This is a genomic window from Sphingobacterium wenxiniae (assembly GCF_900116225.1).
GTDB classification, from domain to species: domain Bacteria; phylum Bacteroidota; class Bacteroidia; order Sphingobacteriales; family Sphingobacteriaceae; genus Sphingobacterium; species Sphingobacterium wenxiniae.
The window spans coordinates 115,343-173,013 of the sequence record NZ_FOZZ01000004.1; the positions used below are offsets into that span (position 1 = coordinate 115,343).

60 protein-coding genes (1 of these 60 cut by a window edge) are annotated in these 57,671 nt (G+C 41.8%); 19 read left to right on the plus strand and 41 right to left on the minus strand.

Features of this window, described 5'->3' with window-relative positions:
- From BM375_RS07015 to BM375_RS07035, 5 genes are all read left to right on the plus strand, one after another.
- Window positions 1-327, plus strand: the 3' portion of a protein-coding gene (locus tag BM375_RS07015; RefSeq protein WP_093364751.1) for a S41 family peptidase. The gene continues 2,808 nt to the left of window position 1, outside the view; 327 of the gene's 3,135 nt are visible here — the last part of the coding sequence; its start codon lies beyond the left edge, outside the window; it ends in the stop codon at window positions 325-327.
- Window positions 328-336: 9 nt separating this feature from the next.
- Window positions 337-1,122 (plus strand): patatin-like phospholipase family protein, encoded by a 786-nt coding sequence (locus tag BM375_RS07020; RefSeq protein ID WP_093364752.1) that lies wholly within the window; start codon window positions 337-339, stop codon window positions 1,120-1,122.
- Window positions 1,123-1,285: 163 nt separating this feature from the next.
- Window positions 1,286-2,122 (plus strand): COG1470 family protein, encoded by an 837-nt coding sequence (locus BM375_RS07025; RefSeq protein WP_093364757.1) that lies wholly within the window; start codon window positions 1,286-1,288, stop codon window positions 2,120-2,122.
- Window positions 2,123-2,158: 36 nt separating this feature from the next.
- Window positions 2,159-3,190: an ABC transporter ATP-binding protein gene (locus BM375_RS07030; RefSeq protein WP_093364758.1), complete on the plus strand. Its 1,032-nt coding sequence runs from the start codon at window positions 2,159-2,161 to the stop codon at window positions 3,188-3,190.
- Window positions 3,117-4,139: an ABC transporter permease gene (locus BM375_RS07035; protein ID WP_093364759.1), complete on the plus strand. Its 1,023-nt coding sequence runs from the start codon at window positions 3,117-3,119 to the stop codon at window positions 4,137-4,139. Before BM375_RS07030 ends, BM375_RS07035 begins: the two co-directional genes overlap by 74 nt.
- Window positions 4,140-4,305: 166 nt before the next feature.
- On the opposite strand, the gene BM375_RS07040 is transcribed toward BM375_RS07035, so the two are convergent.
- Complete coding sequence (locus BM375_RS07040; RefSeq protein ID WP_093364760.1) at window positions 4,306-5,157, minus strand: sulfurtransferase; 852 nt, start codon at window positions 5,155-5,157, stop codon at window positions 4,306-4,308.
- Between the two features lie 154 nt (window positions 5,158-5,311).
- Here BM375_RS07040 and BM375_RS07045 point away from each other — a divergent pair, with 154 nt between their 5' ends.
- The 3 genes from BM375_RS07045 to BM375_RS07055 all read left to right on the plus strand — a co-directional run bounded on the left by BM375_RS07045 (window position 5,312) and on the right by BM375_RS07055 (window position 8,057).
- On the plus strand, window positions 5,312-6,373 hold the full coding sequence (locus tag BM375_RS07045; protein WP_093364761.1) for an AraC family transcriptional regulator: 1,062 nt from the start codon (window positions 5,312-5,314) through the stop codon (window positions 6,371-6,373).
- 92 nt (window positions 6,374-6,465) lie between these two features.
- Window positions 6,466-7,092: a hypothetical protein gene (locus BM375_RS07050; protein ID WP_139227517.1), complete on the plus strand. Its 627-nt coding sequence runs from the start codon at window positions 6,466-6,468 to the stop codon at window positions 7,090-7,092.
- A 2-nt stretch (window positions 7,093-7,094) separates the two neighbouring features.
- Window positions 7,095-8,057: a hypothetical protein gene (locus BM375_RS07055; RefSeq protein WP_093364764.1), complete on the plus strand. Its 963-nt coding sequence runs from the start codon at window positions 7,095-7,097 to the stop codon at window positions 8,055-8,057.
- 176 nt (window positions 8,058-8,233) lie between these two features.
- Here the strand turns inward: BM375_RS07055 and BM375_RS07060 are convergent, their stop codons facing one another.
- The 6 genes from BM375_RS07060 to BM375_RS07085 form a co-directional block, all read right to left on the minus strand.
- Window positions 8,234-8,713, minus strand: a complete 480-nt coding sequence (locus tag BM375_RS07060) for a hypothetical protein (RefSeq protein WP_093364765.1) — start codon at window positions 8,711-8,713, stop codon at window positions 8,234-8,236.
- 55 nt (window positions 8,714-8,768) lie between these two features.
- The gene (locus BM375_RS07065) at window positions 8,769-10,301 is read right to left on the minus strand and encodes a carbohydrate-binding domain-containing protein (protein WP_170852609.1); all 1,533 of its coding nucleotides are present in this window, start codon (window positions 10,299-10,301) and stop codon (window positions 8,769-8,771) included.
- A 35-nt stretch (window positions 10,302-10,336) separates the two neighbouring features.
- On the minus strand, window positions 10,337-11,023 hold the full coding sequence (locus BM375_RS07070) for a hypothetical protein (RefSeq protein ID WP_093364768.1): 687 nt from the start codon (window positions 11,021-11,023) through the stop codon (window positions 10,337-10,339).
- Window positions 11,024-11,035: 12 nt separating this feature from the next.
- On the minus strand, window positions 11,036-11,758 hold the full coding sequence (locus BM375_RS07075; protein ID WP_093364769.1) for a dioxygenase family protein: 723 nt from the start codon (window positions 11,756-11,758) through the stop codon (window positions 11,036-11,038).
- A gap of 81 nt (window positions 11,759-11,839) precedes the next feature.
- Window positions 11,840-12,529, minus strand: a complete 690-nt coding sequence (locus tag BM375_RS07080; RefSeq protein WP_093364771.1) for a LytR/AlgR family response regulator transcription factor — start codon at window positions 12,527-12,529, stop codon at window positions 11,840-11,842.
- 3 nt (window positions 12,530-12,532) lie between these two features.
- A complete protein-coding gene (locus BM375_RS07085; protein ID WP_093364772.1) occupies window positions 12,533-13,666 on the minus strand; it encodes a sensor histidine kinase in 1,134 nt (377 codons plus the stop codon).
- 120 nt (window positions 13,667-13,786) lie between these two features.
- Here BM375_RS07085 and BM375_RS07090 point away from each other — a divergent pair, with 120 nt between their 5' ends.
- On the plus strand, window positions 13,787-14,173 hold the full coding sequence (locus BM375_RS07090) for a DUF2721 domain-containing protein (RefSeq protein ID WP_093365009.1): 387 nt from the start codon (window positions 13,787-13,789) through the stop codon (window positions 14,171-14,173).
- Between the two features lie 187 nt (window positions 14,174-14,360).
- Here the strand turns inward: BM375_RS07090 and BM375_RS07095 are convergent, their stop codons facing one another.
- Window positions 14,361-14,804, minus strand: coding sequence for a PA2169 family four-helix-bundle protein (locus tag BM375_RS07095; RefSeq protein WP_093364773.1), 444 nt, complete (start codon window positions 14,802-14,804; stop codon window positions 14,361-14,363).
- A 74-nt stretch (window positions 14,805-14,878) separates the two neighbouring features.
- Window positions 14,879-15,478, minus strand: a complete 600-nt coding sequence (locus BM375_RS07100; RefSeq protein ID WP_093364775.1) for a nitroreductase family protein — start codon at window positions 15,476-15,478, stop codon at window positions 14,879-14,881.
- A 161-nt stretch (window positions 15,479-15,639) separates the two neighbouring features.
- Here BM375_RS07100 and BM375_RS07105 point away from each other — a divergent pair, with 161 nt between their 5' ends.
- Entirely contained in the window at window positions 15,640-18,306 is a 2,667-nt protein-coding gene (locus tag BM375_RS07105) for a DUF5916 domain-containing protein (protein WP_212611639.1), read from the plus strand.
- Between the two features lie 108 nt (window positions 18,307-18,414).
- On the opposite strand, the gene BM375_RS07110 is transcribed toward BM375_RS07105, so the two are convergent.
- From BM375_RS07110 to BM375_RS07190, 16 genes are all read right to left on the minus strand, one after another.
- Window positions 18,415-18,771: a nuclear transport factor 2 family protein gene (locus BM375_RS07110; RefSeq protein ID WP_093364778.1), complete on the minus strand. Its 357-nt coding sequence runs from the start codon at window positions 18,769-18,771 to the stop codon at window positions 18,415-18,417.
- A gap of 2 nt (window positions 18,772-18,773) precedes the next feature.
- A complete protein-coding gene (locus BM375_RS07115; protein ID WP_093364779.1) occupies window positions 18,774-19,355 on the minus strand; it encodes an FMN-dependent NADH-azoreductase in 582 nt (193 codons plus the stop codon).
- 30 nt (window positions 19,356-19,385) lie between these two features.
- Window positions 19,386-20,234, minus strand: coding sequence for a sigma-70 family RNA polymerase sigma factor (locus BM375_RS07120; RefSeq protein WP_093364780.1), 849 nt, complete (start codon window positions 20,232-20,234; stop codon window positions 19,386-19,388).
- Window positions 20,235-20,272: 38 nt separating this feature from the next.
- Window positions 20,273-21,295, minus strand: coding sequence for an alpha/beta fold hydrolase (locus BM375_RS07125; RefSeq protein ID WP_170852610.1), 1,023 nt, complete (start codon window positions 21,293-21,295; stop codon window positions 20,273-20,275).
- A gap of 99 nt (window positions 21,296-21,394) precedes the next feature.
- Window positions 21,395-21,760: a nuclear transport factor 2 family protein gene (locus BM375_RS07130; protein WP_093364783.1), complete on the minus strand. Its 366-nt coding sequence runs from the start codon at window positions 21,758-21,760 to the stop codon at window positions 21,395-21,397.
- A 25-nt stretch (window positions 21,761-21,785) separates the two neighbouring features.
- Window positions 21,786-22,454, minus strand: coding sequence for a flavin reductase family protein (locus tag BM375_RS07135; RefSeq protein ID WP_093364784.1), 669 nt, complete (start codon window positions 22,452-22,454; stop codon window positions 21,786-21,788).
- A 183-nt stretch (window positions 22,455-22,637) separates the two neighbouring features.
- Window positions 22,638-23,075, minus strand: coding sequence for an antibiotic biosynthesis monooxygenase (locus BM375_RS07140; RefSeq protein WP_139227519.1), 438 nt, complete (start codon window positions 23,073-23,075; stop codon window positions 22,638-22,640).
- 11 nt (window positions 23,076-23,086) lie between these two features.
- On the minus strand, window positions 23,087-23,683 hold the full coding sequence (locus BM375_RS07145; protein ID WP_093364787.1) for a hypothetical protein: 597 nt from the start codon (window positions 23,681-23,683) through the stop codon (window positions 23,087-23,089).
- A gap of 32 nt (window positions 23,684-23,715) precedes the next feature.
- Window positions 23,716-24,153, minus strand: a complete 438-nt coding sequence (locus BM375_RS07150; RefSeq protein ID WP_093365011.1) for a carboxymuconolactone decarboxylase family protein — start codon at window positions 24,151-24,153, stop codon at window positions 23,716-23,718.
- 17 nt (window positions 24,154-24,170) lie between these two features.
- A complete protein-coding gene (locus BM375_RS07155) occupies window positions 24,171-24,806 on the minus strand; it encodes a LysE family translocator (RefSeq protein ID WP_093364789.1) in 636 nt (211 codons plus the stop codon).
- 12 nt (window positions 24,807-24,818) lie between these two features.
- Window positions 24,819-25,271 carry a DoxX family protein gene (locus tag BM375_RS07160; RefSeq protein WP_093364790.1) on the minus strand — a complete coding sequence of 151 codons (453 nt, stop codon included), beginning with the start codon at window positions 25,269-25,271 and terminating at the stop codon, window positions 24,819-24,821.
- 62 nt (window positions 25,272-25,333) lie between these two features.
- Window positions 25,334-26,311: an NAD(P)-dependent oxidoreductase gene (locus BM375_RS07165; protein WP_212611640.1), complete on the minus strand. Its 978-nt coding sequence runs from the start codon at window positions 26,309-26,311 to the stop codon at window positions 25,334-25,336.
- Entirely contained in the window at window positions 26,262-26,903 is a 642-nt protein-coding gene (locus BM375_RS07170; protein WP_139227521.1) for a hypothetical protein, read from the minus strand. The genes BM375_RS07165 and BM375_RS07170 overlap by 50 nt, the downstream gene beginning before the upstream one ends.
- A gap of 342 nt (window positions 26,904-27,245) precedes the next feature.
- Window positions 27,246-28,121, minus strand: coding sequence for a helix-turn-helix domain-containing protein (locus tag BM375_RS07180; RefSeq protein WP_093364796.1), 876 nt, complete (start codon window positions 28,119-28,121; stop codon window positions 27,246-27,248).
- Window positions 28,122-28,367: 246 nt separating this feature from the next.
- Window positions 28,368-28,775: a RidA family protein gene (locus BM375_RS07185; RefSeq protein WP_093364797.1), complete on the minus strand. Its 408-nt coding sequence runs from the start codon at window positions 28,773-28,775 to the stop codon at window positions 28,368-28,370.
- A 251-nt stretch (window positions 28,776-29,026) separates the two neighbouring features.
- Window positions 29,027-29,611, minus strand: a complete 585-nt coding sequence (locus BM375_RS07190; RefSeq protein ID WP_093364798.1) for a Crp/Fnr family transcriptional regulator — start codon at window positions 29,609-29,611, stop codon at window positions 29,027-29,029.
- A gap of 256 nt (window positions 29,612-29,867) precedes the next feature.
- Between BM375_RS07190 and BM375_RS07195 the strand changes: the two genes are divergently transcribed.
- Entirely contained in the window at window positions 29,868-31,049 is a 1,182-nt protein-coding gene (locus BM375_RS07195; RefSeq protein WP_093364799.1) for an MFS transporter, read from the plus strand.
- On the opposite strand, the gene BM375_RS07200 is transcribed toward BM375_RS07195, so the two are convergent.
- From BM375_RS07200 to BM375_RS07215, 4 genes are all read right to left on the minus strand, one after another.
- Complete coding sequence (locus BM375_RS07200) at window positions 31,033-31,416, minus strand: alkaline phosphatase family protein (protein WP_093364800.1); 384 nt, start codon at window positions 31,414-31,416, stop codon at window positions 31,033-31,035. The genes BM375_RS07195 and BM375_RS07200 overlap by 17 nt on opposite strands.
- A gap of 48 nt (window positions 31,417-31,464) precedes the next feature.
- Window positions 31,465-31,740, minus strand: coding sequence for an alkaline phosphatase family protein (locus tag BM375_RS07205; protein WP_093364801.1), 276 nt, complete (start codon window positions 31,738-31,740; stop codon window positions 31,465-31,467).
- A gap of 378 nt (window positions 31,741-32,118) precedes the next feature.
- Window positions 32,119-33,885: a RagB/SusD family nutrient uptake outer membrane protein gene (locus tag BM375_RS07210; RefSeq protein ID WP_093364802.1), complete on the minus strand. Its 1,767-nt coding sequence runs from the start codon at window positions 33,883-33,885 to the stop codon at window positions 32,119-32,121.
- 10 nt (window positions 33,886-33,895) lie between these two features.
- Window positions 33,896-37,135 carry a SusC/RagA family TonB-linked outer membrane protein gene (locus BM375_RS07215; RefSeq protein WP_093364803.1) on the minus strand — a complete coding sequence of 1,080 codons (3,240 nt, stop codon included), beginning with the start codon at window positions 37,133-37,135 and terminating at the stop codon, window positions 33,896-33,898.
- Window positions 37,136-37,510: 375 nt separating this feature from the next.
- On the opposite strand from BM375_RS07215, the gene BM375_RS07220 reads away from it, so the two are divergent.
- The 6 genes from BM375_RS07220 to BM375_RS07245 all read left to right on the plus strand — a co-directional run bounded on the left by BM375_RS07220 (window position 37,511) and on the right by BM375_RS07245 (window position 48,315).
- A complete protein-coding gene (locus tag BM375_RS07220) occupies window positions 37,511-39,355 on the plus strand; it encodes an alkaline phosphatase (protein ID WP_170852611.1) in 1,845 nt (614 codons plus the stop codon).
- A 942-nt stretch (window positions 39,356-40,297) separates the two neighbouring features.
- Window positions 40,298-41,458, plus strand: coding sequence for a Pycsar system effector family protein (locus tag BM375_RS07225; protein WP_093365013.1), 1,161 nt, complete (start codon window positions 40,298-40,300; stop codon window positions 41,456-41,458).
- A gap of 4 nt (window positions 41,459-41,462) precedes the next feature.
- Window positions 41,463-42,335 (plus strand): SdiA-regulated domain-containing protein, encoded by an 873-nt coding sequence (locus BM375_RS07230; protein WP_093364810.1) that lies wholly within the window; start codon window positions 41,463-41,465, stop codon window positions 42,333-42,335.
- A complete protein-coding gene (locus tag BM375_RS07235) occupies window positions 42,335-43,414 on the plus strand; it encodes a metallophosphoesterase (protein ID WP_093364812.1) in 1,080 nt (359 codons plus the stop codon). Before BM375_RS07230 ends, BM375_RS07235 begins: the two co-directional genes overlap by 1 nt.
- A 14-nt stretch (window positions 43,415-43,428) precedes the next feature.
- A complete protein-coding gene (locus BM375_RS07240; protein WP_093364814.1) occupies window positions 43,429-45,753 on the plus strand; it encodes a GAF domain-containing protein in 2,325 nt (774 codons plus the stop codon).
- 3 nt (window positions 45,754-45,756) lie between these two features.
- Window positions 45,757-48,315, plus strand: a complete 2,559-nt coding sequence (locus tag BM375_RS07245; protein WP_093364815.1) for a BamA/TamA family outer membrane protein — start codon at window positions 45,757-45,759, stop codon at window positions 48,313-48,315.
- Between the two features lie 63 nt (window positions 48,316-48,378).
- Here the strand turns inward: BM375_RS07245 and BM375_RS07250 are convergent, their stop codons facing one another.
- The 8 genes from BM375_RS07250 to rpmB all read right to left on the minus strand — a co-directional run bounded on the left by BM375_RS07250 (window position 48,379) and on the right by rpmB (window position 53,919).
- Window positions 48,379-49,011 (minus strand): hypothetical protein, encoded by a 633-nt coding sequence (locus BM375_RS07250; RefSeq protein ID WP_139227523.1) that lies wholly within the window; start codon window positions 49,009-49,011, stop codon window positions 48,379-48,381.
- Entirely contained in the window at window positions 49,012-49,464 is a 453-nt protein-coding gene (locus BM375_RS07255) for a hypothetical protein (RefSeq protein WP_093364819.1), read from the minus strand.
- 79 nt (window positions 49,465-49,543) lie between these two features.
- Window positions 49,544-50,611: an FAD-dependent monooxygenase gene (locus tag BM375_RS07260; protein ID WP_170852612.1), complete on the minus strand. Its 1,068-nt coding sequence runs from the start codon at window positions 50,609-50,611 to the stop codon at window positions 49,544-49,546.
- A gap of 147 nt (window positions 50,612-50,758) precedes the next feature.
- Entirely contained in the window at window positions 50,759-52,093 is a 1,335-nt protein-coding gene (gene rimO / locus BM375_RS07265; protein WP_093364823.1) for a 30S ribosomal protein S12 methylthiotransferase RimO, read from the minus strand.
- Window positions 52,094-52,096: 3 nt separating this feature from the next.
- A complete protein-coding gene (ftsY, locus tag BM375_RS07270) occupies window positions 52,097-53,059 on the minus strand; it encodes a signal recognition particle-docking protein FtsY (RefSeq protein ID WP_093364825.1) in 963 nt (320 codons plus the stop codon).
- A gap of 168 nt (window positions 53,060-53,227) precedes the next feature.
- Window positions 53,228-53,389: a DUF4295 domain-containing protein gene (locus tag BM375_RS07275; RefSeq protein WP_093364826.1), complete on the minus strand. Its 162-nt coding sequence runs from the start codon at window positions 53,387-53,389 to the stop codon at window positions 53,228-53,230.
- Window positions 53,390-53,432: 43 nt separating this feature from the next.
- On the minus strand, window positions 53,433-53,615 hold the full coding sequence (gene rpmG, locus BM375_RS07280; protein ID WP_002998409.1) for a 50S ribosomal protein L33: 183 nt from the start codon (window positions 53,613-53,615) through the stop codon (window positions 53,433-53,435).
- Between the two features lie 70 nt (window positions 53,616-53,685).
- Window positions 53,686-53,919, minus strand: a complete 234-nt coding sequence (rpmB, locus tag BM375_RS07285) for a 50S ribosomal protein L28 (protein ID WP_093364828.1) — start codon at window positions 53,917-53,919, stop codon at window positions 53,686-53,688.
- Window positions 53,920-54,161: 242 nt separating this feature from the next.
- Between rpmB and recO the strand changes: the two genes are divergently transcribed.
- Complete coding sequence (gene recO / locus BM375_RS07290; RefSeq protein ID WP_093364829.1) at window positions 54,162-54,887, plus strand: DNA repair protein RecO; 726 nt, start codon at window positions 54,162-54,164, stop codon at window positions 54,885-54,887.
- Here the strand turns inward: recO and BM375_RS07295 are convergent.
- Genes BM375_RS07295 through BM375_RS07310 form a run of 4 tightly spaced genes read right to left on the minus strand, consistent with a single transcriptional unit; the run spans window position 54,881 to window position 57,187 of the window.
- Complete coding sequence (locus BM375_RS07295; RefSeq protein ID WP_093364830.1) at window positions 54,881-55,564, minus strand: pseudouridine synthase; 684 nt, start codon at window positions 55,562-55,564, stop codon at window positions 54,881-54,883. The genes recO and BM375_RS07295 overlap by 7 nt on opposite strands.
- The gene (locus tag BM375_RS07300; protein WP_093364831.1) at window positions 55,564-55,932 is read right to left on the minus strand and encodes a DUF4359 domain-containing protein; all 369 of its coding nucleotides are present in this window, start codon (window positions 55,930-55,932) and stop codon (window positions 55,564-55,566) included. Before BM375_RS07300 ends, BM375_RS07295 begins: the two co-directional genes overlap by 1 nt.
- 45 nt (window positions 55,933-55,977) lie before the next feature.
- On the minus strand, window positions 55,978-56,454 hold the full coding sequence (locus tag BM375_RS07305) for a DUF4112 domain-containing protein (protein ID WP_093364838.1): 477 nt from the start codon (window positions 56,452-56,454) through the stop codon (window positions 55,978-55,980).
- 4 nt (window positions 56,455-56,458) lie between these two features.
- The gene (locus tag BM375_RS07310) at window positions 56,459-57,187 is read right to left on the minus strand and encodes an SIMPL domain-containing protein (protein ID WP_093364839.1); all 729 of its coding nucleotides are present in this window, start codon (window positions 57,185-57,187) and stop codon (window positions 56,459-56,461) included.
- A gap of 156 nt (window positions 57,188-57,343) precedes the next feature.
- Here BM375_RS07310 and BM375_RS07315 point away from each other — a divergent pair, with 156 nt between their 5' ends.
- Window positions 57,344-57,535 (plus strand): cold-shock protein, encoded by a 192-nt coding sequence (locus BM375_RS07315; RefSeq protein WP_093364840.1) that lies wholly within the window; start codon window positions 57,344-57,346, stop codon window positions 57,533-57,535.
- The last annotated feature ends 136 nt before the right edge of the window (window positions 57,536-57,671 follow it).

The window sequence follows — 57,671 nt, forward strand, 5'->3', positions numbered from 1 at the left end:
GGAGGTAAGCCTATCGTGCTCTTAATCAACGAGCAGTCATTGAGCGATGCGGAGATGACCGCAGCAGGATTCAAAGCCTTGAAACTGGGCAAAATCATCGGTACGGAAACTTATCGCTGGATTATCTTTACCTCGGCAAAAGGTCTGGTTGACGGTTCTTCCTACCGGATTCCGGCTTGGGGATGTTATACGTTGGAAGGTGAGGATTTGGAACTTACAGGCGTTGCTCCGGATATTTATGTTAAAAACACTATCGCAGACCGTATTGCCGACAAAGATCCGCAATTGGAACGTGCTATACAGGAAATACTAAAAGAATTGAATTAAAAAAACAACATGGTTGTCAATAATAAGATAGGTATTACGCTTTCGGGCGGAGGGTTCAAAGGAATTGCCCATTTGGGGATTTTGCAATATCTTCAGGAATTGGAGATTCCAATTTCAGCGATTTCGGGTGCGAGTGCCGGTTCGTTGGTTGGTGCATTCATTGCGGCAGGTTATTCCCCGAAAGAAGTGTTACAATTTGCCAAAGAAGAAAACTTCTTTAACTATTCTGGTATCTCGGTTTTGAAAGGGGGGCTGTTTAGCGCAAATATCTTTGAGACTATCGTACAGAAATATATTCCCCATGATAGCTTTGAAGGGCTGAAAATGCCGTTATATGTCTCTGTCACGGATTTGACCAATGCCAAATCACTGATTTTCAACCAAGGCTCGTTATCCTTTGCCGTCAAGGCTTCTTGTTGTTTCCCTATGGTGTTCTCTCCGGTAATTTATCAGGACAATACGTATCTCTGTGACGGCGGCTTGATGAATAACTTCCCCGTGGAACAGATTCGGGCTACATGCAATAAGAGTATCGGTGTTAATGTGGAACCCCTTTATAAGTCCGAAGGTAAATTAGGTTTTCGCGAGGTTATGTCACGCATCATACGTATCACTACTTCCAGCATACGCAAAGATGCTCCAAGTGCCTGCGACCTTTATATGCAATTGGACGAAGTAAACCGGTTCAATACCTTCGACACGAAAAAGATAGATGAAATTTACCAGATTGGCTACGTTCATGCGCAGAAGCACGAAAAAGAGTTGTTGGAGATTAAAAGTAGTATCACTGTTTAGCCTATTTATATAGGCTTTTTTAACAAAATTTTCGCACAATTATTTGAAAATTAAAATTCCCTTTTTATTTTAGCACCGCATTTATAAAAACCTTCACAGGTAAATATTATTCATAGAGACATTTTTTTTAGGCTATCATTTATAAAATTTTAGTTATTGGATTATGTTGACAAGATTATTAATTACCCGACTCAAACATTTTCTTTTTTTTGTATTATTTACAGGCATTGTAAATACCGTTACAGCGCAAACACCTGCTTCGGACACCTCCAGTTTCAAGACCAGACTCATGAATATCGAGGCTGCCTCAAGCGAAGTTTTTCGGTACAACACAACTATTCACAACGCTTCCAAAGAGGAGCTGATTTATGACCTAAAGGCTGATTTACCTCCGGGATGGCTGGTCACTTTCCGTGCTGAAGGAAGTCAAATTACCTCACTCGGTGTATCTCCGGGTCAAACACGCGATGTCAGCGTAGAAATCAATGCCGCCTTTGCAGCAAAACCGGATAAGTACAAGATACCGGTACATGCAATCTCCGCTAAGGATTCTTTAACCCTTCATCTCGAAGCTGTGGTCAAAGGCTCTTATGCCATCGAGCTGACAACCCCTACAGGAAAACTCAGTGAAGAGGTTGTCGCCGGAGGACATCAGGAGATACAATTGGTAGTTAAAAACTCGGGGACACTGCCTTTGAACGATGTGGAGCTGAGCTCGCAGCTTCCTACCCAATGGGGATGCACCTTTGAACCTTCTTCTTTCAAGCAGCTTGAACCGGGTAAGTCCGTCGATGTAAAGGCATCCTTAAAAGTTCCTGAAAAGACCATTGCAGGGGATTATGTCGCTAAATTGACGGCCAAAAACCCCAACAGCCAGGCTGAAGTTTCTTTTCGCATCATCGTCAAGACTTCGCTGCTTTCCGGATGGATAGGCATATTGGTTATACTCGCGGCCATAGGTTTAATTTATTACCTTATCCGTAAGTACGGAAGAAGATAGAGAGATAATTATTGGCATCAATTAATGTAAAAAGCAATGCATGATCCGATAATAGCTTTAACGAACTTAACCAAACGATATGGCAAACTTGTCGCTGTGGACAAGCTTAACCTGACCATACATAAGGGTGAAATCTTTGGACTATTAGGTCCAAACGGAGCAGGAAAGACCACCAGTATCCTCATGATGCTGGGACTAACGGAACCTTGCGAGGGCACTGCTTATGTCTGCGGTTACAATGCCACCCGTCAACCCATAGATGTAAAAAAGAAAGTGGGCTATCTCCCCGACAGCGTAGGATTCTATGACAACCTAAGCGGACTGGACAACCTCGTTTTCATTGGAAAGATCAATGGACTTGCTGAAAAAGAAGCGAGGGAGACCGCAGTCCGATTATTAGAAACGGTAGGGCTTACCCAAGATATGCACAAGAAGACCGGAGCTTACTCACGTGGTATGAAGCAACGCCTTGGGCTCGCAGATGTACTGATTAAAAACCCTGAAGTCATTATCCTGGACGAACCTACACTGGGGATTGATCCAAGCGGTGTACAGGCATTTCTCACCCTCATCAAACAACTGAGCCACCAGCAAGGACTTACCGTTCTGCTATCCAGTCATCATCTACACCATGTTCAGCAAGTCTGCGACAGAGTAGGCATCTTTGTCGATGGCAAACTACTCGTAGAAGGCAACATAGCTTCTTTATCCAAAAATTTATTTGATAAAGAGGGCTATGTCACAGCCATTACTTTACAAAGTGGTTCGGGCTTGGAATCTATTGTCGAAGAACTCGGGCAGGAGCCACATGTAAAGCAGGTATCCTTACAGGACAACAAGCTTGAAGTCCTGTGCGAAGAGGATATTACCGCCAATATTGTTCATTTCTTGGTTCACAAGCAATGTGACATCATTGGTGTACACCGAAAAGACTACGGTCTTGACGAAATCTATCAGAAATATTTTGAGAACAAAACACATAATAGCAGTGTCCATGAAAAATCTTTCCCTCTCTTTCAAAGACCTTTTTTCAAAAAACGCGATAAGCAAGCCCCAGAAAGACCATAAGACAACACCCTTACAGGTGCTTATCCATAAAGAAACAGCCATGCATATCCGAAGCTGGCGTTTTATCATCCTGATCGGGTTAGTTGGGCTGACCTTTCTGGCATCCATGTACGTTTCTCTATCCAATCTAAAAGGGAGCTTGTCCAATTTGCAGGATCCTGATCGGGCGTTTGTGTATCTTAAGCTCCTAACCGTCACGGATAACAGTCTGCCACCTTTCCACATCTTTTTAGGTTTTTTAGCTCCTTTATTGGGGATTAGCCTTGGATTTGATGCGATCAACGCGGAACAGAACGGAGGAACGCTTTCCCGACTCATAGCGCAGCCCATCTACCGGGACAATCTATTGTTGGCAAAATTCCTAAGCCCTATGCTTATTGTGAGCATACTGTTCAGTGCATTAGCATTATTGATGTTGGGTACGGGGTTGATTTTAACGGGTATTCGTATTGATCTTCAGGAAGTCCTTCGCATTTTTAGTTTTGTAGCACTCAGCATATTATATGTGTCATTCTGGTTGAGCCTGTCCATTTTACTTTCCATACGCTTTAAGCAGGCAGCCACTTCTGCCCTCATGGCCATAGGAATCTGGTTGTTTTTCACTATATTTTATCCTATAGTGGTCAATCTGACGATACGCTCTTTTTTGCCCGACCCGAATACGCTTTCCCCACAACAATGGGTAACATACAACGATCTGATACTAAACTGGCTACGTATATCCCCAAGCCAATTGTATACGGATGCGACGACCACTTTATTAATGCCATCAGTACGCAGTTTAGGCCCAGTAACCATGGAACAAATGGCGAGAGCTATTCCTGCCCCTTTGCCTTTAAAAGAAAGTATCATGATAGTCTGGCCGCAGCTTAGCGGAATGATTGCCGCTACCATGGTCTGCTTTGCGCTTGCCTATGCCAGCTTTATGCGCCGCGAAGTCCGTGGTTAGAAGATACAGTCGAATATGGTGAAGGAAGCACGATATGTCTATCCTTCCATCACCAGAGGCGAGCGTGTCTCGGCCCAGACGAGAGACACAGCGACAAATGTCAGGCTGAGCCTGTCGAAGCCTCAGGATGACAAAGAAGGATGATAATGCACAACCGCTTACAAAACTATATTTCTTTTGCAATCGGTTTGTCATTGCGGCTCCATTCGCTCCAAGAGCCGACATACAGATTAGGAACAGGAAGCCCTGCATGATACACCGAAAGGATTGTATTGCAGGCCGTCACTCCGGAACCACAGTGCACAATAATCTTTTCCGCATCATGTCCTTCAAATACCTGCTTATAAAACTGGTGCAAAACATCCCTTTCCTTAAAAAGACCTTCTTCATCAAAATTAACAAAAAAGGGGATGTTGATTGCCCGGGGAATATGCCCCGCAACAAAATCTATCGGTTCAAATTCGCCATTGTACCGTTTTTCCTCCCGTACATCAATAATCGTATAGCTATTATCCCTGCTCGCTTTGTCCACTACGTCAAGATCTACCCTCGGGAGCAACCAATCACCCCTATACCCATAATTCGTTACCACAGGCTCGACCAATTCTTCCGACAAGGGATAGCCTTCACGCTGTGCACGCTCAAAACCTCCACTCAGCACCTGCACTTTGACATGACCGACTGCTTTCAACATCCACCAACATCTGGATGCCGCATTGGCACCTTTTGCATGGTCATAAATCACAACATGCGTGTCGGGAGCAATACCCAAACCGCCCAGGGTTTTTACAAAAGCAGATACTTCCGGCAGAGGGTGCCTCCCTCCTTTTGACGCATCTTCATGTGCGCCTGCAAGCTGTGTTTCAATGTCCAAAAACAATGCATTTTTTAGATGTGCTTTCTTGTAATTTTGATAAGCGTCCTTATCATTCGAAGCATCGATAATAACCACATCCTCTTGTCCTTGTAAAGACAACAGATCTTCAACGGTAATCACGGGCGAAAAATACTGTTCCATAGTTTAAAGCTACAGAATTTTGATTAAAGAACCGTACTTAGGTCCGTCTGTATACAGACGGACCTAAGTACGGTTCTTTTTTACCATTTTTGCAATAGCTTTTACAGAGAACATATCCAAACATATGCTTCTCTTTAAGCTTTAGAAGAATACTATGGTGTATCAAGCATTGATTTATGGATTATGTGGGGGCAGCTTGTTTCTGCTCTCTCTCCTGCTTATGTTTAACCTTCCCAAGGTCAATAAGCAGGCAAATCTATTTTTAGGTATCTGTAGTTTTTTTCTCTCCTGCGTATTCATACAACTTCTTTTGGATGCGGTTAATGCGGAAGAGCAGACACCCTTATTATTCTTTTTAGAATTCGGGCGGTGGGCTATCCTTCCCTGTTTCTTTGTCGCCTTAAATCTTTATATTTCACCGGAAAAACCCTACACACACTATCTTATCCATTTTCTTCCTACACTCTTTTTATTCCCTATATTAACCGGAAATTACACTTTGCCCGCCTTTGGGGTTTATGTGATCCGGTATTTTTTGTATTTCCAGCTGCTGCTTTACGCTGTTTGGTCTAATTTCTTATTAAAACAACACCGATTAAGTGTAGAAAAGTTCACTTCCCAGGCGGGCAATATTGATCTCAATTGGATACAAAAACTGCTTGGTATCCTCTTTTTGTTAGGTGTCCTGTCTTTTTCCGGACGATTCTTCCCTTTGTTTTCACCTATAGTTGACGCATTATACTTACTTTGTATTGTACAATACAGTTATTATGCCCTCTCACAGACGGCAATATACCCAGTATCCAACAATCAGGTGCCTGTCATTAAAGAAGCGGTTATTTCCAAAGATAAGGAACGTTTAACGGCAGATCAGGTTTCTTTGTTCAAAGAGCGGTTGCTGGAGATGATGAAACAGGATCAACCTTATCTTGATCCCACTATTAATTTGCCCATCTTGGCGGAGCAGGTCGGATTGTCGGTGCACGAACTTTCTTATGTGCTCAACACTGGCATAGGACTTAGTTTTTATCAGTTTATAAACGGTTACCGCATCCGCCATGCCCGGCAATTATTAGAAAACACAGCGAACGAGGATTATAGTATCTACGAGATTTCTATCCGCTCAGGATTCAATTCCAAAACTACTTTTTATACCGCTTTCAAACAGGAAGTAGGTATGACACCAAAACACTACCTGCAACAGATTCAACAATAAGTTCATTATTATTCTTTACAGATTTATCCAGACGGACTATTCCCGTGAGGGGATTGGCTAACCTTGTCCTGTTCAACAAAATAATTGTAAAGATGAAAAAACTAAAAAAACAAATCATTTTCCTGATTTCGCTTGTGTGTTTAGCAACACTGCAAGTTTCCATGACCAGTGCATATCTTCGTTTTTCAACACCGAACATTTTACACGATTTTGAAGGATTCTATCGTTTCCCTAACCGTGTTGCTTACATTCAATTTGAAGTTATCGACAAGCAGTTGACAGCAAAACAGGTCTGGGATGGTCGACAATATCCCCTGACACAAACGGGTGATTTGACCTTTGAATCCAACGAAGAACGGAATAAGGTTGCGTTCGATGCTATCCAGCCCACCGCCGTAGAGATCCTAAATAGGGTGACACTGACTAAAATTGATTTTGATCCCACAAAGCGACAAACTTTATCGCCCGCACTGGCTAAATTATATGTCGGAAGCTATCGTCTCCAGCGGGATTCAACGCACATAATCGACATAGTCGTTGAAGGAGAAGACTTGGTTCTTGTACAAACCTGGGATGGAAAACGCATACCCTTAGAGAGTATTACCGACCAAGAATTCATCAATCAGGAAAACGCTATGCCTGTCTCCTTTGAAAGACAGGAAGCGAATCTACAGATACGTTGTTTCGAAGATGATATTTGGGTTAAAGAAAAAAGATAGATATGAAAGTAGCAAGCGAAATAAATTATAGTATTCTTTGGTCAATGGACGCTAAAAGGGTATATTCTCTTTATATTTTGTGTATATGGTGCTTGATAACTCCCCATCTGTTCGCACAAACAGTTTCTGATCCCAATTTTGAGGTCAAGATTGATAACCCACTGTATCCTGACCAAGATGGCCCTCTGATACTGTATGACACTAACCACCACAATGCCTTTTCCTTAACCGGGCAATACAAAACCTTTGCGGATATTGTGCGGGCAGAAGGCTATCAGCTACGGGACCAATCCGCTGTAATCAGTAAGGAGGCGCTCTCCAAAGTAAAATTATTTGTGACAGCCAATGTTTTGAGCCATCCCTCCAACTGGGATCTTCCCAACGCATCTATCTATAGTGAAGAAGAGATTGAATTGCTTTATAAATGGGTGCACGATGAGGGCGGCGGATTGTTTATCATTACCGATCACATGCCTTGTGCAGGTGCTGTCAGTGAATTGGCTGCACGATTTGGCTTTAATATGATGAATGGTTTTACCGATCGCCTTGATGGCGGTGCCGAATTGTTCAACGACACTTTAGGTAATCTCCTGCCGACAGCCGTAACCAATATGGAGGGGAGAAAAGTAAACCAGATACGTTGCTGGGGAGGTGGTGGTTTTATTCCACCGAAAGAGGCAGTGGTCTTCTCCAGATTGGGTAAAGAATACCGCGTCTATTTTCCAACCAAAGTCAAAGATATGGAAACCGCTATCCGTGACAATATACCTTATATTTTCGGTCAACACCTGGCGAATGGGGCTATATTAAACTGTGGCAAAGGTCGTGTTTGCATTTTTGCTGATGCCGCACCTTTTACTGCCTTGCTGCAAGGAATAAACAGTAAAGAAAGAGGAATGAACCATCCCGATGCTCGGGATCATGTTCACCTGTTGCGGAATATCCTGCAGTGGTTGCATCGTTAACCCTTTTATATCAGTAACAGTGCCACATATATAGTAAGGGGTTGTCTAAAAACCGCAACATCATCGTCATTGCGAGACAACGAATCAATCTGATGATGTCAAAAACGCAGATTGCTTCGTCGCTGCGCTCCTCGCAATGACGCGTTTTTGCGGTTTGCGAACCTTTTTAGACAGCCCTAACGCTCATCAGTGCAGTGACCTCCAGTGTATACCACTGTATAGCCCGCACTTTCGTCTGTCTCTTGTCGGCCTGTAACAGAATCTACCTTTAATGGTTTTTGCAGCAGGCGATCGGTGGACAGTTTAAAACGTACTGGCATTGAATCCTGCATTCCTTCCTGCATATATTTCCAAATGCCGGTAATTTCATCACCCACAATCTTACCGACCAATGTTCCCTTTCTGCTATCTTTTTCTGCAGGAATCCATCGCATGCTACCCTCCACTTGATCCGCATCGATTGTAAACTGAACCATTGTCGTGTCTTCATTACTTATGCCTTCCGCCCGCAGGAAGCAGTAAGATTTATACTGTTCGGATAAGATATTTGCAGTTGTGTCAACCCTAATATCTTTTGCCACATCCTCATTGACTCGGTTTCCCTGTCCTGTACACGAAGCCAACCCTATTACGATTATAAAAAAATAATTTTTCATCCTCTTTAAGCTCATTTGTTATACCGTTAACTGAGCAATAGTGATGCCTAAAATATCACCTTCCCGGCCCTGTGCTGCCACCAATTCGGGTTACCATCGAAGTCAATGTAAAGCTGGATGACAATGTCGGATCACTAAAACTTCCTCCTAAGTATATCCCATTGAATTCCGAAGCATCAGATATATTGGATACCGAGACAAATTTGTATGTTTTTCCTGAACTAAATTTATTGCTCGATAACAGCAAAGTAGTAAAGCTTACCGGCGATTTAAAGGTAATCACTTCTCCGTTGTCACTATCCAATATGCTGTATATCGTTCCCGCATTTCCACTACCAAGGATAGCAGCAGCTTGCGACGACGCATTGGCAGTTGGTGTGCTCGTCGATCCCCCCACACCAACCAATAGACCGCCTGTTATTTTAAAGGTGTTATTATCACAATCAAATCCTGCTTCTGGGCTTTTTGCACCAATAGCGAATATTCGCCCTCCCGTCACGGTCAATATCCCGTTGGAGTCAATACCATCGTTGGTCGTACTATAAGCGACAACATTCCCCCCGTTGATATAAATCGCTTTTCCTGCATTAATAGCATCGTCCACAGCTTTGATATAAATATCTCCACCATTGATGGTCAAGGTTCTTTTGCTCTCTATCCCTTCACCGCCTTCGCCTGTTGTTGTTATGTTGATCGTCCCTCCGTTGATAACAATATAAGGATCGATACTATCATCGTTTTCATAGGATGCGACGAGACCATCATCGGCTACATTGATACGGATATTCCCGTCATTTATAAAAATCTGTCCTTCTTCTGCTTCGATACCATCGCTACTTGCCGTAATATCCAATGTGCCACTATCGATAAAAATACCATCATTGCTGTGCAACCCGTCAGAAGCCGCCTTGACAACCTGAATATTTCCTTCGCTCACACGGATATAATCGTCGCTGACGATGCCGTGCTTATAATTTCCGGTAACCTCCAATGTGCCCGATCCGGAGAACAACAGCTGTCCTTCGCTGAAAAAAGTCCCTTTCTGATCTTCTGTAGAAGAAACGTAAGTTGAACCATCTACCAGTTTATTCGTCGTTCCTTCTGCCAACACAACGAAAGCACGTTTGCCCGATTGTATATTGATTGCGGGGCCGTCCGTATTGGTAATCGAAACGCCATTGAGCGTCAGCTTAAACTTCTTGTCGCTATAAATTTTTACCGAACCATCTGTCGTGCTCCCGCTCAGCTCATACGCCACTTCCGACACGGAAGATTCAATAACCACATCAGCTGCAGATTTGGTGATCGTAACACCGTTGACTGTGTTTTCTACCGTTGCTGTATTACCGTTAAAAGCTATCTTGACAATAGAGCTAAACGCAGAGTTTGTTAACAGATCGTCTTCATTCGCACCTGTTTCCTGAGAACCTTCCTTTGTCCCAAAAGTCACCGATCCAGTTATGCTTACCGCGGTTCCCGTTGGAACTGTGCTGCCTTCTTCCGACGTATCGAAACCATCATCTTTAGTGCAAGAGCCTGCAGAAGCAAGCAGCAGTATAAAAAATGAGAAATATATTTTTGTTTTCATGTTATAAGATTTTAAAGACGTTTCTACGTAAAATATTAAAAATGTAAAACCAATAGTAGTCCTGTCGCTGAAAGACATTCGGCCCCGATCTTGCGAAAATTAGGCAAGGATAAAGCATCCCCCTGAAATAAGAGACGTTGCTCTACTTCAAAATTTCCATCCAGTGCCATGGCAAACGTATAATTGAAAGCCGTATCGGTATCCAATATGTATTCCTCTTTTCCCACAAACGCCCCCATATATATTTGAAACGTAGGATTTTCTTCCTCCAAAACGGGCAACAGGCAATTTTTTATTGGCGTATTGGCAATTGGCAAATCATATATACGAATCCCCTGATAGCAAAGCTCTGTTACGGAGAAGGTAAACTGCTGAAAGATAAACCAGCGCTCATCTGTATCCATTTTACGTACCCTGATATTTGTTGGCGTATCCGTTGATAAAACGATCATCGTACCTATAGGGACAACCTGCTCCTGTTCCTCCGTTTGGATGATTAGCGTTCCGTCGAGCGGGAAGAACACCGAAATACTTCGCCCCGGAACTGGCAGGCTAAAAACCTGACCAGCGTGTCCTGTCCATTCGTTGGCGTGCTGTAACTTCCCAACCGGACTGCGGGAGGGAGCAGCATACGTTCCATAATTTAAGATACTTTTGACCCAACCGTCTGCAACATCTGTCTCTCCACGTTGCTCGGCTATATATATTCTTATATCTTCCATCTCCTTGCTATTTTATGTGTTGACCCGAAGAGTTACTTTCATTTCAAGACCTTCTGCCATGCTTCCCGTCACCGTAGACATTTGCTTTTCTACCCCATCACCGAATACATTGTCCCTACTGTTATAAGTATAACCCGATGTACCTTTCGTATACCCATATTTAGACCCATTGGTATTCACATCAATCGACAGGCTGTCTTGAAAAGCAATCTGCGTGACCAAAAGTGATTTACCCGTAGCATCGTAGATGTGGACATGGATATGCGTTGCCCGGCTTTGGTACCAGCCCGGAAATATCGTATTAAATGTAACCAGTCCGTTGCTATCCGTTGTCTGACGACCACGAAACCAATTGACAGACTGGCAGTTCGCTGGTTGCATCTGTGTTCCGCCATATTGGGAATAATTTCCATCCACATCGCAATGCCATATATCGACCAATGCTCCGGCAAGCGGGCTGCAGCTATTCTTTACACTGGCAATGGTAATCAATGCCGCCATCTCCACACCGAGACCATCGCCTTTACGTATATCTGATCGAACATAAGATGCCGGGCTTTTGGTCGGGAACGGCCCTTCGGTTTCACTCGGTGTTACCGTGCACGTACTATCAATCGTAGTGTCCGTTCCTATTTCGCTTGTCAGATCAATATCATCCTTTTTGCAGGATATTAATGCCATAGGGCCTGAAAATGCCAAAAAAGATAATGTTCTGATAAATTGCTTTCGTTCCATGATAATCCCTTCTTTTTTTAAATAATGAAGGAAAATTACAGGGTGAAGATGTAAAATAATGTTAAGTACCGATAAAGAGGCTTATTGTGTCGATGAGTCCTTCAAAAACCGGGCTATATCTTTATAATAGCTGTCCCCTACACTAAGTAGGAAGCGGGGAAGCTGAATTCTTTTCTGAGAAAAAGAAAGGATGTGCTGTTTAGGGACAATATAGCTCCGGTGTATTCGCAAAAACATCTGTTGTGGTAGCCGCTCATGCAGCGCTTTCAATGTGGACAGTGTCAATATCATCCGGCCGTTGAGCAAATGAATCTTTACATAATCCTGCATGCTTTCGAGGCATTCGATTTCATCCAGAAACACTTTTACCAACTGGTATTCCTCATATACCATGAGAAAAGGCCTGTACTCTTGCGGCGAATGCCTTGCCAAGGCTTTATCAACCGCCCTTTCGAAACGCTGATAATCAAAGGGCTTGAGTAGATAATCCACCGAGTCCAGATCAAAGCCTTCGACAGCATACCCCTTGTGTGCTGTGGTAAATACAAGTAAAGGCCTCGGCGAAAGGTTCCGGGCGAAGTCTATACCATTGATCTCAAGCATGTCAATATCCAGAAAAAGCAAATCTACCTTTTCCTGCTCCATAAAAGATTTAGCCTCTAACGAATCTGTGAAAGTATGAAGCAAGTGCAGTGATGGATGCTTTTCGGCAAAAGCAACTAAGACACGCAAGGCCAGGGGTTCATCATCTACAGCGATACAGGACAGCATGCTTTAAATATACAACATTAGTTTAACAAAAAACGCTTCCTTGTCCTGCCTGATGTCCAGCTGGAAGCTGTTAGGATAAAGATGCTCCAATAATTTTCTGACATTCTTCAGCCCTATCCCTGACCCCGTCTGTTCCGGTAGTTCCGGAGAGATGGAATTCTTAACTTCCATCAGGCAGTAATCCTCCGCTATCTGTATAGCAAAGTCGAGGTAACACGCCCCGGAGGCTCGCAGTCCATATTTAAACGCATTTTCTATAAAGGGCAAAAGAATAAAAGCATGTATCTGCTTATCTGTGTCTACGCCTTCATAGCGTTCGCGAAGCGTACAATTCGGCCCAATCCGTAGCTTCTGCAAGGCAATAAAATCCTGTATGGCTTGTACCTCTTCTTTCAGGCTGACTTTCTCTTCATTTCTTTCGTCCATATAATACCGCATCAACTGCGACAGTTTATAAATGCTGGTCGCGGTCGAAGGCTCGCCTACCAATGCCAATGAATAAATATTGTTCAGCGTATTAAACAAAAAATGTGGGTGAACCTGCGCTTTGAGAAAAGCCAGCTCGGTTTTCGTCCATTCATGCTGTACCTCCTGTATACGCTGTTGCGACTGCATCCAGTATTGTATTATCCTCACCAGCAATCCTAAGACAATGACCATCACCAAAATATATACGGAAGCCAGGTCTATACGTCCCCTATCGGGCGGAGGCCCGGGTTGACGCCCTTTCAGAGCTTCCGGAAAAGGTGAACCCTGCTCGTAGACAAGAGGTGGTGGTGGAATCCGTTTCCCCGAAAACATGGGCTGTCCTCTTTTCTCAACACCACCCATTTGCATCAAACGATCAAACGGACGCAACCAAAAAGCACATGCAAAAATGATGCACAGCAAAGAGATAATGTAAAGGACATAATTTCTTGTACGAATAATATATGGCGTAAATAAGTAGCTGTTCAGGTAATAAGGAACGACAAAACAGAATCCAAAAAACCAAAATTCCCAACGTTGTAACACGTCGGTTGTCGCTATATTCCGATTGCCCATAAAGAGCAACGGCAAAGACAGGAATACCGCCCAGGCGAGAACGTGAAGAAGTATATTGAACCGATAATGTCTTTTCCAAAAGCTGAGTTGCATACTCTTTTAATAATATCTCTTGTAAAGATAACATTAAGCTTAAGAAATATCATTGATTTTAGTATGGCTCTTAATATCTTTGGCAGATTGCTTATATCAACAACATACAATATTCAACTCATGATAACATATAGCACAGCAGCCCTACTTTTCCCTGCCATCAGTTTAATTATGCTTGCCTACACAAATCGTTTTTTGGCATTGGCAGCATTGGTGCGAAGCCTACATGCTAAATACCTCGACCACGACAAAAAAGGCGTATTACATGGACAAATCAGCAACCTACGCTATCGGCTAAAACTGTTACGCCATACGCAGGGCATGGGTGTGCTGAGCTTTATATCATGTATCGTGTGCATGTATGCCATTTATCTAGAAAAACCGCTTTTTGCCGAAGTTTCCTTTGCCTTAAGCCTTTTATTTTTCGCTATTTCTTTGGTTATTTCGTTTATAGAAATTCAACTTAGCAACAAAGCGCTGGAATTGGAATTAAGCGATATGGAATGATCAATAAGACTTTCTTTGTGAATAATTGGTTTTGACTCCGAGCAAATATACAAACACTCGTATCGGTTGAGAAATTATTCCAAAATAACTCTACGACCGGAGCGTAATTAGAGAAAAAGGGCAATACTAATGTGTATTGCCCTTTTTATTTAAGTTAGTGCTCTCCCTCCAAAAGAGGAATAAGTTACTATGCGCTATCGCGCAAAGCTTTAATTTTATCATGCGATACTTTGATCTGTACAGATTGGTCGAGCACAGTATCTAATGCTGCTCCAGTCAACTCTCCACTATCCAATACTTTCTTATAAGCCCCTTTGATGGCGTCCTCACCGCGTTCAGCTTCTTCTAAGATACTCTTTCTATCCTTGCCCCCAAATAAAGCTTTTACATCAATCCATACCCGATGAAGAGCTCCTGCTATACTCTCATCACTCTCCTTTACTTCTTCGCCATACTGTTCTACAAAAACGGCTAATGCCGAGGCAAAGCGTTGACTTTCAGCAGCAGCTTCTGTAAAAATAACGTTGAGGTCTCCATTTATCGGCTCCAGTTCCTCTAATGCCTTATTAAAACCTAAAGTTCGATCGTTGTTGATTTCAATTAAATCTTTTAAGTGTTTTATTGCGCTCATGATATATTATGTTTTGTTTCTATAAAAAGAACAGTGCACAACACCAAAAGTTTCATCGGAAACGTTATCTTTTGTTAAAGACTAATCGTAATCTCTTCTTGCGAACGGCGAGATTTGGGTTTCAACGATGGCTGATTGAAATCTTCCGCATCCCTGCGTCCTATCGCTACGGCAAATAGTGCCGTATATCCTTCATAAGGCAGAATATTATTATATTCATCTGGCTTGATCCCTTCCATCGGTGTGGAGTCAATTCTCATACTTCCGCAGGCTGACAGGAAGAAACCTAATGCCAAATAAACCTGATGCTGCATCCAGGTCTGTATAGCCTCCTCACCCAAAGACTGCAGATGTTGCTTATAGTAGTTCACTGCTCCCTCGGGTAGCTGAGACAGGTTTTCATTCTCAAATTTTGTTACATCATTTATCACATGGAACACGACAATATGGCTGGCCTGATTGATTTTCTCTTCGTTGTGGTAAGACACCTTCGCCAGTTTACTTTTCACTTCATCGTTGCCAACAATCGTAAATTTCCATGGCTGGCTATTAATAGAAGAAGGGCTAAGGCGAAGGATAGCTTTCAGTTCTTCGATAACCTCTCCCGCAATTTTTTCATTCGGATTATATTTTTTCGTTGCATACCGCTCTTGGGCTATTTCTAAGAAACTCATCTTTTATTGTTTTAAAAGCACAAAACTAAGCATATTTCTGGTGGTATTTCGACCCTTCTTATCGACTTCATCGGTAACACAGCTTATTTTTATATTTAAAAAAAATCACTAACTTAAACCTTCATTTAGTTTAGCTAAACCTATATATTTTTTTAACAACATTGAAAAGCTTCATAAAAACCGCTCACTTGCTCTGCATGTTGTTTGTGGGCACAATAGCATTCGCACAAGACAGGACAGAGGTTGTCACCTTTGAAGATGCCTACAAGCGTGTATACAACATCAGTAAGCTGCAAGGAGAGCATCCGCGTATAGATGGTAAATTGGACGAAGATCTTTGGCAAAATTTAGGTACATGGTCAGAGAAATTCTCACAGGTTATCCCTTTTGAACGGGTTCATACAGACTCTTGGACACGAGTCAAAATTTTCTACGATCAAGAAAACATCTATGTGGGCGTGTACTGCAAAGATGCACATCCCGAAACCATGAATGCATTTATTGGAAATCGTGACGACAACAGCAATGGCGATTTGGTGAGTATTGCTTTCGACACCTACCACGATTATCGTGTGGCTCCGGAGTTCAATATCAACTTAGGCGGAAACAAGACTGATCTAACCGTGACGGATAAGTTATCGGTCAACCTCAGTTGGAATGCTGTATGGGAAGGACGCACACATATCAATATGCAAGATTCCAGTTGGACGGCCGAAATCCGCATTCCTTTTAGTCAGTTGCGATACAACCAAAAGAACGATGATGGCGTGTGGGGGCTACATGTTCGCCGTATCATCCGCCGCAACAACGAGGTGCAAAACTGGAGTATCATCCCTATCAAGAATAATGGACACGTGTTCTCTTTCGGCGAGATGCACGGCATGACCGATCTTCCCAAGCCTCGTGGCATAGAATTTCTACCTTATACCATGGTGAAACACATTCGCGACCCGCATATCCCGAACAGCCCCTACCAAACGGGAAGCAAGTGGAACAGTAACGCTGGCCTAGACGCTAAAATTGCCCTTAACGATTTTACACTCGACCTCACTATCAATCCTGACTACGGGCAGGTGGAGCTTGACCCTTCCGTCATGAACCTTTCAGCTTACGAGGTTTTCTACGAAGAGAAAAGACCTTTCTTCTTAGAGGGACGACACGTATTAGAATTCGACCATAATGAAGGGGGCATGATGTTCTATTCGCGTAGAGTCGGCGCAATGCCTACCTACAAACCACAGGGTATCGACAACTTACAGAATTATGCGAGCACACCAAACTTTATCCCAATCATTGGCGCATTAAAATTGACTGGAACCAACCGCAAAGGTGTGACTGTCGGGTTCATGGAAAGCGTCACGGCACAGACTTCTTCTAAAGTGATGCGAAACGGGCAGGAAGGCCGTGAAGTTACCGAACCGCTAACCAATTACACCGTAGCCCGTGTGCAGAAAAACTGGGAAGGAAATACACTTCTGGGCGGTATGGTCACGTCGGTGAACCGCAACCTTCAGCATGAGCACCTTAGGGAACGTATGATTGAAAACGCTTTCACAACAGGCATAGATTTTACGCAGTATTTCAATAATCGTCTTTACTATATTGATGCGAAAGGGATGTTCAGCACTTTGCACGGCTCAACTGAAGCTATTCAGCTCATTAAGAGAAATGCAACCCATTATTTTCATCGAGAATCGGGAGCCGACTACCTACAAATAAATCCCAGCAGCACCAGTATGCAAGGAACTGGAGGCTATCTAAAGGCAGGAAAACGGGGCAATGCGCAATGGAATTATTCGCAGTTGTTCAGTTGGTCATCGCCTGGGTTTGACCTCAACGATGTGGGTTTTATACGGGAATCAGATTATATGCTGAACGAATCGGAGATTGCTTTTCGCAAAACCGATCCATGGGGTCCGTTTCGCTTCGCCGGGATTAACCTCACACAAAAAAATGTATGGAACTTTGGTGGAAAGGCAATCAACAACGATGTAGCTATCCGGTGGCGAAGCTTAAGCACCAAACATCGTTTTGAAATGGACGTTAAGGAAACCTTTATCTGGAATAGCATCGACAGCCGCCGTTTGCGCGGGGGACCTGATATACGCTACAATGCAAATCTAAAGTCGGATGTAATACTCAGTACGGATCGTGCGAAAAGGGTAGTATTCAAGTTGGATTATAAAGGCCTGCATTATTTTGATGAAGAAACGGCATACAACAGCATACACCCGGGAATGATTTTCCGTATTGGCAATCATCTCCGGCTCACCGGACAGCTAAACTACGCCTGGAATAAAGATGAGTTGCAATATGTACAGACAACAACTTCTCCAAACGATGCGCTGACATCACCGATTTATGTCATGGGCAACATGAAACAGCAGACCTATGGATTAACCTTGAACTTGCAAGCAAACCTCACTCCGGATATTTCTATCCAATATTACGGCTCGCCCTTTACTTCCATCGGACGGTACAACGATTTCAAAATCGCGAATCAGACTGAATCTCGGACACACCGGGAACGTTTTACGCCCATCGAAGTCACCAAATTCCAACGTGAAGATGGAGATTACTACATAGGAACCGGAGAAGGGGCTCCTTTATTCAAAAATCCGGATTTTAGCTTCAACGAGTTCCGCTCAAACTTAGTAGCACGTTGGGAATATCTCCCTGGATCGACGTTCTACCTTGTCTGGGAACACAACCGTGGCAACAGCGACCAAATTTATCGCCCAGGCTGGGGCAACAATATCGACCGGATGTGGAATTTAGCATCAACCAACACGTTTATGATGAAAATCAACTATTGGTTTGGATTGTGATGAAATAATCATGATCAGGACAACTTAGGAATTCATTACTTTCATAATCTTTTAACATTTGATACAGCACAAACATGGGAAATCTTTTTTTACAGATTTGTCCCAAAGTCATTTCATATTTATCACGGGGGTATTATTTATTATTTTCCACACACCATGTTCTTCCACACAAATTAGCAATGAATGAAAGATTAAATACTGGCTTTCCAGTTTTAGTTGTGCAGTAGCAATATGATTAGTTTGTTCGATAGAACTATAAACAATATTTCTAGGACTCCCTCCAAATTTTTCGGTGCGGATAAGATCGATATAACCAGATTTAGAAAATATGAAGATACCTTTCTCTCCAAAGAACCCATCTTGTATGTTTTGAAAGTTAGCATGTAAGATCTTCTCCAGAGCTACTATATCCCGGTTGTCGCCTGCTTTTACAAATGCCTCAATGGCTGCTTTTACTTTTTCCATGGTTACTGATTTAAAATGTTTCTAATCGATTTTTTTTGATTTCTTAATTGTTGATTTACATAATTCTTATCTGCTGTACCATCTAACGAATAATAGGAAATATCCGTAACGCCCATAAAATTTAGTATTTTCTGCAGATGCATTTCCACGAGATTCGGTGAGTCTGATTTAAAATCGCCCATCGATGACAGAATGTATGCTTTTTTATTTTGCAGCAAGCCGATAGGTTGATCCTGGTATAAAAAGGTCTTACCTGTTCGTACCACCAAGTCAAAATAAGCTTTCAGCGATGAAGGGATACCAAAATTGTACATAGGAACCGTAATAAGGATTTCATCACAGTCAATGAGTTCTGCTATCAGCTCATCAGAAAGCCTTAATCCATCTGAGGGGTTTTGAGCCTGATAGAATTCGTTATATAATGCTTGGTCGAGATGCGGGACGTGAAAGAAACCTATTTCTCGGTTTTTGATTATTCCGATAGGATTTAGAATTTTCCATTCCTTCACAAAGGTATCACCGGCTATTCGGGAATAGGAATTGTTTAGGCGAAAGCTGCTGTCAATTCTCAATAGTGTCTTCATTTATTCTTTTTATGGAAGACACTTTCAACATTAAATATGTGACAGCTTACGAATGTTTTTTAGTTTTTCGGGATCAACGATGGAATAAATCTCCTGAATCGCCCCTTCATCATTTAATTGCAGAATATGGCAATTATGCAATTTGTCATCTTCCCAGAAACAAACTGCAGGTTGATGATTAAAGAATTGAAAAGTAACTTCTTTATCAGCCAGAAATTGTTGTTGTACATAGACCAGTAATGTGGCGGTAGCTGTCCGTCCCACCTCTTTGCCTTTCACCACCTGTACCTGGCTCCCCCCATCGGCATTCAGTTTTATGTCGCTGACCAATAAATGTTCCAACTCTTTAATATTAGCTTGAGCTAATGCCGCTTGATATTTCCCTAATGTTTCTATATGAATACCAATATTTAACTTTTGCGGAAAAAATTTACCTCCCTTTAATTGCTTGTTAGCTCTGCTTAGTAGTTGGCGCGAGTTTTCGGGACTTATCTCAAGGAGTTCTGCGATTTCTGAATGCGAATAATCAAACCCCTCCTTTAGGATAAAAGCGGCCCTTTCTTTTGGATTAAGATGTTCAAGCAGTACCAACATGGTGTAACTTACGGTCTCGTCTTTGATGATTTTAGTATCGGCATTTTCAAATGATACCGGCTCGGGTAACCATTCGCCAAAGATTTCTTTTTTATTATGACGAGTTTTAAAATTGATGGCGTGATTGATCGTGCTTTTAATCAAAAAATTTGATTCGTGTCGAATATTCGATTTATCAAGTGTGATATATTTCTCCAATACATCTTGTACTAAATCCTTGGCATCCTCATAAGATCCCACAATATTGTAGGCATAGGTCAAGAGCTTATTATAATGTTTCTCCATCTTTTTATTCTATTTTTGATATTAGCAAATTTCAGGCTTTATGTTCCTTTATCGGCCAGAACTTCCTGCACCATAATCCTATTAAATTTTTCCGGTTCTACAAAAGCTGCATAATGCCCTGAGTTTTCAAACCAGATGAATTGTTTTTGAGGCGCTTTTAGTTTCCTGAAAAATTTATAAGCAAGTGTGGAGGGGGTATTATAGTCACACCGCCCTGCGATAAAGTAAACGGGGACTTTTACTTCCCGAACCGTTTTAAATAAATCTACCTGCATTACTTCATCCCACATGGCATTCATTGTGAAGGCTTGTCCCTTAGCTATCAGGCTATCTTTGTAATATTGCCTGGCAAAGGAATCCATATTTTTATAGAGCTGGCCAACATTGGTACCTTCACAAAAATCACCATGAAAGTGCCGGAGCCATTTTCTTGATAAATACAGGTATGATATTTCATTTTTTGAGCGGGACGGGTAATGCTTACGGAGTTTTTGCAATTGAGCCATTGCTACGCTGTCTTTTTTTAACCTGGCCTGTTGAATTGAATAATCGAGCGAAACCTTTTCATTCAAATACATACTGGTAACCTGTCCCACGCCAATATAAGCCTGAAATAGCGATGGATACTTTTGAATCAGATGCATGCCCATAATAGAACCGAAAGAATAACCAACCAAATATATTTTCTCTTTCTTAAAACGCTCTTTAAGAATATGTATTAAACTTAGCGCATCATCTTCCAGCTGTTCAATAGTGATGCTTCCGGGAGGCAGGGTATCGTTGTAGGATAAACCCGTTCCCCTTTGGTCGTAGGTAACCACCGTGAAGCGCTGTTCCAGTTCCTTATTGTGTGTTTGCCAAAAATAAAAATCAGAAAACCCAGGGCCACCGTGCAATATGAGCAAAACAGGGTTCAGGGCATTTTCCCCTTTAATAAATACGCTGTGCCTGACACCATTTAATTCAATACGGTTGTATTCATTGATGGAATTAATTTGGGCTGTACAAAACTGCCAGCTGATTGAGGTAATTATCAAGGTTATGAGGAACTTTTCTTTCATCTTATTTATATACAATGCAAATAGAAGCATAATCGTATCGTCCTGTTTTGTTAATCTTTACTGTTTTGCCGATTTCCTGTGTCTTATACAGGCTTTTGATTAAATAGCCATTCCGCTTCCGCCAACTACTTTTATGCCTTCGGGAAACTTTTTCCAAAAACGGATATATTTATATTTAGCTTCAAAAGGCTCGTTATTATAATTCCCTTTTAACTCCATCTGCAAAGTAATAACTGCCAGATCCGCTATGATATGCAGTTCTTCTACTTTGGGAGTGATTTCGTTTACTTTTAAGTTTCCCTCACGATACGTTTGCAAATCCATTTCTTTGGTTATCGTCTGACCGCTGGGAATTATAAAAAGCAGATCAGTATGCAATAGGTTGTCGAGCACTTCCGTATCCCTATTTTGGATGGCTCCGTAAAGTGTGTTCTCGAGATTTAAAATTTCGTCCTTTGTTATCATTTCTTAGTCATTATTTTTGTTTTCACTAAACTTCCTCCTGTGCTGATTTTCTATCGTTGGTATTGTATAAAATTTCAGGAATTTCTGCGAGCGTCGATTCATGTGCTTTATCGCCAAGTGTATAAAACTCCTGGAAACTCATAATGAGAGGTTTCCACTTATCGGGATCAACCCGGTTTGTATAATTATCCATAATAATTGATTGATCGAGATATACCCTGTTTATCTTTAGTTCAAATGTGATGATCTTGCCCTGCTCTAATGGTTCATCCTCTGCCAATTTATGAATGGCCATGACAACCGCTTCCATTTGTACAGGGCATTCGTTCACCCGGCAGGCATTGATGGTTTCGGAAGGGGTTCCCGTCAATCCTGCTATTTCAAATTTATTTTCTTCGAAACGATACCCCTTTAACATTTTAGATTGGGGCACTGGATTAGAACCCGTGGTTCTGGCCAGTAGGTTCACTGCCTTTGCCTCGTTTACCGAAGGCAGGTTTAATACGATCTCTTTGGTTACCAAAAGGTTTTTGGCAGTTTGGGAGGAAGCCCCAAGACCAATGATACAACGCCACCCCAACCAGAAAATCGAAGATATCGGTGCAAGATTATCTGTACCATTAGGGTTTTTGGTACTGATAAGTACTACCGGAGTGCCGAAGTACAGAATGGAAGGATAACTTTTAATGTGCATGTTAGAATACCTTTTATGATTTCATTACTCAGCTTTGCTGTTTCTTTTAAAATTAACGATACCATGCATCTATTGAAATCCGTTTCTTGCGGAATCCGGTCAAGTTCTCTTATAGACATTAAGACATCACTGTTTTATACTTTCTTGAAGTTAATTATCAAGTCTGGTATAAATCTATAAGACTCACTCCTCGACCATCTGATAGATACCCCTTTCCATCGTAATACCATGTTGTTCTAAAAAGGCGGGCATTTTAATCCCTGCTTTTTGCATTGCCTCCCGTATGACTACTCTGGCATCGTCCATCCGCTGTCGGTCTGCCCAAGTGGCAACCGTAATGACCCGAAGGTCTCCACTATCGCCTGTCTGTTGAAAGATTTCATATTTTACAAAGCCGGGCTGCTGCCGAAGTGTATTTCTGATGAAAAGCGATTTTTGGGAATACTCCGCGATAGCTTTTTTGGGAATGCTGATTTTATCGATGACGGCGACATGTTCCGTAACAGTACGTTCTTCTCTGTTATTCTGTTCCATTTTGAATTGATTTTTATGTTGACCAAAAGTTTTCATTGCCATAAGGATAGGCATGATAAGGATGATGGTTTTTAATGTTTGTTTCATAAGTCTTTTATTTATTGCTGCCATTTTAGGTTTCCGTTTTCGTCCAACATTTCAATAGAGGGATTGCCCAGACTATCCACTTTCAGGATGATTCTTGGTACTTCGTTGTGATCTTTCATGACTAAAGAAGCGTTTCCGTTTTCTGTAAGCAGGTTGATACGGTTGATATTATGTCCGGGTTTCCCCGACAGGTCTTTGTCATTTATCACCAGCCCAGCCCTGAAATAATTGTCGCTTTTATTATCCTGTGCGAGAATTCCAATGGCATCTGCATTCTGGTAATCGAATGATAGGGCATTTAAGTTAGTCTGCTCATTATCGGTAATAGCAAGACCGCCTCTTTCGTCGCCGTTCTTGTCATAGAATATAAGACCTGCTGGGGCGTAAGCTCTTTTATACGTTTTTCCATCAATAATGGGCTCGGGAATATGTTCTGTGTTTGCAATAACGACACGATTTTTTCCCGAAGCATCATTGATATTTATTCTTTCTGCATTAAAGTTTGGCCTGTTATTTAAATGTAGGTAGACAATACAAATCATCAACACGATATTGGAAACTACAAGGACAGATACCAGGATTTTGAATGGTTTAGGAATTGTTTGCATAATTGAGTATCATTTTTAGTTCATTATTCTTTTTATACTACCGTTTTCTTGGTGCTGATTACAATCCTGTTCCATGCATTTATCGTAACAACCGCCATTATGATCTGTGCAATTTGATTTCCATCAAAAAGTTGTTCGGCCTGTCTGTACGTTTCATCGCTTAACCCGTTTTGGCTGATTAAGGTTACTTCCTCGGTTATGGCTAAAATTGTTTTCTCTTCCTTGGAAAATAATCCGGTTTCTTTCCAGGCGTTGAGCAGGAAAATTCGCTGTGCGGTTTCACCCTGCTTTAATGCATCCGAAGTGTGCATGTTGATACAAAAAGCACAACCGTTGATTTGCGAAGCACGAATTTTAATCAGATAGAAATGCGTTTTAGAAAGTCCTGAATTGTGCAGGTAATTTTCCAGAGCGAACATTGCCTTGAATGCATCCGGCTCAAGCTGCTGTATGTCTATTCTGTTTTCCATATTTATTTTGTTTGTCATTATTTAGCTTTTGAAAGCACCATTTTTATAGCTAAAAAAGTCAGTACACTGGCCATAAACCATTTTTGCGCCCTTACCCAAAGTGGATTTCTTGTAAGGAAAGAAGCCATTTTTGCAGCGGTCATTACAATAATAAAATTGATGGTGAAGCTGATAAAAATCTGTGTAATACCCAATGCCATACTCTGACCTAATATAGAGCCATATTCCGGTTTGATAAATTGAGGAAAAAAAGACAGGTAAAATACAGCCATTTTAGGATTCAACAGATTGGTTAAAAAGCCCATCAGGAACAGTTTTCGAGGCTTGTCTTTGGCAATATGCTCATTCACTTCAAAAAATGTTTTGCCATTGGGTTTAATGGCCTGATACGCCAAATACAACAAGTAAATAGCGCCCGAAATTTTCAGTATTCCGTAAGCAAACGGAACAGCCAGTAATATAGCCGTCAATCCAAATCCCGCCAGGACGATATGAAATAAAAAACCACAGATAACGCCAACTAGTGAAACAAGCCCGGCTGTTTTACCCTGCGTAATGCTTCTTGAAATAAGATAAATCATATTCGGCCCCGGGCTGATAACCATCAGGAAGGCAGCCAAAGCAAACCACAAAAGTTCATGAATCGGGATCATCGTTGTTTAAATTTAAGCTGTGAGTTTTTTGGATATCAAATTGTCCAGTGAATATTTTCCACTTCCCTGAATGAACAGTGCCAGACATAAGCCGAGCATCAGCAAATGATATTCGAATCCTTCACCTTCCTTATCGCCAAACCAGTTCATAAAAAAGCCATACTGTAGATGCCCTCCCAATAAAATTATCCCAGTAAAAAGACCTCCCATTGCGATTGCCCAAAAACGGGAGGCAAAGCCTATTATTATAAAAATGGGTGCAAAGAACTCTATTAAAATAACTAATAGCCCCACCAGCCACGGGTGTCCCATCTGTTGCAAGCCCTCCAAAGTTTGGGTAAACCCAAAGCCACCAAACCAGCCCAGCATAGCCCGCGCTCCGTGAGGAAACATAACGATGCCTATTGTCAGGCGAATAATTAAACCTGTATAATCATTGTGTGTACTAAAAATTTTCTGTTTCATGATTTTTTATCCTGTTTTAAATTATTTTTTTTACGAATTATAGAATGTAATGCAGGTAATTGCTATTGTTTCCCCAATAGTTCGAATAGACTTGAAAACCCCTGATCACCATGCCCGTCTTCTATCCGGCGGTCCATCAAGCTTTTGACTTCCCGCATCCGAACCGTTTCAACATCTTGCGATTCACGGTGCCCAATTAAGTCATCAAACAAGGCGGCCTGAACATACAAGGGGCCTAAATCCGGGCTGTATTTGCCACTCTTTATCGCTGTGGAAAGCCCAACCAGCAAGGAAGAATAGCCTCCCAGCGTGGCAGCAATCCGATGAGCAAACGCTTCAATATCGATACCTTCAGCCTGAACTAATCGGAGCGTATGCAGAAAACCGATGAGAAGCTCATACCCCATTGCTACCTGAGCCATAAATTCTGCCGCTGCTGCACCAGGCTCTTCGCCATAGTAGGTAATAGTACCCAATTTTTTCAAGACGTGTTTTTGGGAGACAAAAGCACTTGATTGCCCGCTAAACATAAACTGAGCCTTTGGTGTCCCGACATCGGTTGGATCGGCCAAGATTTTTCCGTCGATATAGGAAGCGTTACGTCTTTCTGCCCACTCCGCAAAAACACGAGCCTGAGCAGGAGTACCGCTCGTTAAATTGATGAATACTTTTCCAGCAACCGCACCAGTTAGCTGTCTGAGCACTTCATCTACCGCAGTATTGTTTAACAGGCAAATCACAATCGTCTTGCTGGCAGCAACTGCTCCATCAAGAGTTTCTGCAGCTGTAGCACCTGCTTGGATCAATGGTTTACATTTTTCAGCACTGCGATTCCATACAACCGTATCATAACCTTGATTGATAAATGTATGGGCTATCGCGGCTCCCATATTACCCAATCCAAGTACCGTTACGCTCTTCCTTTTGTTGTGAGGTATTTCTGTTTTGATGTTATCTATATTCATATTTAATTGTATATTAAAAGTTCTGTTAGAATACTCTTCGCACAAAAAGTCCAAAGTTGCTGTAGTGTTCCGCATTTGGCCCGTATTGGTCAAAGTTTACACCCAAACCATATTGTACACCTTTATTGTCCACTCCTAATCTTGCATATTGAACACTCTTTAAGTGCCCGTTCCAATGCATTGAAGTAATATATTGAAGCTGCAAACGCGCATAAAGATTGAAATCCTGATTTTTGCTACCTTGATATTCCACAGAACCGAACAGCTCAAGACTGGGGTTAGACCAAACATCCATTCTCGTAAAAATGAGATACGATAAGTCATTTTTTTTATTGAAATACCAAACAAAAGCCGAAGGCACAAACCGATTTCCCGGTGCATAGATAGAACCCAAACCGGTTGCCCAGCGTTTACTTATTTCGTAAGTAAGATACGACTGGCTCATCACTTCAATCCCCCGCTTTTTGTCGTAAGGAAGCAAAATAGAAGACGTGTTAAAAAATCCAAACGGCTTTTCCGCAATGATTTTGCCGGAAAACATATACTGATAATAGCAACTCGAATGCCCTGCAGTGATTTCTACAGGAACTTGCGCCCGGCTATGCGAGTGCCACATGCTGAAAAACAAGCAGGCCAGCAAGTATTTTATTTTCGTTGTTTCTTTCATCGTTCCCTTCAAATTTCTTTTTGTTAGGCTGTGGTCGGATAATTATTACAGCCAACCACTGTTTAAAATATGGACACATGAAGTGCAGAAAACGTGACAACCTATTCAGGATATTTTCTTCCGTTGGTGATTTGTCTTGTCTTTTCGTAACGAAAGAAATACTGATATGCTGGGAAACAGTCATTTGTGATAGCATTTACCTTCCCGATAGAACATCTTATCTAAACTTCATTGTACGTTTTATGTAATACCATACGAAGATACGAAGGAGCCTAGCCGTCAATACTGTAAGTATGACGGCTAAAAATGTAGTTTTTTCTGTTTTTGATGTAGAACCCGCGATTATGCAGGAATTTCAATTGTATTTTTGAACTCAGTGGGGAGCTGACCTTCGTAGCTTCTGAATGCACGGGAAAAATGAGAAGAGTCTGTATAGCCAAGCTGAAACGATACCTCCTTAACAGACATATTCCAAAAGCTCAACAGGTACTTTGCTTCCTGCATAATATGAAACTCAATCCATTTTTTCGCCGAAAGCCCGGTGTATTCAACTAATATTTCGCTCAGGTATTTTGGTGATATATGCAACTGTTCTGCATAAAAAGCAACATCTTTATACTGCGAGAAATTCTTTGAAACTAATTCTCTAAACTTTACAACGGTATGTTCTTTACCGTTGAGTTCCTTTTTATTGCCCCGGTACAGGTTCCAGAAATATTTCTGTGAAATGATCAGGATCGAATATAGTATTCCCGATACTGCTTCGGGCTTATCAGCTATTGCCCGAAGTGTGCTGAAAAGCTGTTGCATTTCCTCAAATTGCCTGTCGGTGAGTTGCATCACACTCTTTTCATCGGGGCAAAAAAATTCGAGGGAATAGAAAAATGACCTGCTGAAATTATTTACAAAAATATCAGCATAAAAAAATAACGTGTCATTTGAGGGAAAACTGGTATTGAGCCATTGACAGGTCATTCCGGGGCCAATCGTCAACAGGCTTCCTCGTGTTAAATCATAATCGGTAGTGCCTATCCTGATGCGCGCTCCCTCACCATAATACAAACCTATAGTATAAAAGTAGTTTTTAAATGGATGGGTGATTTTCAAGTCTTCAAGACACGTTTTTGATGCCAGATAATAAGACGCTATATGGCCATCATTTTTTTGAGACCTTAAATATCTGAGCAGATCAAAGTTACCTGAATGTTTTTGTATCATAAGGAAGATGTCTAAAAATTAGTATAGTCCTGGGAATGCTTTTCCGTCCAGATTGAAAAATGATAATTATGAAATGTGAAGTTTATTCTCATGTCAAACTTAGTATATCAGAAAATACTAAAATACGCAATTATTATCATTTGATAATGTATGGTTATTTATACTTCGTTGTATATAAATGTCCAGAATAAACAAGGAGTAGATACTACTTATCCACTCCTTACTGTGACTGGTTTTATTTTCGTATTACTTTTCCCAATCTGCGGCCGTATCAGCCACAGCAATCGCTTCAATCTCAATCAATGCATCCGGTGAAAACAAGGAGGATACTTCAAAAATAGTATCTGCCGGATAAGGGACAGTAAAGTATTTACCTCTCAATTCGACAATCTTCTCGAAATTCCCCATATCGCGGAGCATGATGGTGACCTTAACGACATTCTTCAAACTTGAGCCTCCGGCTTTCAATACCTTGTCCAAGTTTTCAAAAGTCCTCTGTGCTTGGACATCAAAGTCGCCTATACCTATCAGCTTCCCCTCATCGCCGATGGCAGTCTGTCCTGAAATAAATAATAAATCGCCTACACGATGACCCTGTGCCAGACGGAACGGTTCGTAAGCGTCGGGCGTAATCTTAATCTGTGAAATTTTCATTCTTCTTTATTTAAAGTTTTAGATGTATTCGTCTGTGCGAACGTTTTTCCCGAGACGGCACATAGCGAAAGCAAAGTGCCGATTATGTATAGTCTACCGTGACACTAACGCAAAACACAGGGGTAACGTCCTGTTAATTAATTCTCTATGCCATATATTGGCACGCTGAAAAATAGGGTGTTGTTTCAATTTCTTCTTACATTTGATGAAGCAAAATTGACAGTAATTGATTTAGGAAAAATTGATGTAGGTCAAGATGGTTTATTTTTTTTCTTGATACGGCTTATAAACTCCGCCGACACACCCAAATAGGATGCAATCAAATATTGGGGTACTTTGGAGACTATGTTTGGATAGGTCTCCAAAAATTCATAGTACCTGCTTTCTGCGTCGTACACGTTATTATAGATAATTCTCTTTTGCAATGCACCCAGATAACTTTCCAATATGATTCGGAAGTATCGCTCCAAACAGGGCAGTTCAATAAGTAATTGCTGAAAGGAATAATGGCTGATTTGCAAAACGATTGTTTTCTCTATGGCTTGTATATTGTATATAGATGGCTTCTGCTTGGAAAAACTGTCTAAATCAGAAGCCCACCAATCGTCAACAGCAAAAAACAGAATTTCCTCATTTCCATTTTCAGCATTGATATAAAACGCTTTCAATGCTCCTGATATCACATAACTATCATAACGGCAGGTATCGCCGTTACGTAAAAGATAGTCTCCCTTTTCTAATGTTTTCTCGGTCCAAAAACGCTCGAAAGTTGAAATTTCTTCTTGGGTTAGATTTATATGTTTCGATATGTTTTTCAATAACGCGTTTTCATCCATAAGATTACCTACAACTTTGTCTGTTTCCTACTAAAAACTCAGATCTTTTGATTAAGCTTTTTCTCTGTGTTTCCGAGAAGGCTCGAATTTTCATTTCCTCTACGAAGTGGATCATACAAATCTAGAGAGCAGATTTAAAAAAATCAACATTTTTTAATTCGCTTTTTGGGGCTTAATATTATCCTATCTCTCTATCAACTAAAGAAGGAATAAATCCAAAATTTGCTGTAATTTTGTAAGCAAATCACCTGAGACCATGAAACATCCATTAGAAGCACAAGCAACATCCGAGGATAGGAATAAACAACGTATACGCTTAGCAGTATCACTTTTTTATTTCGGGCAAGGTTTAGCTTTTGCCAGTTGGGCAAGTCGTATTCCAATTATTAAAAATGCACTGCAACTAACCGAAGCACAGTTAGGAACAATTCTCTTGATGTTGCCTATAGGGCAGTTAATGACTATGCCCATCTCAGGAAAGTTAGTCAGCAAATATGGTAGTCATCGTATTCTACCGATTACGGCCTTGATTTATCTTGCTGTGCTATGCTTAATCCCCTTTGCACAGAACGCTTGGCAACTTGGTGCGATTCTCTGGATGTTTGGCGTTATCGGAAATATGTGCAACATCGCCGTCAATACACAGGGAGTATTGGCCGAAGAACTGTACAAGAAGTCCATCATGTCTTCTTTCCATGGCGCGTGGAGCATAGCCGGTTTCACTGGTGCGTTAGTGGGTTTGCTTACGCTAAATTTGCAGCTATCCACTTCCACCCATTTCTTTTTGATAGCAGGTCTACTCATTTGTAATATTCTTCTGAACAGAGCTTTTTTAGTTCAAGACACCACAACCAAAACGGAGAAAAAGGGGTTTTCATTTAAGCCTGACAGGCTATTAATTTCCTTAGGGGTCATCGGATTCTGTAGTATGGCAACAGAAGGTGCAATGTTTGACTGGAGCGGTGTGTACTTCAGCGATATTGTCAAAGCTCCCGAGAGCTTAATCACTTTGGGCTATGCCTCCTTTATGGTGATGATGGCTATAGGTCGATTTATTGGCGATGCCGTTATTCGGAAAATAGGCCGTCAACGCACCTTACAAGTTAGCGGGTTGCTGATGTTTACAGGGATGATGACAGCGGTTGCTTTTCCTAATCTTATCATCTGCACGTTGGCTTTTATGTTGGTGGGGATAGGGGTCGCCTGCAATGTACCATCGGTCTATTCTGTTGCAGGAAAGCATAAAACCATTTCCTCTGGTGTAGCCTTGGCAATGGTATCCAGTGTCAGTTATTTAGGCTTTCTAATAGGCCCTCCGTTGATTGGGTATATCGCCGAGTTATTCAGTCTGCGTTATTCCTTCGGCATATTCGCCCTATTTGGGTTGTTGATGTTCGTGCTTACTACGAATATGCGTGTGTTTAAGGAAAGCAAATAAGAGAAGGGTTGCCCCTCCTCATAAACAATGTTTCCTTCTCAATGCCTGCATCCCGGACGGCCTTCTCAACAGCTCCCAATCGCGCATCTACTTTTTCAAGTTCTTTGTAATATTCCGGAGAGTCATGACCAAATTCATGCCCGGCACCATCAGGCTGGTCAAAGTGAACAAACAAAAAATCTGGTTTTTCAGTTTGGATGACCTTGATTGCTTGTGCTACGGTTTCGTCTTCATTCCCTTTTATTGCAATATCAATATCCATAATCGGCTTTTCCAACAGATAACTAATTCCTTCCCAGCTATAGACCGCAGCGACTTTAGCCGCCGCGTTATTTTTCTTGATTACGCTAAATATCGAAGGGAACATGCCATTTTCATTAACAACTGCCGAGGGGATTTCCGGGGTTTTGCTCCCCTATTCCGTATATCCATGCATGGTCGGACCTGCTCCCATTATCATAGAAGCCCAGTTGACCGCACTTGAGGACGGTAATACTGTCCGAGCCTTAAGACTAAAAGCACCATCCTCCATCAATTTCTTTAAATGAGGCATATTTGCCTTTGGGACGGCATAAGCGCCGAGGCCATCAAACCCAACTACAACAACATGCTTTACATGGTTTTGTGCGTAGAGCGATGGAATACACATAAATAGTAGACAGCCCAAAAAGATTGGCAGGATTCTTTTCATATTTTTTCAATTCAAGTTTATTACATGATGGTTGATTCTGCTATAAACAAAGCTATGTTTAATTCTTAAAGAAACAAAAGACTACCTCAAAACTTTTATACGGATTAAGGTTCTTATATCCCTAATCCGTTAAGAGGAATAGACCGATCTCCGGGGTAGGTAAGCGGGTTCGGTTGTTGCTGAAGGCACTAGAAGAGCTCTAAACCAGTCTGGAAGAACTTGCAACCAGCGTGGAGGGAATTGCATCCAACTCGGAAGGAATTACGTCCCCGTTAATTGCGGTATCGTCGGCGCCATATATCCGCTTCCCAATTAGGGGATTGAGAAATATAACTATTAAGAATAAGGGGGCTAATAGTTAGCCCCCTTATTCTTATATTACCAATGTGGATTCTGTTTGAGATTATCATTTAGCGTAATCGCATTGGCAGGTATCGGATAATAATATTGCCTTCCATCCGCATACCAATTACGCGGCTGCGCTTTGAACCACTCTAAATGCTTCGTGGACGTCAAGGTTTGGAAGTTATTCGCACGTCCGCCGATAGCTACTCTTGCCACACCATTTGGAACAGCAATACTGGGACCGGATTGGCTTCCGTCGTAGAATACGACATCTGCTTTACCATCACGATCTAAATCAATCAATTGATCCAGAGCAGGGATATAAATACCCGACCACTCTAATTCAGCCATGAGCTCCCCACGTTTCCAACGCTTCAAATCATTAAAGCGGAATCCCTCCAAAGCGAGCTCGACCTGTCTTTCTCGTCTCACCTCTAAGATCACAGGGTCTGAAATATCAGGAAAGAATGTCTTTTTCAGATAGAGATCCACCTGCGTAGGCAAGGTTTTCGTACCTCCCGTCACCCCACTTCTCTCCCGCAAAGCACCTACCGTATTTGCCCAATCAGCGTCTGTCAATGTACCCAATTCGGCTTTGGCTTCAGCATAGTTTAGCAATACCTCAGCATAACGCATAAGCGGAACCGCATTCGTATTCGTTCCACCGTTGTCGTATAACGGATCGTCCAACGTATATTTAATCGGTTGGTAGCCGGTATAACTGAAGCTTGCGAAATTCGGCGGAGCGGCTACGCCTCCTCGTTCATATCCTGGCGTACGGATCAGTTGGGAAAGACGGTAATCCCGTTGCTGACACTCATCATAAAACTCCTCCGTCATATAGCCGGCACGATCTGTATAAGGCGTACCATCAATATTTAATATGGTATTGATGAAAGGACGAACCAGACTATAACGCGGACCATAAGTCGCCGAAGTCCACCACCAGTTTGCATCATTGAGCACCGCTAAATCTTTGCTAAATGCGACAGCCAACATCACCTCATTAGTCACAGGATTATCACTGATAAACAGCTGTCTTTGTGAAAGCTCCGGACCCTGTGCTCGGTTCAGACTGTGCGGACCTTTTGTCATCACTTCCTGAGCCGCCGCCGCTGCAAGTTCGAGGTACTGCCCCGCACTTGCGGATAGATTAAGGTCTGTGTGATATTTCCGGAAAGTTCCTTCAAATAGTGCTACTCTGGACTTCAACCCTAACGCTGTCCATTTGGTAACCAAGGTACCATCAGATGTCACTGCATTGATGTTGTTATAGGCAAAATCCAGATCCTCCATGATTTTCTCCATAATCAACACTCGTGAATCGCGTTCCCCATATAGCGCTTCTGAATCGTCAACGGATAATGGTCTATCAACCCAAGGAACATCGCCAAAACGGACGACCATATTATAATAGAACCAAGCTCTAAAGAACCTCGCTAAACCGATGTAATTATTTTTTACGGGTTCACTTAGGTTCGGATTATCACACTTCTCGATGAAATGATTAATATTACGTAAGGCGGACCACGACCATCCCGAACTTGTTTCTGCGGAATAAGATCCTTCCACTAAAAAGCCATTCAGGCTATTGACCGCCCCATAGTCGGCCATCGCATCGCCTTTAAACGCGTCGGAGCCAGAAGTAATGTTATTATAAAATGAATAACTATAAGTCTTCAATCCACTTTCCGTCCCAAAGATATCTTCTTCAGTCGCTGTCGCCTGTGGTACCTCATTCAATTCACAAGAAGTGAAAAACAAGGCGGAAGCACTTAATACTAAAAATATATTTTTCATATCTGTCCTCTTAAAAATTGATCGATAAATTAAAGCTGAAACTTCGCATCGTTGGGTAATTAAACCCATCACCATGCCCGGTACTAATATCAGGATCCGATTGGCCTATATTAGCCACGTCAATGTCCTTCGTGTGTTTATACAGCGGAGACCATGTAAATAGGTTCTCGGCAGACAAGCCAGCCCTTAAACCTTGAAGCTTAAGTTTGGAAACAATAGGTTGCGGAAAATTATAACCGACCTGTAGATTCTTCAACCGAACATAGGCCACATTTTGAAGGTAACGGGTTTGTACCGTCTGTTTTAAGGATGTATTATACCCTGCATATCTTGGGAAATAGCCCCCTGGGTTGTCCTCGGTCCAATAATTATCTACGTGCCAAGCCGGAAGATTATTATATGGACGGTTGTATTGTCCCCAGAAGATAGATTCATTACCGGGATACCAATCCTGCTTACCCACGCCTTGGAAGAATGCCGAAACATACACATTGGCATAGTCTAAGTTAAGATTCAATCCGTAAATATATCTTGGTTCTGAGTTACCGATAATAGTCTTGTCACCATGGCTGTCCAATGTATTGCTACCATAATCAATGACACCATTTCCATCTAAATCAGCAAAACGGATGTCCCCGGGATATACCCGTCCCGAATTGGAAGATTTAATCAACGTCTGTTTAGGCGCTGCGTCTATCTCTTCTTGCGACTGGAACAATCCCTGCGTCACGTAACCCCAGATTTCTCCATAACGCTGACCGGCATAGTAATCATTGAGGTTTCCGGTTTCGTTATTGTACCGGTCTATTGTTGACCGATAATCCGCAAGGGTTGCTTTCACACCAAACCCGAGTGGTTTACCGCCCACATCGAAACGGTCATTGTATGCCAATGTCAGTTCAAAGCCTCTTGTCGTCATATCGGCATAGTTCCCTTTCGGCGAGGATGCTCCGAATATTTCGGGCAACTGTTGTCCTACGGTATACATATTCAATGTCTCCCGACGGTAAATATCTCCTGTAAACGTCAATTTATTATTTAGAAATGCCAAATCCACCCCTAAATTTGCTGTCCGTGCTGTCTCCCAGGTCAGGTTATTCGGAATAACAGCCGGCACACTGGTATATCTATTTTTCACGCCTCCAAGAACCCGTCCTGATGTGGAAATATTGTAGGTATCAAGGAAGGAATAAGGAGAAATATTACCATTCCCCAAAGAACCGTAAGAAGCCCGGATCTTGAAATCAGAAACCGCCTTTGGACTGATCTGCCAGAACGGTTCCTGCGACACACGCCAACCCGCAGACACAGAAGGGAAGAAAGCCCACTGCTCATCGGTTGGGAATTTTGAAGAACCATCATAACGTCCGTTGACCTCCAATAAATAACGATCTTTATAGATATAGTTCGCACGGAAGAATAAACCTGCCAGTCGATACCGGTTGTAGCCTGCAGTAGCCTGAACCGCATCACCTAATGCCAGATTTATATTCTCCGTATTTTCAGTAAGTAGTCCCGTCTTAGTAATATAACTGGCTCTATAGCGTTGCTGCTCGTAGTTATACCCGATCAGCCCCTTAACATAATGATCGCCACCAAAGGTTTTCTCGTATTCTCCGTAAAGGTTGGTGAACAGATAGTTGTTTTGTTGCGACACCTGATAAATGTTGTCGTTCATACTGGTCTGCAACGAGCGTATCTCCCCTTCGTTAACGCTGTAAGGCACAGGTACACGCACACGTATAGACCCAAGATCACGATTCCTAAAGGTTAAATCACCTTTAATGCGGAAGGTGTTATTGAAGAAGTTTGTTGCAAAAGATGTCGTGTTCCGGAGATCTTTTTTCTCCGTATCCGTTCCATTCTTTCCGTAAATAAAGTCGCCCAATGTATAAGCCGCTGAAAAAGAAAAACTTCCGTCAGGGTTATAGATTGGAGAAGAAGGGTGTCCTTCATCGGCTATATTTCGCCATATATTTCCACCTTCCCCTGATGTAGACGGATCATGGTATTTCATGAAAGCATAATCGATATTATTCTCGATACGCAACCAATCCGTTACCTGTAAGCCTGCTTTTGCTCTTGTATTATAGCTTGTATATTTATCCGTATTGTATCGGTAAAGCCCTTGATTGTCGAAAAGTCGGCCAGACAGGAAATAATCTATTTTACCCGATGTCCCACTGGCGGATAGGTTATGATTCTGTACAAAAGTATTGTCCTTTATTAAAGCACCATAATAGTCTTCATTGCCGTAGTAAACATATTCTCCATTTGGTGCGACAGTAACCTCTTCGGTATTACCAGATTCTTTTCTTTTGCGAAACTCTTCTAACCAATCCAAGGTGAAGATCTGCGTTTTATTGAGTTTACTCGGTACAGAAGAATAGTTATTCCACGCATTATAGGCTTCATAAAAGCGCTCTGCATACGTATAACCATCTGTAATAAAGTCTGGCGATGTTGTTGGCTTTTGTAGGGTAAGCCCTCCGGAATAATTAATTGTACTGCGTCCTTCCTTCGCTCTTTTTGTTGTGATCAACACAACCCCAAATGTTCCTCTCGATCCATAGATCGCGGCAGAAGACGCATCCTTTAGAACAGAAACCGATTCAATATCATTCGGATTTAAAATGGAAGGATCACCTTCAACACCATCAATCAAAATAAGAGCACTACCTCCCTGTCCAATGGAAGTCGTTCCCCTGATGTTAAATCCCGGAGCACGTGTAGGCTTTCCGTCCGCTGGCGTGATATTCAAGTTAGGCACCGCTCCTTGAAGCATCTGGCTGACATTAGCAAGCGGTCTTCCCTCAAACACTTCTGAACCAATCTGGTCTACCGCACCAGTCAGGTTTGCTCTTTTTTGCGTACCATAACCGACAACGACAACTTCGTCTAAAGTAGATCCTTCTTCCTGCATGGTTATGCTGAAAGATGGCTGGCCTGTATAGGACACTTCCTGCATAGTAAAGCCCAGATAAGTAAGGCGTAAACGCTGACCTTGCGCAATAGCAATACGGAAACTACCATCTTCTCCGGTCTGTACTGTGGCTTGACTTTGTAAGTTAATAACTGTCACGCCGGAAAGCGGATTGCCTCCCGTGTCCACTACCCGGCCACTCACTTCGCCCTGATAGACCACGCTCTCCACCATTGGGGCAACCCACCCTGCGGCAGGCGCAGGAATAAAGGAAGAGAACGCCAATGGTAAGGCCATCAGCACAAATTTCTTAGATTTGTTTTTCATTGTTTAAACGTTGATTTTTTAACAAGCCCAAACTTACAAGGTCAATGTTACGCGTTTATGTACCCTGTGTTAACTATTTGTTAATTGTCAGATTTAGCCGACTAAAGTTCTTCTAACGCATAAAAAAGCACAAAAAACTTCTGTCAAGATAATCCATTAACGCAGCCTTTTTCTATTAACTATTTGTTAATACTAAATCAACACACAAGAAACCTTTGCTTTCTACTTTTGCCGCCAGAACAAATAAGATATGAATAGAATCCTTTCATTATCTTTGGGTTGAAGTCCAATAGATTATCTATGACAATAAAAAATAGCATAATGACATCCTTTCCCAGAAAATATATACGTGCGTACGCATGTGCTTTTTTCATAATGACCGCTGCTTCCTCCACTGTGCAAGGGCAGAGTCTGGAGCAACAGTTCGAGAAACTAATGTTCTCACGCGAACAACAGCAGGACACACACGCCTACGCAGCGCATAGCCATAATGATTATTGGCAGCCGCAGCCTTTCTTCACGGCATATTATGCCGGGATGCAATCTATTGAAGCAGATGTTTTTCTGCAGGATGGCGAATTGATGGTGGCGCATGACAAGCATGAGATCACCAAGGAACGTACCTTGCGTAACCTGTATCTCGATCCCGTAGCAAAGTTGTATCAACAGAACGGTGGGCATGCGTTTCGTGACAGCAGTAAAAAGTTGCAGCTCCTGATCGATGTCAAGGAAAACTATCGTGCTTTACTTCCTATACTGATCAAACAGTTAGAAAGCTATGGTCCTATCTTCAACCCGGTCCAAAACCCGAATGCGATTAAAATCATCATCAGTGGTAGCCGTCCACGCCCCGAAGGCTTTAAAGAATATCCCAGCTGGCTTTTGTTTGATGGAGAAGTAGATTGGACGTATGATGATTCCAGTTTGGCACAAACCGCCCTTATCAGCGCAGGCATAAGCGACTATACCGACTGGAACGGGAAAGGTTTACCGGACAATGTAGAGGGCATGCAGCGTGCTATTGCCAAAGCGGATAGCCTTGGACTGCCTTTTCGCTTTTACGGCACACACGATGGTCCCAACAGCTGGCTGTTCCTTATCAACCAAGGTGTATATTGGATCAATACCGACCAACCCAAGGCCTTGGAAATATTTTTGAAAGAACAACCTCGGGCTTCCTTTCAAGCAAAACAGTTTCAACCAACATATCAACCAAGCTTTCAACATGATGGAGCAGACCGTCCTGCCAAACGCATCCTCTTACTTATCGGTGATGGTATGGGGCTATCTGCAGTCAAAGCAGCAAAGGCGGCCAACGGAGGAAAACTCAGCATGACAAACATGCGTGCAACAGGCCTTTCGCAAACAGAAGCACTGAACACGGACAACACAGACTCTGCTGCAGGCGGATCCGCAATTGCAACTGGCCGCAAGACGAATAACCGTGCCATAGCTGTTGATGAAAATGGAAACCCACAGATCAGTGTGGCAAGCCTACTGAGCCAAAAAGGGTGGAAAACAGCTATTATCAGCACAGGCGACATAACAGATGCAACACCGGCGGTATTCTACGGTCACCATATCGAACGCAACGAGAGTCGTGCACTATTGGATAATTTCCCACAATCCGGCATTGATATACTAATCGGTGGTACGCCATCATGGGCCAAGAGAGACACTACATTTAAAGGTTATCCAAATATCCCTGTAACCAAGAATATACTCCGGTCAGATGCCGACAGGCAAATTGTTTTTCTAGCGGATTCACTTACTCGTCCTGTTAAAGATGGGCGGAAAGACATTCTACTTCAATCCTTGAAAGGCGCTATCACCCATTTGTCCCATGCACAAAAGCCCTATTTCATTATGGCCGAATCGGCACAAATCGATTATGCCGGACATGCAAATGATGTTACTTATTCCATCACAGAAACATTGGATTTGGATATGACGGTATCGGAAGTTCTCAAAATGGCCGATGCAGATCCAGAAATGCTGGTTATCGTGACAGCAGACCACGAAACCGGAGGCATGACAGTATTGGATTCGGACTATCGGAAAGGAAGAGTTCGGGTACAATTCAGTAGTAATGACCACACTAACGATTTTGTTCCTGTATTTGCGTATGGAGCACGCTCATTCCTATTTCAAGGAGTTTACGACAATACCGAGGTTTTCCATAAACTGCTAAAAGCGACTGAACAACAAGAGGTAAAGTAAGGTTTTTATTTCATAATGCACAACACGTTTACAAGCTATAAAAACCTGTGAAAGAGAGGGGTTGAAGAACTACACTGTCATAAAGTTATAGATAGTTTTCAACTCCACACATCATGTTGAGGAAAAACATATAAACAACGACTTGCTCACGACATACAACAGAGCGCCCAACATATACTTATTACCAAACTGCATAAACAACACACCAAACACAACTGCTTTCCACCACATGTAAATATACCTATGCTTTCCCTACAAACTCATATTCATAAACGCAACAGTTTATTCCACAGTGTAGATCGTATTTTTCTTGCTGTACATATTCTTAGCAAAGGATACAATAGTCTTTATAAGAACCTACACGATCATATAGTTAACGTAACTTGTCGTTGTCGTTTTGCTACGTAAGATTCTTTTAAAGAAAGATGAATTTCCTTAAAAGAACAATATCGTTACCTTAAATTAAACAATGGAACACAATTTGTATGCTGTTGTTGTGCAAAAGACAATAGACTTTATCGCTTTGCAAATAGCATCCCTATAAAATTACTATGACAACAGCAAAATTTGAATTGACTTATGGAAAATTCCAATACGCGATGCAAAAAAGCCTCCTATCATCAAGAAAAAGAGCATTGCACAGATATAAAATACAACAGAGCCATTGTAAATTCTCTTTGACTTTGTTCTAATGTATGTTGTCTCTGCGGTGATGTGTGTTGTCTTTGTTGTATTGCATGTTGTCTTTATAGCAATGTATGTCGTCACTGTCTCCATGTTACGTAGAATTTAAACTGTAAAACATAATTAATGCACAACGGGTTAAATTAACAAGATTATGATCAATAGATTTTTGTTTTTAGATAAGTCCAGCTGGTTCAGTACAGCAACACCTTGACTTACTTTACTTTTTTTAGTAGATTGCATCAATTAATGCAGCGTATGGATTACAAGCTATTACTGGGAAAAGCTAAACAATATGCATTAGCCTTTATCCAAAAAAATAAAACACAAGATTATTGCTTTCATGACACCGCGCATACAGATGATGTTGTAAAGGCTGTCGAAGAAATGGCTGAGCATTATAATCTGAGCGAAGAGGATCACTTTGTCGTGATGTGTGCCGCCTATTTCCATGATCTTGGCTACTGTACCGGAGGAGCTGCAAAACATGAGGAGCGCGGCGCGGATTTTGCCGAAAGCTTTCTTACGCAAGAGAACGTTGAGAACTCCATAGCTGAAAAGGTAAAAGGTTGCATTTTGGCAACACACACGCCTCAATCACCCTCCAACCTCTTAGAAGAAATAGTCTGTGATGCAGACCTTTTTCATCTCGGAGGAGATGCATTCGAAACACGCAATAAGCTCATGCACAAAGAGGCTGAGCAAATCGCCAAATTCAAAATTGCCAAAAACGTATGGCGTGGGCTAACCATCGAATTACTAAAAAATCATCATTACCACACAGAATACGCCAAAAATAAGTTGGATAAAGGCAAACAGATGCATATCGAAAGCTTAGAAAAACAGCAACAAAAGAAACTCGCCCAAAACACTGAAGAGACTAAGGCTAAAAAGCCTGATCGCGGTATTGAAACCATGTTCCGCGTATCGACGACAAACAGCCAACGCTTAAGCGATATGGCGGATAACAAAGCAAATATCCTATTGACCGTAAACTCCATCATCCTATCTGTCGTTGTGGCGATGTTGGTGCAGAAGTTGGATTCCAATCAGCACTTGATCGTCCCGACCGTATTGTTGTTGATCATCGTTGTGGCAACCATGGTTCTAGCCATTCTTTCCACCATCCCCAAAGTGAAAGACGGACACTTTAAGCAAGAAGATGTAGAAAATAAGAGCGTGAACCTCCTATTTTTTGGTAATTTTCATCAAATGCCCTATCAATCGTACTATGATGCCATGAAAAAGGCAATGGATGATTACGATTTTCTCTATAGTATGCTCACACAAGATGTGTATTCACAGGGTGTAGTGCTGGGACGGAAATATAAGCTGCTCCGTTATGCCTATGGCATTTTCATGTTTGGGTTGATTATTTCGGTCATCGCTTTTATTATTGCGGTGATACTGGTAAACTAAAACTATGAAACAGATGTTGTTTTCAATCATCACAAGCTTATGGCTCACGACAATGGGCTTAGCAGGATGTCAGTCCCAAAGCCAACAAATAACGGCAGGCTACAAAAGTGTTTTTCCTTATACCCTAAAGGCAGACGAAAGCCACAGTATGCCCAAAGAGCTGAAAGAAATATCGGGCATCACCTTTGTTGAAGGACAAAGCAACATATTATATGCGATACAAGATGAAGAGGGAGTACTTTTCTCGTATGATTTAAGGAAGAAACAGGTTATTGCGACAAACGCATTTGCAAAAAAGGGCGATTACGAAGAAATCACGACCGATAACCATTATTTCTACGTATTAAAAAGTAATGGAGATATTTACAGCTTCCCGATAGGAAGCTCTTCATATGCTACAGAAGTCATCATCAATAAAAGTTTGGTTCCAACGGCAGAATATGAGTCCATGGCTTTCGATCCATCTTCCGGAAATCTGTTCCTATTGTGCAAGGTCTGCAAAGTAGATAAAAAAGGACAGCACGTTTCGGGGTATATTTTGCAGATTGGGAATCAGGGAAAGCTTACATACAAGGGAAATTTTAACCTTTCAATAGACGCTCTTACCGCTTTGGATCAGCGTATCAAAAAGACTTTCAAACCTTCGGCAATGGCTCGACACACGGCAAGCAACGAATGGTATATCCTCTCTTCCATCGATCAGTCGCTGGTTATCACCGATGATACTTTCCGGCCAAAGGAAATCGTTCGCTTACCCAGAAAAGACTTTGAGCAACCGGAAGGATTGGCTTTTGACGCCGAAGGAAACCTCTACATCAGTAGTGAAGCCGGTACCCAAAAGCATGGAATGGTTTACAAATACAACCGTATACGATAATGTTTCGTTATTTACTCATCAGTTTATGCTTCTTCACGAACCTGTTGCAAGCGCAGGAAGTGAAACAACGTCTAATATTGATCGGTGACGCAGGCGAGATCAACCCTCAGCAAGAAACCCTCTTGCCTACAGGCGCAGATCTTGTTCTTCCAAATAAAACGACTATTTATTTTCTGGGCGACAACATATACCCTGATGGAATGGGATTGGAAAATAGCAGAAAGGCTGAAACGGAAAAAATACTACAATCTCAATTCGAGCCTTTCCGGAAAAAAGGAGCTACGATATACTTCATAGCAGGTAACCACGACTGGGATAAATCCGGTGTGGATGGACTCGCAAAAATAAAAGCACAAGAAGCTTTTTTAAAGGGTATTGGAGATGACAAGATCCGATTTGTTCCTACAGCAGGCACATTAGGACCCTTTGTCGAAATGCTGACAGATAGTATCGTCACCATTCTCTACGATAGCGAATTTTGGCTTTTCCCTCACCACGAAGCAGGCCTTCTTCCGGAAATCGAAAAAGAAAAACAACGGTTTTTATTTTCCTTGGATAGTATAGCCAAGGTACATAAGGATAAGAAACTTCTGGTGCTGTGTCATCACCCTATGAAATCCTATGGTGAACATAGTTTGAAATTTTCTGTGAGTGAACATCTCTTTCCTTTACGCCGATTTTGGAAAGGTTTATATATTCCATTGCCGGTCGTTGGTTCGGTATACCCTCTTCTACGCTCAACCGCTTTCAGAACAGCTGAAGACCTGAAACATCCAACTTATCGGGAACTTATCCAGTCCGTGACCAAGGTATTGCAAGACCATCCCCAGGTTATTTATATTTCAGGGCATGATCATGGTCTGCAATTCATACAAGATGAAAGATTCACACAAGTGATTAGTGGCTCAGGTGCAAAAACCTCCCACATCAGCAAAGCGAAAGACTTACATTACAAGCATGGTCAGCAAGGTTTTGCTGTCATGGACTTTCTCCAGAACGGACAAATTAGAGTTAGTTTCTACATTGTAGATCAGGATCTTGTCACAAAGGATTTTGAGACCGTTCTGTACAAGGATTAAAAAAAGAAGAATACATGCTACTCAAAAATACAGACATAAAGCATCTTGGAGGATTCTCATTTAAAACGGGAATACTCTCGCTTAAGCCCTTAATCGATTATCTACAAAAAATTGTAGACAGCAAGGAAGGACAGCATAATCTGTTGCCTCGGTTTGGTCTCGAAATGATTAAAGGAGTTGAGCACAGGTACGGAGCTATATGTGAAGGCAATCTTGAGCCGTACGAAGGGGTCTTTGAGATGATATATGCCATGCAGGATGGGTTACGATTGGAGTCCAAAGGCCTTTGGGGTCTTGGCAGCCCCATTCCACATCAGATATTCTACGGAACAGCCGAGCTTTATCACTTTCTCGAGACTGATGCAGAATTAATCCTGAATAAGAAAATGGAGGGTATAATGCTTATCCAACTGCTTTTATACCGTGTTATTCTGGAAAGATTTTATAATATACCCGAGCACAGTGACAAAAATATTCTCTATAAAGTTAATCAAGACGGGGTAGATCGTTATTACGAACTACAAGTTGACTTTTCTTTTGTGGATATTCAGCGAAAAGGGGAATTACCGACCATAGACCTGACCGTATTACGCGATAAAGAAGTGCTTTCTATTGAGGATTTGAAACCTATTTTTCGAGTGCTGGACCCCAACAATTTCACATTCGAAGGATTAACCATATTGACCTTTCAGGACAAAACCATATCCTATGTGTCAGAATGGTTGCACACACTGACTAGTGATCTTCCACAGTATACATTGAAGCCATTCTTTGAAGAGTTGCGTAAGATTATGAGCACTATTGCAGGATCTAAAGAAATTGGCTTTTCACTATTGCCTATATTGGAGTTAAACGGTTATCCAATTCTGTCTCCCGACTTTGCGCAGGATTGCCTGTTTTTCTCCGAGATACAAACAAGAAAAGACGCTGGAGAGATAACACCGGCAATAATGTCTTTTTGTGAGAACCCACACCCTATTCTTTATGGGATAGAAAAATCCCTTGACACAGATGACCCTATCTTTCGCAAGCTCATTGAGCAAAAAGGTATTTCTTCATACGTATGTGTACCTCTGAAACATCATCAAAAGCTTGTCGGATTTGTGGAGCTGTACAGTCGTCGACCTAACGTGTTGACAAAATCAACGATGGTGACCTGGCATCGGTTTATGCCGCTATTGGCCAACTTGGCTGCAGAAACTCTGTTTATCTTCAAAAGCAGGCTTGAACGTATTGTCCTCAACAATTTTACGGCACTGAACCCTGCTGTAGAGTGGCGATTTAATGAAGTTGCTGTTGGTCAACTCGCTTCTTATATGCGGCAGGAAGGAGAACGCCCTCTCGAAACTGTACGATTTGAAAAAGTCTACCCAATATATGGAGCCGTGGATGTAAAAGGGTCTACCCAACTACGCAACAGCATCTATAGAAAGGATAACCTCTCCAGAGTAAATCGTCTTGAACAGTTCTTGCAAACATTGCCTCCTCCTGATGCCGGTAGCTCATTGGATCTATTGATACAACGGACAGATAAGATCAGGACAAGGCTCGAATCAAAACAATACGACCGATATATGCAAGAAACATATTTGTTTCTTCATGAGGAACTATTTATGATTCTCCGACAGATAAAAACAGAAAGTCCAGATTTTGGAACTGCTATCGAGAACTTTATAGCCCGTCAACAAGAAGTGTCCAACAACAGTCGGGACATTTTTGAGACCTCCTTACAGCTCTTAAATGGCTTAATCAAGGAAGAGGTAAAACAATTTAACGACTGCGTACAAGCTATTTTTCCGTCGTACTTCGAATTGTTTCGTTCAGACGGTGTAGAATACGACATGTATGTAGGCCAATCCATTACCCCAACTAAGGATTTCCAAAAAAGCTATCTCCGTGAAATTAGGAAACAACAGATTATTGCAATGGCACGCATAGGAAAACGAGCTGCGCAGATTGAGAAATCCTTACCCGTGCCCATGCAAGTCACGTTGCTCATCTTTGTGCATGCACTGCCTATTGATATCAGCTTTCGAGAAGATGAGCGACGCTTCGATGTAGAAGGGGGCTACAATATCCGTTACCAAATGCTGAAGAAAAGAATCGACAAAGCGTATATTAAGGATCGTGGAGAGAGACTCGTTAAGCCTAACACCTTAGCTATCGTGTTTCAGGGAAATACAACAGAACACGAAATTGCAAGTCTTCTTAAAGAAGTTGCCGAAGAAGGTTTTTTGAAACAGGAAGTTGAAAGTTGTACCTTAGAGGAAATACAAGGAGTAAGTGAAATCAAAGCCCTGCGTGTGCCGATTGCTTTGGAAGATATGCCTGAAAATTAAGTTATGAGGTGGTTTTTATCGATAGTCTGTGGAACCTTATTCAGTATTTTGGGTGGTTATGCCCAAGAGCAAGATAGTATGACTACCGTTGTGGCATCAGAATACGATGAGGTCGGTATGGTTCATCGGTTTTGGCTTGGCGACAGTTACCGACAGCTCTATAATACTCCGGTAAAAATGAGATTAATGGATCTCCGTGTGGAAAAAGGCGGGCTAGAGATCGTCAAGTTAGGCGGAGGTATGCAGACCCAATCGTTGCGTTTGGTCGATCCGACAGGCAGACAATGGGTTCTGCGATCTATACAGAAGTTTCCTGAACGAAGCCTCCCCGAAAGCCTTCGAAAAACCATCGCCAAAGATATTGTGCAAGACCAGATATCTATTGCCCATCCCTTTGGTGCGCTGACCGTCCCTCCTTTTAACGAAGCCTTGGAAATCCCTCATGCCGCACCGGAGCTGGTTTATGTGGGCGATGATCCACAATTAGGCGAATATCGGGAAATTTTCAAAAACCGCCCTTACATGTTTGAGCCACGGATGCCCTTTGAAGATAGCAAAACAGATAATACGCAAAAAGTAATCCGGAAGGTAATAGAAGATAATGACACACAAGTGGATCAACAGTTAACACTTCGTGCGCGTTTGCTTGACTTTGTACTTGGAGACTGGGATAGACACGAGGACAACTGGCGCTGGGATCCTGAGAAAGAAAAGGGCAAAAAAATATACACACCGGTACCTCGTGATAGGGATAAAGTCTATTATAAAACTTCGGGCGTCTTTCCTATCCTACTCTCTTATCAATGGCTCAAAGCAAATGTACAGCCTTTTGGTCCAAAAATCAGAAATGTCGCACACTGGAACTTTAATGCTCGCCATTTCGATCGATTTTTCCTAAACCATTTGGACAAAGAAGACTGGCAAAAAGAAGTCGGCCTAATACAGCAAACGCTCACAGATAGCCTGATTGATCGAGCAATGCGACAGATGCCCGATACGATTGTTGCTTTGAGCGCTGACGAACTGGTCGCAAATATCCGTGCGAGAAGAGATGGTTTGCTGGAATCTGCAACGACCTATTACCACTCTCTTGTTCGTGAAGTAGATATTCCCTTATCTGGTAAAAATGAATTTATAGATATCCAATATCGTAAAGATGGAAGCATTACTTTGGATGTACATAATAAGAAAAAGGATGGTACAGAGGGGAGACGCCTCTTGAAGAGAACTTTCCTCCCAGAGGAAACAAGGGAAATCCGTGTATATGGTATCGGGGGCAATGATGTCTACAAACTCCGTGGATCAGGAAAATCACCTATCAAGCTACGTCTCATTGGCGGTACTGAACAGGACAGTTATGAAAGCACAAGCGCCTTTCAGAACGGCGACAAAGTATGGCTCTACGAAAACAAGGAGCCGAACGCAAACCTTTGGGAGAATCTTGGAAAAGTAAGAAAAAAGCTGAGCAAAGATTCTGCTGTCCACGACTATGTTTACGATGCCTTTGTATACGATCGAAAAGGTATACTTTTTAATCTCAACTACGGGGTAGATAGAGGCTTAATATTGGGAGCAGGTTATCTCATCGAAAACCAAGGATTCCGCAAAACTCCTTATGCTTATCGGCACGAATTTATGGCCAATTACCTCACTGGGAGAGAGTCTTTCATATTCCATTATTCAGGTATATTTAAACAGTTGGTAGGCAAACATGACCTAACAATAGATATCACGTCCTTAGGTCCCAAAAACCTCAGCAATTTCTTCGGCTATGGGAACAACACCATTTTTAACAAAGACGAAAAGGGCATAGGCTACTACCGCAGCCGTTACGACCTTGTAGAAGGAGATATTTTCCTGCAAAATAATCTGAGTGACCACTGGAAATTATACTACGGTTCCTCATCACAATTCTATAGCAGCAACGCTGCTAACAACACAGAACGCTTTTTGGGAGAATGGCATGAGCAAAATCCCGATGAATCGTCATTTGATAACAAGTTTTTTACGGGCTTAAGTCTTGGTATAGCATATGATAGTCGAGACAATGCCACCAATGCAAAGCGAGGTATGCTATGGACGAATAAAGTAAGTTGGAAATCAGAAATCGGGGGACTACAGCAGAACTATACTTCTTTACAAACAACATTTAGCTTCTATAAATCTACTGCGGATGAACGGCTAACAATAGCCAATCGTACAGGTTTCCAAACTGTATGGGGCGACCCTTATTTTTTCCAACACACACAAATTGGTGGGGAACAGAGCTTACGGGGTTTTAACTCGCGCCGATTCACTGGAAAAACGGCATTATACAACAATCTAGAAGGACGTATCAAACTCTTTAGCTTCGCCTCTCATCTGCTCCCAGGAACAGTAGGAGCAATTGGTTTTTATGACACCGGTAGAGTATGGATGACCGATGAGCAAAGTGGAACCTGGCACATGGGATATGGCGGAGGTATTTATTTTATGCCGGGTGATCTATTGACCATACAAGGAACTGTTGGCTTTAGTAAAGAAGCGGTATTGCCGTATATTCGACTAGGATTAGCATTTTGATAGAGATTACCAAGGCCGCATACGAGGACTCTTGTATACGGTCTTGGTATAACAGATCTTTTTCTACCGTTTATTAATCCTTCCTTTAAACTGGCTTACACCATCCATAAAAGCTTCCACGATGATTCTTCCCGCAGGAAGATGGCTAATATCATAATTGAATACCGCATCCTTCACGGACTTGTATTCGTGCTTTTGCCACAAGACACCATCAACCGTAATTTCCACAGTCATATCGCTTTCCTTGTTTGAAACAACACTCAACTGCATTTTATCTACCACGGAACGCGGATATAGAGAAAAGGCATACCGACCTATGGTCGTGTCCCGTTCCAAGCCTTCGACCGCCTTAAAACTAAACATCTCTCCACTTCCACAATCACTTTCGAAAGCGTGAATCAGGTTTCCTTTCAAATCAAACAGGCGAAGATGACCATCCCCGTTAGCTGGTTGTGCCCAAAACTGCAATCCATTATCGGAAGCATCTAACAGTTGAAGCGAATAATTTCCTTCGGCAAGATCTATCGTATCTATATAAAGCGTTTCTGCTTTCAACTCTGATGGGATTTTCCGGAAAAGCGTATCCTGCTGGGCATTGACCAAGAAAATACTATTGTCTTCAGGTTTCTTATTCGTCAGGAACTGCATCACAAATTTTGAAGGAAATCGCTCTGGTGCAGTAAAGCTTACTTTCATTTAATTATCACCTGTCCATGCATCTTTTTTACCGTTTGGTTGGCTAAGCACGACATGAAAGACATTTTCGCCATCTTTTGCCTGAACTTCGCCCGGTAAAAACACCTCAGCGACTTGGTTAAAAGGAAGATTTCCTTTCCAATGATACGTTTGGGTTGGGAATCCTTCTGTGCCATAGACGATCGTGAGCGAACGAATCGGATCCGAACCAAGATTTCGGAACGATATCCGTGGCGTTGAGATCGCCGGATTCAACCGTGAAAAACGTTGTTCGTCTGTAGGTGCTATAAGAGCCTCCACAGCCATATCTGTTTTTTGCTTTGGTGCTGAATAGTGGAACAGAAAAGACGTGATATTCTCTGTGGCTTGTATATTATCCGTTGCGGTATAGGGTTCCATTTGTAGGGAAACCTCATGACTGCCCGGTTTTGTAAAGGTTTGATCTTCGTCCATGATGTATACAAATTACCTAAAAAAAAGATACTTTTTACTGATTTGACTGCTTCTCACAAAACCGATGGCAAAAAACAGCCTACAGCATTGCCCTCCCGAAAGACTGTCCTCCTTCCACACGTCTACGCATAGAAGCCAAACGCAGCAATTCGTATTGTTCCAAAGCCTGCGTAATATCTTGGTGCTTTTCCAAGACATTGGTCAACGCAACAGCATCAAGCGTCGCTTCTTCAAAACCAGCCCCGGTCATGGGTGATTGTGCATGTGCAGCATCACCAATCAGCACAATATTTTCCCTTACAACACGATTGGGAACATATTCTGAAATCGGTGTGGCGATAATCTTCCTCTTTTCGATAGCATTAATGACTCCCGAACGCCAAGGCTCATCCCACACACGTTTTGCCTGTTTTATTAACGATTCGTAAATACTATCGGGAATAGCTTCCGTGCGTGGGGTATGCAGAACATGATCCTTATTTACCACCCCGATTTCCCGCATCAAGCCATTGTGCTTGCTATCAAACCAACCAAAACCGAAATGATTCAATTCCATATTTTTTTCAATCAACGGATAGACTGCCAGTAATTCCCTATTTCCCGAAAAGAAATCTACACCACGAATTCGCCCTTTATATTTAGACGGAATTTCTGCTTGCCCCAACCAGGCAATATATCCCGCATAATTTGCATGTTGTTGGTCTGCAGAAACAAATCTGCGAACCACACTACGATAGCCATCGGCTCCAACCAAAATATCTGCCACCCAACGCTCACCCGATTCACTCATAGCCCAAGGTCGATTTCCATCCTGCCCAACCTCTACGATTTTTGCTCCTTCCACAATCTGAATATTCGCATCTTCTAAAGCTACCGTACGCAACGCCTGATACACGTCCCACCAAGAATGAGGCAATGTGCCCTGCCGTACAGCAGCTTCTCCCAATATATCGGTAATGGCTTTATATGTCGACTTGCCAACAGCGTTGTGTAAGGGCGCTCCAGCAACGCGAATGGCGACACCCCGCTGCGTGCGTCCTGTCGTACGTTCTAATATTGTGGATGAAATACCAATACGAGATAGAACCAAAGCCGTGGTCAATCCACCAAGTGAACCGCCTATAATTAATGTTACAATATTTTTCATTGTTGTACTCATACTTTGATAATGCAAAATTACAGCGAATCTCACCCCCTAAACGTGGACACATTACTAAAAAAACGGATACATTTTACAGGTTTACGTTAATAAAAAAAGCCTCAACATATGTTGAGGCTTTTCTTTTCTAAATTTCTATTTAATTATCGTTCCGTACAAATCGAAATCTTCTGCACGGTCGACCTGCACCTGCACAAAATCCCCTACTCGAGCATAGTTAACTTTTGCATCCAATACCACCTCATTGTCCACTTCAGGTGAATCGTATTCTGTACGTCCAATAAAATAATCACCATCCACTCTATCCACCAAAACCTTGTACGTTTTACCAACTTTGGTCTGGTTGATATCATATGAAATACCTTGTTGCACCTCCATAATGGCTTCTACCCTTTGCTCTTTTACTTCGTCTGGCACATCATCGGCCAACGAGTGCGCATGGGTTTTTTCTTCATGCGAATAGGTAAAACAGCCCAAACGGTCAAAACGGGTTTCTTCCACCCATTCCAACATTTCGTTGTAGTCCTGTTCTGTCTCTCCTGGATAGCCACAGATCAGCGTTGTACGCAAGGCTATATCAGGCACTTTGTCCCGGATTTGGTTTACCAAATCAATCTGTTTCTGCTTTGTCGTTCCACGGCGCATAGAACGCAACATATTATCCGAGATATGTTGCAACGGCATATCTAAGTAGTTACAGATACTAGCGCGTTCGTTCATGGCATCCAAAATATCCATTGGGAAACCAGAAGGATATGCATACTGCAAACGAATCCATTCTATCCCATCCACATCCGATAAGTGGCGCAATAAATCCGACAGATTACGTTTCCCGTAAATATCTAACCCATAATAAGTAAGGTCTTGTGCAATAAGGATAAGCTCCTTAGTACCGTTAGCCGCCAAGAACTTCGCTTCCTTCACCAGGTCATCAATGGATTTAGAAACATGTTTCCCACGCATGATAGGAATAGCACAGAAAGAACATGGTCGGTTACATCCTTCTGCAATTTTAAAGTACGCAAAGTGAGAAGGGGTTGTCAATAGGCGCTCGCCCAAAAGCTCGTGCTTATAGTTTGCACCGATAGTAGAAAGCAGTTCTGGCAAATCATTTGTACCAAAAAAGGCATCCACATTGCTTATCTCCGCTTGCAGCTCGGGTTTGTAGCGTTCCGAAAGACAGCCTGTCACTATAACCCTGTTTACCTTACCTTGCTCCTTTAATTCGGAATATTGCAGAATCGTATCGATAGACTCCTGCTTGGCGTTATCGATAAAACCGCAGGTATTGATTACAACGATGTCATTCGCTTGGATATTGGAAGCCTCGTGTACTACCTCCATTTGATTGCCCTTCAATTGCCCCATCAGCACCTCGGAATCGTGGACATTCTTTGAACACCCTAAGGTCACGACATTCACCCGTGGCTTGCTCGATTCAGGAGCAATCTTAGCATATTTTGTTTTCATATTTTACTTAAATAAACTATCCACAAAGTCCTTTTTATTGAACAATTGTAGATCTCCAATCTTCTCCCCCACACCAATGTATTTCACGGGAATTTTAAATTGATCCGATATACCGATCGCGACTCCACCTTTCGCTGTACCATCTAATTTCGTTAAAGCCAAGGCGTTGACATCTGTAGCTTGCGTGAACTGTGTAGCTTGCTCAATAGCGTTTTGACCAGTAGAGGCATCCAATACCAACAGAATTTCATGCGGAGCATCGGGAACAACCTTCTGCATAACATTTTTAATCTTGGTCAATTCGTTCATTAAGCCCACTTTATTATGTAAACGTCCTGCCGTATCGATAATAGCAACATCATCTCCATTGGCAACAGCCGACTTTACCGTATCAAAGGCAACAGATGCAGGATCAGAGCCCATGGGTTGCGCGACAACACGCACACCAACACGCTCGCCCCAAAGCTGAATCTGGTCAACTGCGGCCGCTCTAAACGTATCGGCAGCACCTAAAACAACTTTATTTCCTGCCTCCTTCAACTGATGGGCAAGTTTTCCGATGGTTGTGGTTTTTCCAACGCCATTTACACCGACAACCATAATCACATAAGGTTTATGGTTACCGTATTCGAAATTTTCGAAGTCGTTGCTGTTATTTTCAGCCAAAAGCTCCTGAATTTCCTCTTTGAGTAAGCGGTTCAAATCATCTGTACCGACATACTTATCCCGAGCCACACGCTGCTGAATGCGGTCGACAATCTTCAAAGTCGTGGTTACCCCAACATCCGAAGTGACCAAAACTTCCTCAAGGTTGTCCAACACTTCGTCGTCGATAGTCGACTTCCCCACAACGGCTTTAGTAATCTTCGAGAGAAAGCCTTCCTTGGTTTTCTCCAAACCTTTGTCTAAAGCCTCCTGTGTTTCTGGTGCTTCCTGTTTTTTCTTGAAAAAATCGAATAATCCCATAGTAGTATTGCGTACTTAATATTGCGTATTGAGATTTAGAATTATGCAGAAACCTGTTAACTGCCAATTTTCCACTATCCTTAATTTCCAAATATACCAAAAAAGCCCTTTCGGCAGATACCAAAACGGCTTTTTATATTTTAAAAAAAGGAATATTTCCGGCGTAGCTTATTTAGAAGCTGCTGCCAAAACTTCTTTCACGTTATCATTGTGAACCATACTCTCTTTGAAAGTATAGGCGCCAGTTTTTGCAGATTTAGTGGTAATGATAACTTTTGTAAACTCTTTACCACCCCCTTTTTGTAACGATGCAACTGCTTTCTTTGCCATTGTATTATATTTTTAAGTGAGCCTAAAAAAGCCCAAAGGTTAACTATTTAATTTCTTTGTGAACAGTTACTTTTCTCAATACAGGATTGAATTTTTTCAATTCCAAACGCTCTGTAGTGTTTTTCTTGTTCTTCGTAGTGATATAACGAGACATGCCCGGAAGACCACTTTCTTTGTGCTCAGTACATTCTAAGATTACCTGTACTCTATTTCCTTTTTTAGCCATTGTTTTACTGTATTATAATCCGTCAATCGACGAATCAGATTTCATGAATATTTGATAACAGGCAGTTCTATTAAATAGATCCTTTTTGGACAAATTTATTGATTACTGCTGTAATACCGTTCTTGTTGATAGTTTTAATCGCTGAAGTAGAAACTTTCAATGTAATCCAACGATCTTCTTCTGGAATGTAAAAACGTTTAGTCTGTAAATTTGGGTAAAATTTACGCTTAGTCTTAACGTTTGAGTGCGAAACGTTGTTTCCTTTTAATGCCGCCTTGCCTGTTAAATCACAAATTCTTGACATGATATTTGATTTTTAATGTTGTCTGTTCTCTCTTAACCTCTTTTCACAAAGAGTTTGCAAATATCCATATTACTTTTGGGAATTGCAAGGAAAGAAAAGAATAATTTTAAAATTTTAGGAAACTCCTTGCGCGAATACTGCAAAAATAGGTTTTTTGAAGCTATAGCACTACCACACACAGCAATATAGTTTTCAACAATTAACATTTTTCCCCTTTTTCAAACGGATGATTACCTTTGTGCATGCTCCACAAAACCAAAGGTATTGCACTCAAAATGACCAGCTACTCGGAGAGTAGTATCGTCGTCCATATTTTTACTGAAGCTTTCGGTATGCAATCCTATCTAATAAATGGAGCAAAAAAACCGAAGGCCAAATTATCTGCCAACCTTTTCCAGCCTTTGCATCCCTTGGAGCTGGTTGTATACCATAAGGACACCAACAACTTGCAGCGCATTAAGGAAGCGCAACAATACCCTCCATTACGCACTATTCCTCTGGATATTGTAAAAAGCTCGGTGGCCATATTTATCAACGAGGTGCTGTATAAAGTCTTCAAGCAACAATCGCCCGATCCTCATTTGTTCCATTTTGTACAGCAATCTATCCTTTGGCTGGACGAAAGCCAGACTAATATAGCCAATTTTCACTTGGTCTTTTTAATCAAACTGAGCCGTTTTTTGGGTTTTCTTCCTTTACAGCACCACGGGAGAGCACTTTCCTACTTCAATCTTTTAGACGGTGTTTTTACAAATACGCTTCCTGCGCATACCCATGTTTTGCAAGAGCCGCACACCTCTCTGTTCCAAAACCTTATGCAGGTATCCTTCCAAGACGCCTCATCTGTCAAGATTAACGCCGAGGATAGGAAGATACTATTGGAAAAGGTTATTGAATTCTACCGTTTACACACCGAGAATTTTGGGCAGCCAAACTCCCTCTATATATTAGAAGAAATTTTTCATTGATGTATCCCCAAAATTTCCATTACTCGGGTAAACTCAGGTTGTAAAGGTGCTTCAATCTCCACTTTTTGCTCTGTTGAAGGATGGTCAAAGACCAATTTCTTAGCATGTAACATCATAGTATCCATACCAAAATGTTCTTTCCAGAATTTATTCTGTTTATTGCATCCATGAGGTCTATCGGCAATAATCGGATGGAAAATATGGGCAAAATGTTTCCGAATCTGGTGCATCCGTCCGGTCTCGGGCTGCACTTCCACTAAAGAATAACGAGCCGTGGGGAATTTACCAAAGGACACCGGAATCTCAGCCTGCGCTATGGTTCTATAATGCGTAACCGCCTCCTGTAACGTTCCGTTTTCCTTCTGCAAAGGATAATCAATAGTGCCCTCACCTTCGGTAAAACCACGAACAATAGCCCAATATGTCTTGCACGTTTGCTTTTCCGCAAACATAGTCTGTGCAAGGCCATCCATTTCTTTGCTTAAGGCAAAGAGCAGCACCCCGGCAGTCTTTCGGTCCAATCGATGGGACGGGTATACGGTCTGCTGGATTTGGTCACGCAAGAGTTGAAGGGCAAACTCCGATGTGTCTGCAGCAATCGACGAACGATGCACCAAAAGCCCATGTGGTTTATTAATAGCAATAAGCTCGTCATCCCGATATAAAATGTCGAGCATTATAGGGTCTTGATTTTTTCTACAATTTCTGAAGCCTTTTCATCCATTTTGGGACTGAGCCAGATGTACTTAAAAGCTCCCCCTCCAATGATATTCTCCTCTCCGTTCCACCGTATCTTTGTCAGGGAGAATAGGTAGTAGTTCTCTACCTTTACATGCGTTTGCACAAATTGATCTACCAAGGTATATCCAAAAAGCTGCATGCCGAAATCGACGATTTCTTTGTTCTTGTCTCCGCTTTCCTGACGCAATAGCTGGGCAGCCTTTTCTTTTATCGCTTCCTCATGCTGTTCTTGCTTAGGGTTGGTGAAAACAGCAATGAGCATCAGAACAATGATGGTCAAAGCAAAAATTCTTGTTTTACTCATAGTGTGCAAAAATAAGGTAAATGGGCAAAATTATCCTCTCTTGACTTAAAATAGCTGTATAATCCATTCACCAAATCGCCACAGACCATACAGCAATAGAACGCAAAGAAGCAATAAGCCCAAAAACAGGCCCAATAATATGCCTTTGGCGCTACCTTGATGTTTTCCTTCATAATAATGCGACCGTAGTAGCTCAACATTTCGTTGGTTGGCTTTCGAGAAAAAGTCAAAGATATTACCGAGGATAGGAATACTTCCCACTATAGCGTCCACCATGACATTCAACAGCATTTTGACCGCTACTTTAGAGCTTGCCCCATTACGGAACATCACCAAAACCAGAACAATCGAAATAGCAAAACTTAGTGTTTGCCCAATAATGGGAAAGAAGTTTAAGATAGGGTCCAGACCGAAACGGAAATTTCCAATCTTAAACTTGCCATCCATAAGGTTGGCAAGTCTAATGACCCACTTAAAATCTTTATCTATGCGATCCCTGGGAGAAAGAGGAGTTGTATCCATCTATTTATTGAAGTTCAAAAACCCCGTCAATATTACAAGTCAACTTTATTGGTTTGACACTAATATCCAAGTCAGGGGCTGCTCCAGAAGCGTCCGCAGACTGCAATTCTACTTTAGCCATCGTTGCATACATTCGTGGTGAGGGCATAATGTCATTCCAGCCAAAGGAACTGTTATCATTTATAACTAATACTTTACCGATTTTATCCCCTGTCGCAGATGCAATAATCTCCGCATTGGTACGAGCATCCTGTACCGCTGCAACCTTTAGTTCTTTTTCAATTTCACGCTTTTGCGAATGGTCGTATCCATTGATGGATGTATTCTGTAAGCCTTTGGCGTCCACCTTATCTAACATTGTGTTCAAGCCGTTTAGGTTTGTTACTTTAATACGAAATTGCTTCGCTTGCAAAAGCTCATTGTTACCTTTTTTCTTTGTATCGTAGTTATAGCTATAAATATTCTGGATGGTAAAATCTTCTTTCTTCACCCCAGCTGCCATAGCCGCATCAAAAAGCTGTTTTTCCAATGTTTCTATTGTTACTTTTTTCTTTGTGTTACCATCCACAAAATACTCCCGCAAGGAAATGGAAAGATAGACAATATCCGGTGTTACTTCTCGCTCAGCGTATCCGCGAGTAGAAACTTTTCTGCTGAATTCATAAGAATTGGATTGTGCATTTACCATAGATAACGTTGATATGGCGATTAAAAATAAAATTAATTTCTTCATGTTTTTATTTTTCTAATACTGTATATAATACCCTTATGTGTTTGATTTGTTTGACCTTCCTTGCACATTTTCGTTTAATTATTTTAAAAATAAAAACCTTAGGTTCGAAAAATTATCCATACCTTTATAAATAATACAAATTAATACAATACAAAAATGCAAGAAGGCGTAGTAAAATTCTTTAATGAAACCAAAGGTTTCGGTTTCATTATCCCTAATTCTGGCGAAAGCGAAATTTTCGTTCACGTATCAGGATTGGTAGACAAAGTTCGTGAGAACGATCATGTTTCTTACGAAGTTGAACAAGGCCGTAAAGGTCTTAATGCGGTAAATGTAAAACTTATCTAATACAGATTTAATATATTTATTGTAGAAAAGCCGGATCTTAGATCCGGCTTTTTTATTGGGCTTCTATCGAATACACAAATTGAAATTATCATAAAGAAGAACTCTAAATATGCTCTTTTTTTGCGTAATTTTGAAA

What these genes read in the sequence shown, in the direction of transcription:
- BM375_RS07295 (WP_093364830.1), bottom strand. Translation starts at nt 55,564, where the DNA reads ATGCTCGACATTTTATATCGGGATGACGAGCTTATTGCTATTAATAAA.
- BM375_RS07205 (WP_093364801.1), bottom strand. Translation starts at nt 31,740, where the DNA reads ATGAAAAGAATCCTGCCAATCTTTTTGGGCTGTCTACTATTTATGTGT.
- BM375_RS07115 (WP_093364779.1), bottom strand. Translation starts at nt 19,355, where the DNA reads ATGAAGACACTATTGAGAATTGACAGCAGCTTTCGCCTAAACAATTCC.
- BM375_RS07085 (WP_093364772.1), bottom strand. Translation starts at nt 13,666, where the DNA reads ATGCAACTCAGCTTTTGGAAAAGACATTATCGGTTCAATATACTTCTT.
- BM375_RS07180 (WP_093364796.1), bottom strand. Translation starts at nt 28,121, where the DNA reads ATGATACAAAAACATTCAGGTAACTTTGATCTGCTCAGATATTTAAGG.
- BM375_RS07160 (WP_093364790.1), bottom strand. Translation starts at nt 25,271, where the DNA reads ATGAAACAGAAAATTTTTAGTACACACAATGATTATACAGGTTTAATT.
- BM375_RS07065 (WP_170852609.1), bottom strand. Translation starts at nt 10,301, where the DNA reads ATGAAAACAAAAATATATTTCTCATTTTTTATACTGCTGCTTGCTTCT.
- BM375_RS07135 (WP_093364784.1), bottom strand. Translation starts at nt 22,454, where the DNA reads ATGCACATTAAAAGTTATCCTTCCATTCTGTACTTCGGCACTCCGGTA.
- BM375_RS07315 (WP_093364840.1), top strand. Translation starts at nt 57,344, where the DNA reads ATGCAAGAAGGCGTAGTAAAATTCTTTAATGAAACCAAAGGTTTCGGT.
- ftsY (WP_093364825.1), bottom strand. Translation starts at nt 53,059, where the DNA reads ATGGGATTATTCGATTTTTTCAAGAAAAAACAGGAAGCACCAGAAACA.
- BM375_RS07095 (WP_093364773.1), bottom strand. Translation starts at nt 14,804, where the DNA reads ATGAGCGCAATAAAACACTTAAAAGATTTAATTGAAATCAACAACGAT.
- BM375_RS07300 (WP_093364831.1), bottom strand. Translation starts at nt 55,932, where the DNA reads ATGAGTAAAACAAGAATTTTTGCTTTGACCATCATTGTTCTGATGCTC.
- BM375_RS07070 (WP_093364768.1), bottom strand. Translation starts at nt 11,023, where the DNA reads ATGGAAGATATAAGAATATATATAGCCGAGCAACGTGGAGAGACAGAT.
- BM375_RS07125 (WP_170852610.1), bottom strand. Translation starts at nt 21,295, where the DNA reads ATGAAAGAAAAGTTCCTCATAACCTTGATAATTACCTCAATCAGCTGG.
- BM375_RS07130 (WP_093364783.1), bottom strand. Translation starts at nt 21,760, where the DNA reads ATGATAACAAAGGACGAAATTTTAAATCTCGAGAACACACTTTACGGA.
- BM375_RS07310 (WP_093364839.1), bottom strand. Translation starts at nt 57,187, where the DNA reads ATGAAGAAATTAATTTTATTTTTAATCGCCATATCAACGTTATCTATG.
- BM375_RS07090 (WP_093365009.1), top strand. Translation starts at nt 13,787, where the DNA reads ATGATAACATATAGCACAGCAGCCCTACTTTTCCCTGCCATCAGTTTA.
- BM375_RS07185 (WP_093364797.1), bottom strand. Translation starts at nt 28,775, where the DNA reads ATGAAAATTTCACAGATTAAGATTACGCCCGACGCTTACGAACCGTTC.
- BM375_RS07020 (WP_093364752.1), top strand. Translation starts at nt 337, where the DNA reads ATGGTTGTCAATAATAAGATAGGTATTACGCTTTCGGGCGGAGGGTTC.
- BM375_RS07080 (WP_093364771.1), bottom strand. Translation starts at nt 12,529, where the DNA reads ATGCTGTCCTGTATCGCTGTAGATGATGAACCCCTGGCCTTGCGTGTC.
- BM375_RS07025 (WP_093364757.1), top strand. Translation starts at nt 1,286, where the DNA reads ATGTTGACAAGATTATTAATTACCCGACTCAAACATTTTCTTTTTTTT.
- BM375_RS07260 (WP_170852612.1), bottom strand. Translation starts at nt 50,611, where the DNA reads ATGAAAAATATTGTAACATTAATTATAGGCGGTTCACTTGGTGGATTG.
- BM375_RS07100 (WP_093364775.1), bottom strand. Translation starts at nt 15,478, where the DNA reads ATGAGTTTCTTAGAAATAGCCCAAGAGCGGTATGCAACGAAAAAATAT.
- BM375_RS07050 (WP_139227517.1), top strand. Translation starts at nt 6,466, where the DNA reads ATGAAAAAACTAAAAAAACAAATCATTTTCCTGATTTCGCTTGTGTGT.
- BM375_RS07060 (WP_093364765.1), bottom strand. Translation starts at nt 8,713, where the DNA reads ATGAAAAATTATTTTTTTATAATCGTAATAGGGTTGGCTTCGTGTACA.
- BM375_RS07170 (WP_139227521.1), bottom strand. Translation starts at nt 26,903, where the DNA reads ATGAAAGAAACAACGAAAATAAAATACTTGCTGGCCTGCTTGTTTTTC.
- BM375_RS07035 (WP_093364759.1), top strand. Translation starts at nt 3,117, where the DNA reads ATGAAAAATCTTTCCCTCTCTTTCAAAGACCTTTTTTCAAAAAACGCG.
- BM375_RS07150 (WP_093365011.1), bottom strand. Translation starts at nt 24,153, where the DNA reads ATGGAAAACAGAATAGACATACAGCAGCTTGAGCCGGATGCATTCAAG.
- BM375_RS07075 (WP_093364769.1), bottom strand. Translation starts at nt 11,758, where the DNA reads ATGGAACGAAAGCAATTTATCAGAACATTATCTTTTTTGGCATTTTCA.
- BM375_RS07245 (WP_093364815.1), top strand. Translation starts at nt 45,757, where the DNA reads ATGAGGTGGTTTTTATCGATAGTCTGTGGAACCTTATTCAGTATTTTG.
- BM375_RS07055 (WP_093364764.1), top strand. Translation starts at nt 7,095, where the DNA reads ATGAAAGTAGCAAGCGAAATAAATTATAGTATTCTTTGGTCAATGGAC.
- BM375_RS07210 (WP_093364802.1), bottom strand. Translation starts at nt 33,885, where the DNA reads ATGAAAAATATATTTTTAGTATTAAGTGCTTCCGCCTTGTTTTTCACT.
- BM375_RS07305 (WP_093364838.1), bottom strand. Translation starts at nt 56,454, where the DNA reads ATGGATACAACTCCTCTTTCTCCCAGGGATCGCATAGATAAAGATTTT.
- rpmB (WP_093364828.1), bottom strand. Translation starts at nt 53,919, where the DNA reads ATGTCAAGAATTTGTGATTTAACAGGCAAGGCGGCATTAAAAGGAAAC.
- BM375_RS07275 (WP_093364826.1), bottom strand. Translation starts at nt 53,389, where the DNA reads ATGGCAAAGAAAGCAGTTGCATCGTTACAAAAAGGGGGTGGTAAAGAG.
- BM375_RS07200 (WP_093364800.1), bottom strand. Translation starts at nt 31,416, where the DNA reads ATGTTCCCTTCGATATTTAGCGTAATCAAGAAAAATAACGCGGCGGCT.
- BM375_RS07215 (WP_093364803.1), bottom strand. Translation starts at nt 37,135, where the DNA reads ATGAAAAACAAATCTAAGAAATTTGTGCTGATGGCCTTACCATTGGCG.
- BM375_RS07110 (WP_093364778.1), bottom strand. Translation starts at nt 18,771, where the DNA reads ATGGAAAAAGTAAAAGCAGCCATTGAGGCATTTGTAAAAGCAGGCGAC.
- BM375_RS07045 (WP_093364761.1), top strand. Translation starts at nt 5,312, where the DNA reads ATGGTGTATCAAGCATTGATTTATGGATTATGTGGGGGCAGCTTGTTT.
- rimO (WP_093364823.1), bottom strand. Translation starts at nt 52,093, where the DNA reads ATGAAAACAAAATATGCTAAGATTGCTCCTGAATCGAGCAAGCCACGG.
- BM375_RS07140 (WP_139227519.1), bottom strand. Translation starts at nt 23,075, where the DNA reads ATGAAACAAACATTAAAAACCATCATCCTTATCATGCCTATCCTTATG.
- BM375_RS07220 (WP_170852611.1), top strand. Translation starts at nt 37,511, where the DNA reads ATGACCGCTGCTTCCTCCACTGTGCAAGGGCAGAGTCTGGAGCAACAG.
- rpmG (WP_002998409.1), bottom strand. Translation starts at nt 53,615, where the DNA reads ATGGCTAAAAAAGGAAATAGAGTACAGGTAATCTTAGAATGTACTGAG.
- BM375_RS07195 (WP_093364799.1), top strand. Translation starts at nt 29,868, where the DNA reads ATGAAACATCCATTAGAAGCACAAGCAACATCCGAGGATAGGAATAAA.
- BM375_RS07225 (WP_093365013.1), top strand. Translation starts at nt 40,298, where the DNA reads ATGGATTACAAGCTATTACTGGGAAAAGCTAAACAATATGCATTAGCC.
- BM375_RS07155 (WP_093364789.1), bottom strand. Translation starts at nt 24,806, where the DNA reads ATGATCCCGATTCATGAACTTTTGTGGTTTGCTTTGGCTGCCTTCCTG.
- BM375_RS07250 (WP_139227523.1), bottom strand. Translation starts at nt 49,011, where the DNA reads ATGAAAGTAAGCTTTACTGCACCAGAGCGATTTCCTTCAAAATTTGTG.
- BM375_RS07120 (WP_093364780.1), bottom strand. Translation starts at nt 20,234, where the DNA reads ATGGAGAAACATTATAATAAGCTCTTGACCTATGCCTACAATATTGTG.
- BM375_RS07230 (WP_093364810.1), top strand. Translation starts at nt 41,463, where the DNA reads ATGAAACAGATGTTGTTTTCAATCATCACAAGCTTATGGCTCACGACA.
- BM375_RS07030 (WP_093364758.1), top strand. Translation starts at nt 2,159, where the DNA reads ATGCATGATCCGATAATAGCTTTAACGAACTTAACCAAACGATATGGC.
- BM375_RS07235 (WP_093364812.1), top strand. Translation starts at nt 42,335, where the DNA reads ATGTTTCGTTATTTACTCATCAGTTTATGCTTCTTCACGAACCTGTTG.
- BM375_RS07190 (WP_093364798.1), bottom strand. Translation starts at nt 29,611, where the DNA reads ATGGATGAAAACGCGTTATTGAAAAACATATCGAAACATATAAATCTA.
- BM375_RS07145 (WP_093364787.1), bottom strand. Translation starts at nt 23,683, where the DNA reads ATGCAAACAATTCCTAAACCATTCAAAATCCTGGTATCTGTCCTTGTA.
- BM375_RS07255 (WP_093364819.1), bottom strand. Translation starts at nt 49,464, where the DNA reads ATGGACGAAGATCAAACCTTTACAAAACCGGGCAGTCATGAGGTTTCC.
- recO (WP_093364829.1), top strand. Translation starts at nt 54,162, where the DNA reads ATGCTCCACAAAACCAAAGGTATTGCACTCAAAATGACCAGCTACTCG.
- BM375_RS07165 (WP_212611640.1), bottom strand. Translation starts at nt 26,311, where the DNA reads ATGCGGAACACTACAGCAACTTTGGACTTTTTGTGCGAAGAGTATTCT.
- BM375_RS07240 (WP_093364814.1), top strand. Translation starts at nt 43,429, where the DNA reads ATGCTACTCAAAAATACAGACATAAAGCATCTTGGAGGATTCTCATTT.
- BM375_RS07040 (WP_093364760.1), bottom strand. Translation starts at nt 5,157, where the DNA reads ATGGAACAGTATTTTTCGCCCGTGATTACCGTTGAAGATCTGTTGTCT.